The following is a 56,166-nucleotide window of genomic DNA, read 5'->3' as shown; positions in this document are numbered from 1 at the left end:
GCAGGTCGATCGAGCAGGATCGCGCGGGCCACGGCACGGTCCACGAGTTGGTTGACCCCGGCGACGAGGCCAGCCAGGGCGCCGCGTGAAGGTCCTCTTCCTCGACGACGGCTGGAATGACTATCTGTGGTGGCAGGCGAACGATCGCAAGCTCCTGAAGCGGATCAACCAGCTCATCGCCGACATCGACCGCAACGCCCACGAGGGAATCGGCAAGCCCGAACCTCTGCGGAGCGACCTCTCCGGCTACTGGTCACGGCGCATCGACTCCGAGCACCGGCTGGTGTACCGCATCGACGAGGACGACACCATCCACGTCGTGGCCTGCCGCTTCCACTACGAACGCCGATGAGGACGGGCCCGCCCGCAGACACAGACCGGCCAGAGGCGGATCAACGGGAATCCAGCCGCCGCATGGAAGCAGGCGGCTTCTCCGCCCGCGAGCCTGGATTCACGACTGCGATGGTCGGCCGCTCCATGCTGACACGTCAGCACGGCACCCGGATCGAGGCGCATCGAGCAGGACGCAGGCGGAAACAAACAGGTGCCCTTGTCCGGATCCCCACGCGTTTTCGCAGGTCAGGAAAGTAACGGCGTCGGGGTTCGAATCCCGTTGGGGCACGCATCACCTGTGCGAGACTGTTGACGCACAAGCTTGGTCCTGTGGAGCAGTTTGGAGTGCTCGCCACCCTGTCAAGGTGGAGGCCGCGGGTTCAAATCCCGTCAGGACCGCTGCAGATCACCCCGGTGAACTGCCTCCCCAAGCTCTTCGAGCAGGGGATACCCCAGGCTGGGTAGCTCAGTTGGTACGAGCGACCGCCTGAAAAGCGATAGGTCGCCGGTTCGATCCCGGCCCCAGCCACCATCACAAGAACGTCCCGGACGGCCTGCCGTCCGGGACGTTTTCGTTGTGCACCCCGGCAAAGTCGTCCGCCCCTCCGAGAGCACGGCATCGGACGAGAGCCGGTTCGGGCAGAGTGCCGGAGCCTGCGGTACTCGCACCGGGAGCACGGCTAGAACGCCAGGTCGTCCCAGGACACGCTCAGGGCGAAGGGCTCGGGGAACTCGATACTGAGGCCGTTCGGCTCCCACTCGCCGACGGCCACGTACGCCGAGGGCCGCAGCGGCTTCACAGCGAGCACGGACCGGTCGATGGTGAACAGCTCGTACGCCCGCACGGCGGCGACATCCCATGTCCCGCCCGAGTCGAGCTCGATCTCCCAGTACCAGGGGATGCCCGCCTCCGCGTACCGGTCCATCTTCCACTGCCTGCGCTTGGGAGTGTCCGATCCGGAGAGCACCTCGCCCACGAGAACGGTGTCCGCGGCGAAAGTGTCGGCACCACGGGGCAGGCAGCGGCGGACCAGGAAGTCAGGCGTGAGGAAGCTCGACTTCTCCGGCGTGAAGAAGACGTTGGTTTCCACCTCGACCTGCCAGCAGCGCTGCTCCCTGCCGTTGGTCTCCTCCTTCATGGCCCGGCGGGCGGCGGCCTCGAGCGCGTTGCGCATGCGCACAGCGAAGCGCTGGTGCTCCAGTGGCCCGCGCCTGTTCCACACGACGTTGCCGCGCCACAGCTCGATGCCCTCGGCGACGTCGTCCGGAAGCTGCTGGAGCTCCTCCCAGCTCATGGTCTCGGGGAGCTGGGAACCGGGTTCCCCAACCGCACTCGCTGACATGCCGCCTCCAGGGTTCGCAATACCTGCCCGGAGCCAACGTAACGGACCGAGCCGGCCCCGAATACCTGCTCAGCGCAGCTCGAACCGCACGCCGCGTGCGCCCCGGATCACTTCTCCCGAGCAGCTGGAACGGCATGAGCGGCGGCCAGCCGGCCTGAGACGCCAGCACCGATGCCGGATCGAGCGGGACGCACCCGGCCCGAGCGGAGCGAAACGGCCCCTCGCAACTGGCTTCCTCGCATCGCCACAGCTCAGGAAGGAGAACGATCTCAAGTTCACTCCCGCCAGAACCGCTGCAGATCACCCTGGTCAACTGCCCGGCCGAACAGCTCAGTTGGTACGAGCGATCGCCTGAAAAGCAACAGGCCGCCGGCTCGATCCCAGCCCCGGCCGGCTCTCCGCGCCGGGGTCAGGGCCAGTAGAGCTTCGTCTCCTCCGCGGGGGATCGAGGACCCACCAGCCTGGGAAGTGCGACCTCGTACCCCAGCCCGCGCAGTACGTCCGCGGCCTCCTCGGGTGCATCCCGAACGGCCGCCCTGAGCTGAACCCTTCGGTACTCCCGCAGATGGCCGTCGACCACTTCCCGCCAGTTCGGTTCGACGTTGACGCGGAACTCGCGATACAGGAACAGCAGCACGTCCTCCAGCGACGGGCGCATCCGGTGGCCCCCGACCGGCAGGTGCATCTCGGACAGTCGGGGAAGTCGACGGCTCCGCAGCTTCTGCTTCGGCTTGCCCTGCTCGGCGAGGCAAAGCAGATACGCCATCTCGTCGCGATGCGCGTGCACCTGAATGTGTGCGCCTGGCGGGTTCTTCCATCCGCGCACGTATTCGAACCGCAGCAGGGGTCGGACGACCGGTGGTAGAAGATCTTGATGTCCGCCTGCTCGGTCGCGAGAAAGGTGCTCGTCCCGTCCCAGCAGCACCAGTAGCAGACATAGAGGCTCAGTACGGCCTCGTCGTTGATCCTTACGGGAATACGCTGCGTGCGCCCGTCCGCCGCTATCGGAACAACCTGGACTCTGTGCCCGGACTCGACGGCACGGAAGGGCGGCGAGTCCTTGCCCAGAACTCCTTGCGTCAGAGCGGTCAACCTGTTGGCGAAATCATTCGCCAGAACGTCGAGGGAGGATTCCTCAGCAGTCGTCACCCGCGAGAAGGTAGTCGAGCCCTTCGACCGTGTGCCAAACGTCGAGCTCATCCATTGACAGGCTGTAGGTCTCGGCCCTCTCCGTCAACTCCGAGTAGGACATGTTCACTTCAGCCAGCAGAGACTGCCTCTGGGCGAGCAGCTCTTCGCGTGTACGGCGGATCACGGTGGGCATGGCGAGCTCCGGCTCGTCGTTGAACTCAGTGAAGTATGAAGCGTTGGCGACCACCGGCTGCCGCCAGTACGGCGAAACCGGTGGTGGCTTTCGCGCAACTCCCCGACACCCGGACGAGGTTCGCGCCTCGAACAGTGCGTTGCACCTCTGTGCAGAGTTCTCCGCCCTGCCGGATAACTCACTCGTTCGATCGAATGGGTCGACACGGAGATTGACGGGAATCGACCGGAGTCGGAACGCGGAAAGCAAGGCGCTCCGTCTGCCACAGCAAGAGAGTTCGAACAGAACGAAACGCGCCGGCCGCTCACCACTCCACCGCTGGGGCCAAGTGGTCTCTCATCCACCTCGAAAGCACCGGAACTCCGAGGAGCCGCGGCCGGGAGGTGGGCGGCCGGCGGGTGCCGCTCAGGTCAGCGGGCGGACGTCGGCGACGTCGTACTCGGCCACCGAGGCGGACCGGATCTCCGCCGTCTGCTCCTCGCCCGGACCGCTGCCCCTGAACGCCTCCACCGCCTCGACCGAGTCCCACCGCTCGAAGACGACCACCCGCGCCGGGTCCACCGGGTCCGCGGTGATCGCGAAGTCCAGGCAGCCGGCCGTGCGCCTGGCCTGTTCGACCACCGCGACGCAGCCGGCGAGATACGCCTCGCGCTGCGCCGGGTCCACCTCCAGATGTCCTGCGACGATCACCACGGTGCTGCTCCCTCTGCTCGGTTCGCTGCTGTCACAGGGGTACGACGCCGCAGCCGCCCCGAACTCATCGGCGAGCAGCGCCCGCACACCCTCCGTCCCGCCCGCACGCCCGAGCGCCCGCACAGCCGCGCCGTACGGTCCGCTCCCGTACGCCGCCCGGCACGGTCCCACCCGCCGGGGTCGGGCACACCGGCGGGTGCCGCCGCAAATCCACTCGCGGTCCCGGCCGCCCGAATGGGATGCTGGGGCCCGTATGTCCAGCGCACCTGCCCTCAGCCATGCCGCCCTCGCCGCGCGGCTCTCCGAACTGCCTCCGCGGGACTCCCGCAGGCTCGGCCGCCGTCTGGAGGGCGCGCGGCGCATCCGCAAACCGCAGGCCCAGCAGTCCGTGCTGGCCGAGATCGCCGCCGAGGCCGACCGGGCCGAGCAGCGGCTCGACGCACGGCGTGCCGCGCTGCCGGAGGTGAGCTACCCCGAGCAGCTTCCGGTCAGCCAGAAGAAGGACGACATCCTGGCCGCGATCCGCGACCACCAGGTGGTGATCGTCGCGGGCGAGACGGGCTCGGGCAAGACGACCCAGATTCCCAAGATCTGTCTGGAGCTCGGGCGCGGCATCAAGGGCACGATCGGGCACACCCAGCCGCGCCGGATCGCGGCGCGGACGGTGGCCGAGCGGGTGGCCGAGGAGCTGAGCACCCCGCTGGGCGAGGCGGTGGGCTGGAAGGTCCGCTTCACCGACCAGGTGAAGGACACCACGCTGGTCAAGCTGATGACGGACGGCATCCTGCTCGCCGAGATCCAGACGGACCGGGATCTGCTGCGCTACGACACGATCATCATCGACGAGGCGCACGAACGCAGCCTCAACATCGACTTCCTGCTCGGCTACCTCGCCCAACTCCTGCCCAGACGCCCCGATCTGAAGGTCGTCATCACGTCGGCGACCATCGATCCCGAACGCTTCTCGCGGCATTTCGGCGACGCCCCGATCATCGAGGTGAGCGGGCGGACGTACCCGGTGGAGGTGCGCTACCGGCCGCTGCTGGAGGAGGGGTCCGAGGAGCCGGACCGCGACCAGGTCACCGCCATCTGCGAGGCGGTCGACGAGCTGCAGGCGGAGGGCCCGGGCGATGTGCTGGTCTTCCTATCCGGCGAGCGGGAGATCCGGGACACCGCCGACGCGCTGGAGAAACGGCGGCTCCGGAACACCGAGATCCTGCCGCTGTACGCACGGCTCTCCCACGCCGAGCAGCACCGGGTCTTCCAGCGCCACAGCAACCGCCGGGTCGTACTGGCCACCAACGTCGCGGAGACCTCGCTCACCGTGCCGGGCATCAAGTACGTCATCGACCCGGGCAACGCCCGCATCTCCCGCTACAGCCACCGCACCAAGGTCCAGCGGCTGCCGATCGAGCGCGTCTCCCAGGCGAGCGCCAACCAGCGCAAGGGTCGTTGCGGTCGCACCTCGGACGGCATCTGCATCCGGCTCTACAGCGAGGACGACTTCCTCGCGCGGCCGGAGTTCACGGACGCGGAGATCCTGCGCACCAACCTCGCCTCGGTCATCCTGCAGATGACGGCGGCGGGGCTCGGTGAGATCGAGCGGTTCCCCTTCATCGACCCGCCGGACCACCGCAGCATCAAGGCCGGCGTCCAACTCCTGGAGGAGCTGGGCGCGTTGGAGTCGGGCAGCGCGGGAAAGCCGGTCAAGCAGCAGGGCGGACGCAAGGGCCGGGTGCTGACCGACACCGGTCGGCGGCTCGCCCAGCTGCCGGTCGACCCCAGGCTCGGCCGGATGGTGCTGGAGGCCGACCGCAACGGCTGTGTGCGCGAGGTGATGGTGATCGCCGCCGCGCTCTCGCTCCAGGACCCGCGCGAACGTCCCAGCGACAAGCAGCAGCAGGCCGACCAGCAGCACGCCCGGTTCAAGGACGAGACCAGCGACTTCCTCGCCTTTCTCAATCTCTGGCGGTACCTCAAGGAGCAGCAGCGCGAGCTGTCCAGCTCCGCCTTCCGCCGGATGTGCCGGGCCGAGTACCTGAACTACCTGCGGATACGCGAGTGGCAGGACATCTACGCCCAGCTGCGGCAGACCGCGCGGACCATGAAGGTCGAGCTCAACGAGGGGGACGCGGCCGACGACGCGATCCACCGCTCGCTGCTGGCCGGCATGCTGTCGCACATCGGCCTCAAGGACCCGGAGAAGAACGAGTACGGCGGCGCACGCGGCGCCCGGTTCGCGGTCTTCCCGGGCTCCGCGCTCTTCAAGAAGCAGCCGCGCTGGTTGATGTCGGCCGAGCTGGTGGAGACCTCGCGGCTGTGGGCCCGGGTCAACGCGAAGATCGACCCCGACTGGATCGAGCCGATCGCCGGGCATCTGGTCAAACGCACCCACAGCGAACCGCACTGGGAGCAGAAGCAGGCCGCGGTGATGGCGTACGAGAAGGTCACGCTCTACGGCGTGCCGATCGTCGCCCAGCGCAAGGTCAACTACGGCCGCATCGACCCGGAGACCAGCCGCGACCTGTTCATCCGCAACGCCCTGGTGGAGGGCGACTGGCGCAACCACCACCAGTTCTTCCAGGACAACCGCAAACTCCTGGGCGAGGTCGAGGAGTTGGAGCACCGCGCCCGTCGTCGCGACATCATGGTGGACGACGAGACGCTCTACGACTTCTACGACCAGCGGATTCCCGAACAGATCGTCTCCGGCGCGCACTTCGACTCCTGGTGGAAGAGCAAACGCCGGGAAGAACCCGATCTGCTGAACTTCGAGAAGTCGATGCTCATCAACGAGCGCGCCGGGGACATCAGCCGGGCCGACTACCCGGACTCCTGGCGGCAGGGCGCGCTCAAGCTGCGGGTGACCTATCAGTTCGAGCCGGGTGCGGACGCGGACGGCGTCACCGTGCACGTGCCGCTCCAGGTCCTCAACCAGGTGCGGCCGGACGGCTTCGACTGGCAGATTCCCGGGCTGCGCGCCCAGGTCGTCACCGAGCTGATCCGCTCGCTGCCGAAGGCGATCCGCCGCAACTTCGTACCCGCCCCGGACTTCGCCCGCCGCTTTCTGAAGCTGCTCGCCGAGGCCGGGCAGGATCCGGCTGCGGCTCCCGCCGAGCCGCTGACGGCCGTGCTGTCCCGGGAGTTGGTGCGGCTGACCGGTGTGCGCTTCGACGCCGGGGACTTCGACTGGGAGAAGGTCCCCGACCATCTGCGCGTCACCTTCCGAGTGGTGGACGAGCGGCGCCGCAAGGTCGGTCCGGACGCCGAGAGCAAGGACCTCCAGACGCTCGTACTGCGGTTCAAGCCCAAGGCGCAGGCGGCGCTGACCCGGGCCTTCGAGGCGGCCGAGGTCCGCGGCCGCACCAAGGACCGCGCCAAGGACCGCACCGACGGCAGGCAGTCCGCCTCCGCCGAGGAGGCGCCCGCGCCCAGGCAGCGAACGGGCCTGACGTCCTGGACGATCGGCACCCTGGAGCGCACCTTCGAGACCCGTCGCGCGGGCCAGCCGGTCAAGGCGTACCCGGCAGTGGTCGACGACGGCGAGAAGGCGGGCACGGTCTCGGTGCGCCTCTTCGACAGCGAACAGGAGCAGTTGGCGGCGATGCGGGCCGGAACCCGCCGGCTGATCCTGCTGAACCTCCCCTCGGACCCGGCGAGATTCGCGCTCGGAAAGCTCGACAACCGGCAGAAGCTGGCGCTCTCCAGCACTCCGCACGGCAGCGTCCAGGCGCTCTTCGCCGACTGCGTGGCCGCCTCGGTCGACCGCCTGGTGGCGGTGCACGGTGGCCCGGCGTGGGACGAGGCCGCGTTCCGCAAGCTGTTCGACGCGGTGCGCGCGGACGTCGTGGACGCGACCCTGGGCGCCGTCGCCCAGGTGCGGGAGGTGCTGGCCGCCTGGCAGTCCTGCGAACGCCGCATGAAATCCCCGCCGTTGGTCTCCAGCGCGACCCTCGCCCCCTCGGTGGCGGACGTGCGAGCCCAGCTGGCCGCACTCGTACCGCCCGGTTTCGTGACCGCGCACGGCGCGCGGCGGTTGCCCGACCTGCGGCGCTATCTGGTCGCCGCGGACCGGCGGTTGCAGCAGCTGCCCAACAACGCCCAGCGCGACGCCGCGCGGATGGCGAAGGTGGCGGAGATGCAGGACGAGTACGCCTGGCTGCTGGAGCAGTTCCCGCCCGGTCGGCCGGTGCCGGAGGCGGCCGGGGAGATCCGCTGGATGATCGAGGAGCTGCGGGTGAGCTACTTCGCGCACGCCCTGGGCACGGCGTATCCGGTGTCCGACAAGCGGATCGTGAAGGCTGTGGACGCCGCTGTTCCGGCCGCCCGGTGACCGTTGCCGGCCCCGCTCGGGGAGCCCGCTCGAACGGATTCGCGCCGGGCGGCTGACCTGCTGTACAGTCTGGTCTCGCGCCAAGGGAACGCGGCGCGAAACCTGGTCCTGTGGAGCAGTTTGGAGTGCTCGCCACCCTGTCAAGGTGGAGGCCGCGGGTTCAAATCCCGTCAGGACCGCATCATCGAGGGGCGTCTCGTTCGCGAGGCGCCCCTCGCACGTGTGCCGGCAACCGCGCAGATCCGCTCGAACGAGCGCACCGCACAGACCGCACCGAGGAGTGCCGGACGGCCCCCGAACCCTCAACTGCGCGGCGTACGGAGCGGATTGGTCCGCTTCGTCCGCACGAGAGCTTCCACCCGCAGTCTTGACTCGGCTACGCAGCGCGAGTACCTCTGCTACCAGGAGGTGTCAGCATGGCGACAGCCCGGGGGCCCCGGCAGCACCGGCGGCACAGCACGAAAGCTCTGCTCCGCGCGCATCTGTCCGCCGCCGCGCGGCTCGGCCCGCACTCGACGCCGCGCTGCGCGGTCTGCCACAGACTGCGCCGCCTGGCGGCCGAGCACCCCGCCGAGCCGCACGGGTCGGCCGTGCCCTTCGTGCCGGCCGTCGCGCCCGCGCCCTCCGCCCGCTCCGTCGCGACCGACCGCGACCCGGAACCGGCCCCCCGCGAACCCGGGCCACCCGTCGACCCCGGCACCGGGCCTCGCGAGTCCGCGCCTCGTGAGTCCGGGCCCCGTGAGTCCGGGCCGCACGCGTCCGGGGCCGGTGAGTCCGCCGGCGCAGCCCAACGAGCGCTGCCCGCAGGGAAGTCGGAGTCGACGGAGCCGCGCGAGCCCGTGCAGCAGCCCGCCGCCACCCGGGGGCCGGCAGCCCTCGGAGCGGAGAGCGGTGCGCGGGACCGCCGATCCGGCAGCCTCGCCGACTCCGTGCCGTTCGCCGCCCCGCATCCGTCCAACGCCGCACCCCTGACCGAGATACCGGCCGTCCACCCCATACGGCCCCCGGTCCCCGCCCTGGCCTCCTCCCGGGGCGCCGACGACGCCACGACCGCGGAGGCCGTCACAGCGGCCGTACGCGCCGCACACGAGCCGCACGGGTCGCGGGGCGCCTGACGCCCCGTACGGCGCCGCACACGCGGCTCCACGCCCTGCTGCGCGCTTCTGCTCGCACACCGCCGCCGCTGCCGCACCCCGGGCAGGAGCGGCGGGTTCACCGCACGGGAGACCCCCCGGCAGCACGGGGCCGTCGTCATCACCCGGAAGTGGACGGCGAACGCGGGCGCGTCGGGGCCGACTCGACGCGAAAGTGATGGAAGCATCAACTACCGCCGCACAGTGGCGCATTACCGCACGGTAGGTACCACGGCAAGCCGAAGAAATGTGACGTGACTCACTCAACCCCGAAGGCAACTGGGGGAGTTTATGCCGTTCCTACGGTGACTCAATTTAATATGTGCAATTTCACCGATGATTGAGAACGCCCACCGAAACCCCCACACACCCGACCCACCGGCCCCGGCAACCGTCACCCCCGAACCGTCCGGCGACCGCCCGGAGGATGGCACCGCGGACCCGCAGCCCGCTCCGGCACCCACCGCGCGAACACCGCGACGGCGCCCGGACACCCGTTCCGGTCGACCGCCCGGCACCCCGCACCGGCCCCCGGAAACGACGATCGCGCCGGACCCGGCGGAGTCCGACGCGATCACAACGAAGTGCCGCATGGGGACGGCTACTTGTCGTCACTGCTGAGTGACACTCTCGGGAAAGCCCGAAAACGCCCGTTCTATGCGATTGTTCAGGCCTCGCTGCGCTGCTGCGGGATCCCCGCCAGCAGTGCACGCACCTCCGCCTCGCGGTAGCGGCGGTGCCCGCCGAGCGTGCGAATCGACGTGAGCTTGCCTGCCTTTGCCCAGCGCGTGACCGTCTTCGGGTCGACGCGGAACATCGTGGCAACCTCAGCCGGAGTCAACAGCGGCTCGGCATCAGGGGTGCGAGCGGTCATGAGCGGCCTCCTCGGGAGAACCGAACCAATGCGGTTCTTTCCTCTAAATTCTGCACCTTGACCTGTGATGCCCGAAAAGGCGCCCACAGGTCGAGTCGGTTATAGGACGAACGGCTTGTCCTCGGCACTACAACTACACCATCCGTCCAGCCGCGTCGGGCCAAACCGATGGAATTGCCCCCCTCTCGCAATCAACCTCCACGGAACCCGACGGACCGTGCCACAACGGACAGTCACAGGGCCGTGACAATCCGTCATAATCTTTGACGAGGTGTCACAGGAGTGCGCAAGCAGTGCAATGCCGAAGTATCCGCCCGCAGTTGGGCGGAAGGAGGCCGTCCAGGACTCCTTGTCCTATTTTGACACGAGGGGTGGGCTTGAGAGCAAGGGGGTCTTTGTGCAATCCATCACTGAGTGCGGGATTTGACCTGTATTGGCCGGTTGATCCCCAGCGGAGACTTCCCAGTCGGGGAGTGGTCCCGACTCCCCCTGACCCTCATTCAGTGACCGTGGTCACAGCAGCCCCACGGTTGCCCGCAGTGCTCCCCCGGCCCGGTGCCACTCCGGCCCGCAGGTCCCCCGACCTCTCCGCGCCGCCCGTACCGCTGGTGATGCCGTACTGCCCGTACTGCCCGTACTGCTTTGCCGCCCGTGCCGCCCTGGCGCCCGAGCCGCTCGGCCCGGTGCCGAGGCGCTAGCTGGCGAACTGCCGCAGCTGCACCGAGCGCCAACGCTCGGCAAGCCCCTCGTACAGCTCGCCCGCTCGTGCCTCGTCGCCCTCGCGGAGCGCGTCCAGCCCCTCGTCCGCCTCGGCCGCCGAATGATCGGAGGCGAGTTGCTCCTCGGGAATGATGTGGACCAGCCCCCCGTAATCCAGCTCGACGAGCGAACGCGGGTGGAAGTCCTCGAGCCAACGCCCCACATCTACCAGCCCGTCGACCAGCGGGCCCTCCTCCAGTTCTGCGCGGAGAAGCTTCAACGCCCGGGCGATACGACGCCTGGCCTGCACCATGGGTGTGCGGTAGCGCAGCCGAAGACCTTCCGGCGTCTTCCCGAATTCACGCTCTTCATCCCTGAAAAACAGAAACCATCTGATCGGCACGTGCCACAGCGCCGTACGGATCCACGGACGGGCATCCGTGTGCTGCGGGTCACGCCGGCGCCAGCTGTCGTAGTCGGCGCTCGCACGCTCCCGCAGCGACGGCGGCATCGCCAGATCCAGCACCGGCTGCGGCAGCTCGCTGCCCGCCTCCGACAGCGCCTGCCAACCGCGCAGCCTGGTGCGCCACGGGCACACGCACACCACCCCGTCCACCTCCGCGACGAACGCGTCCGCGCTCTCCCGCGCCTGCACCAGCACGGGCGGCACCGCGGCCAGCGCGGTGAGCGCCCCGCGCAGCTCGTCCTGGACGCCCGGTCGGTCGGTGCGTTTGGCATAGCGGGCCCAGTGGCTGCGTTCGGGCTCGGGAAAGGCCGCCAGCGGCTCGTACACCCGCAGATAGGACGTGTACGGGACGGTGACTGCCGTCGACGGGGACACAGGTGCTCCCTTGCATCTCGTGGGCCTTCGGACGGTTGCCGGAGGCCGATGTGAATCTGCACCCGGCTGTCTCTGATGGTGACACCCGGGCTCTCTCGCGCCCGTGAAGTCGTACCCTGCTGCTCAACAGACCCTCCCCACCCGCAGGAGGGTGTCAATCGCGACTACAGGAGTCACCACCGTGACTGACGTACGTCCCTCCGTCAGCGCCGACGGAGTCATGCAGACCCTCTTCCGATCGGAGCAGGGCGGCCACGAACAGGTCGTGCTCTGCCAGGACCGCAGGAGTGGGCTCAAGGCGGTCATCGCCATCCACTCCACCGCCCTCGGGCCCGCCCTCGGCGGCACCCGCTTCCACGCCTACGCGGACCACGCGCTGCCCGAGGAGGCAGCCACCCTGGACGCGCTCAACCTCGCCCGAGGCATGTCGTACAAGAACGCCATGGCCGGGCTGGAGCACGGCGGCGGCAAGGCCGTGATCATCGGTGACCCGGACATCCTGAAGTCCGAGGAACTCCTGCTGGCGTACGGCCGGTTCATCTCCTCCCTCGGCGGTCGCTATGTGACCGCCTGCGACGTCGGCACCTATGTGCAGGACATGGACGTGGTGGCCCGCGAGTGCCGCTGGACCACCGGCCGCTCCCCCGAGAACGGCGGCGCCGGCGACTCCTCCGTACTGACCTCCTTCGGTGTCTTCCAGGGCATGCGCGCCAGCGCCCAGCGCCTGTGGGGAGCCCCGACGCTGCGCGACCGCACGGTGGGCGTGGCCGGAGTCGGCAAGGTCGGCAGACTGCTGGTCGACCTCCTGGTGGAGGACGGCGCCGAGGTCGTCGTCACCGACGTCCGCGAGGAGTCCGTCGACCGCGTACGGGCCACGCATCCGCAGGTCACCGTCGCGGCCTCGACCGAGGCGCTGATCCGCACCGAGGGGCTGGACGTCTACGCGCCCTGCGCCCTCGGCGGCGCGCTCGACGACACGACCGTTCCGGCGCTCACCGCCAAGGCGGTCTGCGGAGCGGCCAACAACCAGCTCGCCCACCCCGGCGTCGAGAAGGACCTCGCCGACCGCGGCATCCTCTACGCGCCCGACTACGTCGTGAACGCGGGCGGCGTCATCCAGGTCGCCGACGAGCTCCACGGCTTCGACTTCGCGCGTGCGAAGGAGAAGGCGACGAAGATCTACGACACCACCCTGGAGATCTTCCAGCGTGCGGCGGACGACGGAGTGCCGCCCGCGGTCGCCGCCGACCGGATCGCCGAACAGCGCATGGCCGCCGCACGCGGCTGAACCGCCCTGCCGTCGTGCGGCGCACCCGCGCCGCACGACGGCGGACCACTCCCCCGCCCGCCGGCGCCCCCTCACCGCCCGGACCACCGCCGGACCACCGCCGGCCCTTCCCGGGAACAGCGGCGACGCGGTGCGCACGCCGCCGGAAGCGAACCCGCAGAGCCCCCTGGAGAACCCGTAGATCCCCTCTGGAGAACGTCACCGTCGGTGACGAACCGCGGGGAGACATCCCTCACCACCCCCCTGTGGGACACGCGGCATCAAGAAGGTAAAATCGCCGTTGACCAGCGAAAAAATGGTCGATGGATGGTGCGGTCACCTGTCGGGTCGCGCGTGCGGCGTACCGTACGGCGGCGGAAACAGGTACCGTTGAAGTTCTAGAGCCGGACTCTCACCGAGGGTCCGCTCTCCACTGTGAACGCGTGTCAAGACTCTGGGGCCGTCGAGCCCCGTCGTTGAGGGGGTCGAGCCATGGGGCGCGGCCGGGCCAAGGCCAAGCAGACGAAGGTCGCCCGCCAGCTGAAGTACAACAGCGGCGGGACTGACCTCTCGCGTCTGGCCGAAGAGCTGGGCGCAAATCCGCCGGCGCAGCAGCCGCCGAACGGTGAGCCGCTTGAAGAGGAAGAGGACGACCCGTACGCCCGGTACGCCGAGCGTTACAACGGGGACGACGACGAGGGCGAGAGCGACAGCTCCTCGGCCCGCCGACGTCAGGCTTGACGCACGGCTGGTCCATGCGTCGGCGTTCGTCCTGATCGCGCACGTACCCGGTCCGGGGCTTCCCGGGGCCGGGTTTTGTGCTGCTCGGCGCCGCCCGTGCGGTACGGCCGGCCCCTGCGACGTCGGGCCGCTCAAGGGCCCGGCTTCTCCCTCGGGTGGCGCGGAGGGGCGACAGGCGTACGCCGCGGACGCCGCACAAACGCCGCTGAACGCAGCCACCGGACCGCGCACGGGACCCGCAGGCGCCGTCGGGGGACGCTCCGGATCCGCGTGTACCGGCGGACGGTGGCGCGCGAATGTCGCCGGGACGAACCGCCGGTCAACCGCGCGCATCGGGATCGGGCACTCGTTCGGGCGGTTCCCCGTGGGGCGGGGCCGGACCGTTTCGCGACCGGCACCCCACCCCGGCGGATCAGCTCGCGTAGTCCCCGGTGAGGACGACCGGCTCCTCGCCCTCACGCTCCGTGACCTCGCCCGCGACCCAGGCGTCCAGACCGCGGTCCGCGCAGGTCGCCAGCGCCACGTCGACCGAGTCCGCGGGAACGATGGCCATCATCCCGACGCCCATGTTCAACGTCCGCTCCAGGTCCGGCCTGGCGACGCTGCCGAGCTCCGCGACCGTGCCGAACACCGGGGCCGGCGCCCAGGTGCCGCGGTCGACGGTGGCGCCCAGCCCGTCGGGAACGACCCGGGCCAGGTTGGCCGCGAGCCCGCCGCCGGTGATGTGCGAGAAGGCGTGCACCTCGGTCGTGCGCGCCAGAGCGAGGCAGTCCAGCGAGTAGATCCGGGTCGGCTCCAGCAGCTCCTCGCCGAGCGTCCGGCCGAACTCCGGCACCTCGCGGTCCAGCGCCCAGCCGGCCCGCTCCAGAAAGACCTTGCGGACCAGCGAGTACCCGTTGGAGTGCAGACCAGAGGAGGCCATGGCGATCACCGCGTCGCCACTGCGAACGCGGTCGGCACCCAGCAGCCGGTCCGCCTCGACCACGCCGGTGCCCGCGCCCGCCACGTCGTACTCGTCCTCGCCGAGCAGGCCGGGGTGCTCGGCGGTCTCGCCGCCGACCAGCGCGCAACCGGCGAGAACGCAGCCCTCGGCGATGCCCTTGACGATCGCGGCGACCCGCTCGGGGCGGACCTTGCCGACACAGATGTAGTCCGTCATGAAGAGCGGCTCGGCACCGCAGACCACGAGGTCGTCCACGACCATGGCGACCAGGTCGTGCCCGATGGTGTCGTGGACGTCCATCGCCTGGGCGACGGCGACCTTGGTGCCGACGCCGTCGGTCGCCGAGGCGAGCAGCGGGCGCTCGTACCGCTTGAGGGCCGAGACGTCGAAGAGGCCGGCGAAACCGCCGAGGCCGCCGAGAGACTCGGGGCGCTGCGCCTTCCGCACCCACTTCTTCATCAGCTCGACGGCGAGGTCGCCGGCTTCGATGTCGACTCCGGCGCTCTCGTAGGTGATCGGGGCGCCTGCGGTCTCAGTCATGTCTCTCCGTCGCGGGATTCGCGGTGTTCACGGTGCGCTGGTGCGCGGTGTCCACGGTGCGCGGGTGCGCGGTGTTCACGGTTCACGGTGTCGCCGCGGGTTCGCGGGGGTCCTCGGGGCTACGGCCGGCGCAGGGCGTCCGCGCCGCCCGGACCGGTGAGCAGGGTCTGCACGCCGTCCACGTCCGACCGGGAGCCGGGACGTCGCTCGTCGTCGGACTCCAGCACCTGCTTCCCGAGGAGCCCGGGGTCGGGCAGCTCCATCGGGTACTCGCCGTCGAAGCAGGCCCGGCAGAGCTTGGGCTTGTCGATCGCGGTGGCCTCGATCATGCCGTCGATGGAGATGTAGCGGAGCGAGTCGGCGCCGAGGGAGCTGCCGATCTCGTCGACGCTCAGACCGTTGGCGATCAGCTCCGCGCGGGTGGCGAAGTCGATGCCGAAGAAGCACGGCCACTTGATCGGCGGCGAGGAGATGCGCACGTGCACCTCGGCCGCACCGGCCTCGCGGAGCATCCGGACCAGCGCGCGCTGGGTGTTGCCGCGCACGATCGAGTCGTCGACGACGACCAGCCGCTTGCCGCGGATGACTTCCTTGAGCGGGTTGAGCTTCAGCCGGATACCGAGCTGGCGGATGGTCTGCGAGGGCTGGATGAAGGTCCGGCCGACGTAGGAGTTCTTCACCAGACCGGCGCCGAACGGTATGCCGCTGGCCTCGGCGTAGCCGATCGCGGCGGGGGTCCCGGACTCCGGGGTCGCTATGACCAGATCGGCGTCGGCCGGTGCCTCGGCGGCCAGCCGGCGCCCCATCTCCACCCGGGACAGATGGACGTTGCGGCCCGCGATGTCGGTGTCGGGGCGGGCGAGGTACACGTACTCGAAGACGCAGCCCTTGGGCCGGGCCTCGGCGAACCGGCTGCTGCGCAGCCCGTCCTCGTCGATGGCGATGAGCTCGCCGGGCTCGATCTCGCGAATCACCGAGGCGCCCACGATGTCCAGGGCCGCGGTCTCGCTCGCCACCACCCAGCCGCGCTCCAGCCGGCCGAGCACCAGCGGGCGCACGCCCTGCGGGTCGCGGGCGGCGTAGAGGGTGTGCTCGTCCATGAAGACGAAGGAGAAGGCGCCCTTGACCTTCGGCAGGACCAGCGGTGCGGCCTGCTCGACGGTCAGCGGCTTGCCGTCCTCGTCGGTCTGGCCCGCGAGCAGCGCGGTGACCAGGTCGGTGTCGTTGGTCGCGGAGACCCGGCCGCCCCGCGGGGAGCGACCGCCGCCGGACCCCTCCGCGAGCTCGGACACCTGCTCGGCGAGCTCGACGGTGTTGACGAGGTTGCCGTTGTGGCCGAGCGCGAGGGAGCCGTGGCCCGTCGCGCGGAAGGTGGGCTGGGCGTTCTCCCAGACGGAGGCACCGGTCGTCGAGTAGCGGGCGTGGCCCACGGCGATGTGGCCGCGGAGCGAGCCCAGCGAGGTCTCGTCGAACACCTGGGAGACCAGTCCCATGTCCTTGAAGACGAGGATCTGCGAGCCGTTGCTCACCGCGATGCCCGCGGACTCCTGTCCCCGGTGCTGCAGCGCGTACAGCCCGAAATAGGCGAGTTTGGCGACCGCCTCACCCGGCGCCCAGACACCGAAGACGCCGCAGGCGTCTTGGGGGCCCTTCTCTCCGGGGAGCAGGTCGTGGTTGAGTCGTCCGTCACCACGTGGCACATCCACGAGTCTAGACCGACCGCCGCGCTGCTCCGAACCGGGGAGCCGGGCGTACGGCTGTGACCTGCGAAGCGGCAGATTCGTACGAGAGCTAGCTCACCGCCGGGATGTGTTATTCGCCAGTACGGGCCCGGCTCCGGTGTGCGCACGGCGCCGTTGCGACGCGCCTCCCGGCGTTGCCGCCCCGGCTGTTGCCGCCCGTCACCGCTGCCTCGGCGCTGCTGTCCGGCGCGGTCCGCGCGCGGTCAGTGCATCACCGGCAGGTGTTCGGTGAGGTCGGCACGGTTGCCGCTCGCGGTGACGGCGCCGGCGGCGACCGCCCGCTTCCAGTCGACCCGGCCGGTCGCGAGACGGAGCCAGGTCAGCGGGTCGGTCTCGACGGTGTTGGGCGGGGTGCCGCGGGTGTGCCGGGGACCCAGCACGCACTGCACGACGGCGAAGGGCGGAACCCGCACCTCCACGGAGGCGCCGGGCGCGCGGACGGCGAGCGCGTCGGCGAGGACCCGTACGGTCGTCGCGAGGGCGTACCGGTCGAGCGTGAGCGGGTGGCGGGTGGCGCGCGCCAGATCGTCGCAGTGGGCGATGAGTTCGACGAGCCGGGTGACGGTGAAGTCCAGCGCACGCATCGCGCCGAAGCGGTGCGGCAGCAGCACGTCCTCGCGCACGGCGGTCTCCAGCACCGGGTCGAGCTCGGCGACCGCCTCGTCGATCGCCTCCCTGGCGTCCGTCCGCGCCGCGGCCTGGTCGCGGGTGCGGCGGTCGAGCTCGTCGGCGATGGGGCCGGTGGAGCTGATCCAGTCGGTGAGCCCGACCTCCGCCCGCTGCGCCGCGGGGGCCGGCTCGGCCAGCAGCCGGGGCAGGGCGTCGATCTGGCCCGCGATGTGCACCAGCAGCCGGTGGACGTCCCAACCGGCCAACCCGGTCTGTGCGCCCAACTGTTCGGGCGTCAGCTGATGGGCGGCGTTGCGTACCGTCTCCACCTGCGCGACGAGTGCGTTACGTACCCGAATCGGGTCATAGCTGCGGGTTGTACGACGTGCGGGAGGCATGCCAGGAGGGTAACGGGCATGTAGCGGCTTTCTCCTGCCATAGGCGGGAAGCGCGGGCTGTGCCAGGATTCCGGGCATGAGTAATGCGGAGCGCTACCTCGCCGAGGACGAGGCGCTGGTGTACCAGACCCGTCAGCACTGGACGGAGATGGTCAGCGAGTTCATCGTCCTGTGTCTGATCTGGATCATCGCCGGCGCACTGCTGTGGGTGGTGCCGGGCAGTGAGGACTGGAGTGACATCGCGGGGTACGTGGTGCTGGGCGGGGCGGTGATCGCCTCGCTGTGGTTCTGGCTGATCCCGCTGCTGAAGTTCCGCAGCACGCTCTACATCCTCACCACCAAGCGGCTGCACAAGCGGACCGGCTTCCTGACCAAGACCGGGCGGAGCATTCCGCTCTCCCGCGTCAACGACGTCTCGTTCAAGGCGTCGCTGTGGGAGCGGATACTGCGGCAGGGCACGCTCAACATCCAGTCCGCCTCCGAGCAGGGCATGATGACGCTGCGGCACGTCCCGGACCCCGAGGGGTTCAAGGGCCTGATCTACCGGCAGATCGACGAGGAGCAGCGCGGCCAGCAGATGGGCTACGGCCCCGGGCCCGGCTACGGCGGCCCCGGCGGGTACGGCCCCGGGCCCGGCGGCCCCGGCATGATGCCGCCCTCGTACTGACCGCGACCGCGCCCCGGCGTCGGACCGGACGCAGGACACCGGACACAGCACGCGGCGCGCGCACCGCACGCACGGCTGCACCACGAAGCGGGCCCGGCCCTCGGAATCCGAGGGCCGGGCCCGCTCGTCGTGTGCTCGGGGTGACCCGGCTCAGCCGAAGAGGGCCGGAATGGTCTCCCGGTGCGCGGTGCGCAGCTCGCTCAGCGGGATGCTGAACTGCCCCTGGAGCTCGACCTCATCGCCGTCGACGACGCCGATGCGCGTCAGCGGCAGGCCCCGGGCCCCGCACATGTCGTTGAACCTGACCTCCTCGCTGCGCGGCACCGCGACCACGGCGCGGCCCTGCGACTCGGAGAACAGCAGGACGAACGGGTCGATCCCGTCCGGCACCACCAGCCGCGCGCCCTTGCCGCCCTTGAGGCAGGACTCGACCACGGCCTGGACGAGGCCGCCGTCGCTCAGGTCGTGGGCGGCGTCGATCATGCCGTCCCGGGAGGCGGCGACCAGGATCTCGCCGAGCAGCCGCTCGCGCTCCAGGTCCACCGCGGGCGGCATCCCGCCCAGGTGGTCGTGGACGACCTGGGACCAGGCGGAGCCGCCGAGCTCCTCGCGGGTGTCGCCGAGCAGGTAGAGCAGCTGGCCCTCCTGCTCGAAGGCGATCGGGGTGCGCCGGCTGACGTCGTCGATCACGCCGAGCACGCCGACCACCGGGGTCGGGTGGACGGCGGTCTCGCCGGTCTGGTTGTACAGCGAGACGTTGCCGCCGGTGACGGGGGTGCCCAGCTGCTGACAGCCGTCCGCCAGCCCGCGGATGGCCTCGACGAACTGCCACATCACGTCCGGGTCCTCGGGGGAGCCGAAGTTCAGGCAGTCGGTGATGGCCAGCGGTACGGCGCCGGTGGCGGCGACGTTGCGGTACGCCTCGGAGAGCGCCAGCTGCGCACCGGTGTACGGGTCGAGCTTCGCGTAGCGCCCGTTGCCGTCGGTGGCGAGCGCGACGCCGAGGTTGGTCTCCTCGTCGACCCGGACCATGCCGGCGTCCTCGCGCTGGGCGAGCACGGTGTTGCCCTGGACGAGGTGGTCGTACTGGCTGGTGATCCAGCTCTTGTCGGCCTGGTTGGGCGAGGCGACCAGCCGCAGCACCTGCTCCCGCAGCTCCTTGCCGTCGCCCGGCCTGGGCAGCTTCCCGGCGTCATCCGCCTGGAGGGCGTCCTGCCAGGAGGGACGGGCGTACGGGCGCTGGTAGACCGGGCCCTCGTGGGCGACCGTACGGGGGTCGACGTCGACGATCTTCTCGCCGTGCCAGTAGATCTCCAGCCGGTCGCCGTCGGTGACCTCGCCGACGACGGTGGCGGTGACGTCCCACTTCTCGCAGATGGCGAGGAAGCGCTCGACCTTCGAGGGCTCGACGACCGCGCACATGCGCTCCTGCGACTCGCTCATGAGGATCTCCTCGGGCGAGAGCGTGGAGTCGCGCAGCGGTACGTCGTCCAGCTCGACGCGCATACCGCCCGAGCCGTTGGACGCCAACTCGCTGGTGGCGCAGGAGAGTCCGGCGGCGCCGAGGTCCTGGATGCCGACCACCAGGCGTTCGGCGAAAGCCTCCAGGGTGCACTCGATGAGGAGCTTCTCCTGGAAGGGGTCGCCGACCTGCACCGCGGGGCGCTTGGCGGGCTTGCCCGAGCTGTCCTCGAAGGTCTCCGAGGCCAGGATGGAGGCGCCGCCGATGCCGTCGCCGCCGGTGCGGGCGCCGTAGAGGATGACCTTGTTGCCGGTGCCCGCGGCCTTGGCGAGGTGGATGTCCTCGTGCCGCATCACGCCGATGGCGCCGGCGTTGACCAGCGGGTTGCCCTGGTAGCAGGAGTCGAAGACGACCTCGCCGCCGATGTTGGGCAGGCCCAGGCAGTTGCCGTAGCCGCCGATGCCGGCGACCACGCCGCTCACCACGCGGCGGGTGTCGGGGTGCTCGGGAGCGCCGAAGCGCAGCGGGTCGACGACGGCGACCGGGCGGGCGCCCATCGCGATGATGTCGCGCACGATGCCGCCGACGCCGGTGGCCGCGCCCTGGTAGGGCTCGACGTAGGACGGGTGGTTGTGCGACTCGACCTTGAAGGTGACCGCGTAGCCCTGGCCGATGTCGACGACGCCGGCGTTCTCGCCGATGCCGACGAGGAGGGCGTCCGAGTGCGGCGCCTTCTCGCCGAACTGGCGCAGATGCGCCTTGCTCGACTTGTACGAGCAGTGCTCGGACCACATGACGGAGTACATGGCGAGCTCGGCGCCGGTGGGACGGCGACCGAGGATCTCGCGCACCCTCGCGTACTCGTCCTCCTTCAGGCCGAGTTCGGCCCAGGGAAGCTCGGTGTCGGGGGTGGCGGCGGCGTGCTCGGTCGTGTCGAGCCTCGACGCCTGCGGCGGGGCGGGGGTCTGCGGCGGGGAGCTGTGGATGTCGGAACTCATCAGGCGTGGACCATCTTCTTGAGCGTCGTGATCGCCGAGGTGAAGAAGCCGAGCCCTTCGGTCGTCGGTCCGGTGAGGGACTCGACCGCGTGCTCGGGGTGCGGCATCAGCCCGACGACGTTGCCCGCCGCGTTGGTGATGCCGGCGATGTCGCGGCGGGAGCCGTTGGGGTTGCCGTCGAGGTAGCGGAAGACCACACGGCCCTCGCTCTCCAGCTCGTCCAGCGTGCGCTCGTCGGCGACGTAGCCGCCCTCGCCGTTCTTCAGCGGAACGGTGATCTCCTGGCCCGCCGAGTAGTCGACGGTCCAGGCGGTGTCGGCGTTCTCCACCCGCAGCTTCTGGTCGCGGCAGACGAAGTGCATGTGGTCGTTGCGGGTCAGCGCCCCGGGCAGCAGGTGCGATTCGCACAGCACCTGGAAGCCGTTGCAGATTCCGAGGACCGGCATGCCGGCCCGGGCCTGCTCGATGACCGTCTGCATCACGGGGGAAAAGCGGGCGATCGCGCCGCAGCGCAGATAGTCGCCGTAGCTGAATCCGCCCGGCAGGACGATCGCGTCCACCTGGTGCAGGCTCGTGTCCCGATGCCACAGGGGCACCGGATCGGCGCCCGCGATACGCACCGCGCGAAGTGCGTCCTTGTCGTCGAGAGAACCGGGGAAGGTGACGACGCCAATACGTGCCGTCATGCGGTGGCCGTCTCTTCCTCGTGCTCTTCCACGCGGACCGTGAAGTCCTCGATCACGGTGTTGGCGAGGAAGGTCTCGGCCAACTCGTTGATACGGGCGAGGGCGGCGTCGTCGACGGGGCCCTCCACCTCGAGCTCGAAGCGCTTTCCTTGGCGGACGTCCGCGATGCCCTCGAATCCGAGGCGCGGCAGCGCACGCTGCACCGCCTGGCCCTGCGGGTCGAGGATCTCCGGCTTGAGCATGACGTCGACTACGACGCGAGCCACAGGTACTCCTGGTGATCTTGATGCTTGGTTGCCCATGGCCTCGTTTGCCTCCGGGCACAGTGCCCATCGACTCCCCAGGCTGCGCGTTCAGCGTACCCGCCGGGATTTTCTACGCGAGTAGATATGGATCGGGCATGATCACGGACAGATATCGGGACTCGATTAACGACACCCGGAAGAGGCAGCGAATGCCGACTCCTGAGATTACCCCCGTACTTGGGGGTGAATTTGGTCGTCGTTTCATGCAAGGATTGTCGCGGCAGAAAGAAATGAGCGGCCCGCACTTGCAGACACACTCCATGCAAAGTCGTATCGCCGCACCGCAGCGTGATGTTCGCCGATCGATTACCCGACGGCGTTCCTCCCGAAAGGACCGATATTCGTGGCACAGCGCGTCGTAGTGACTCTCGCCGATGACATCGACGGCGGCGAGGCGTCCGAGACGGTCACCTTCGGCCTCGACGGGAAGGTCTACGAGATCGACCTGAGCAAGGACAACGCCAAGCGGCTGCGCGGCGCTCTCGCTCCGTACGTTCGCTCCGCCCGGAAGAAGACGCGGACCGGCAAGGCGTACACCCGCACCGCCGTCGCGCCCGACCCGCGCGCCGTCCGCGCCTGGGCCCAGTCCAACGGCCACGAGGTGCCGGCCCGCGGCCGCATCCCGTCCAAGGTCTACGAGGCGTTCAGGGCCGCGAGTTGACCGTCGGCGGCCCGGCCGGGGCGGTCGACCGCAAGCAGTGCGGCAGCCGACTTGCAAAGCACCCCGGGTGATCCGCTAGAGTCTGGAACGCACCGCGAGAGCGGGCACCGGCCCACCGGGGCGGAGCCCGGGACCGCAGGTCGTGCGGGTGTAGCTCAGTAGTAGAGCGCCCTCTTTCCAAGGGGGAGGCGCAGTGTGCGATTCCTGTCACCCGCTCAAGCCGCTCAAATGGCCTGTTCGATCAGGTAGAGTGGCAGCTGCACCACACGGCGAGAGCCGTGTGGAGTGCGGACGTAGCTCAGCTGGTAGAGCGCAACCTTGCCAAGGTTGAGGTCGCCGGTTCGAACCCGGTCGTCCGCTCAAAACCAAAGGAACCCGATCTTCGGATCGGGTTCCTTTGTGTCTGTCCGCAGCCGTGAAACTCTCCGTTCATCAAATGCGCCCACTCCGTCCCGCGCTTCTTCACCGCCGGCGACGGTAAGCCACCACGATCAGCACGAAAGGACGAACTTTCCCATGAGCATGACCTGGTTCATCTTCCTTGTCGGTGTAGTGGTGGCCGCTTATGTCTTGCTCAGCGGCGCCGGCCGGCAACGCGAGGACGACGACGGGCGCCGCTGACCCGGGGGTCTGACACGAGTCACCGCGCCCGTGTGACGGATGTCAGATCAGCTCGTGACAGCAGGCACTGCCCCGGCGCCGCACCGGCCGCGACGCTGGAGGCATGACACACACCGAGCAAGTCATCGAGGTCAGCGGCCTGCGTCGGCGGTACGGACCGTCGGGCGAGGCCGGATACGAAGCGGTGCGCGGCATCGACCTGAACGTCCGCCGGGGCGAGCTCTTCGCCCTGCTGGGCACCAACGGCGCGGGCAAGACCTCCACGGTCGAGCTGCTGGAGGGCCTGGAGAAGCCGACCGCCGGACAGATCCGGGTGCTGGGCCACGACCCGTACCGCGAGCGCAGCCGGGTGCGGCCGCGCACCGGCACGATGCTCCAGGAGGGCGGCTTCCCCTCCGAGCTGACGGTCGCCGAGACCGCCCGGATGTGGGCGGGGCTGACCAGCGGGGCCCGTCCGACCGGCGAGGTCCTGGAACTGGTGGGTCTCGCCCACCGCCGCGACGTACGCGTCAAGCTCCTCTCCGGCGGTGAGCGCCGCCGGCTCGACCTGGGGCTGGCCGTCATGGGCAGGCCCGAGGTGCTCTTCCTGGACGAGCCGACCACCGGCATGGACGCCGAAGGCCGCGCGGACACCTGGAAGTTGGTGCGCGAGCTCAAGGAGCAGGGCACCACGGTGCTGCTCACCACGCACTACCTGGAAGAGGCCGAGCGCCTCGCCGACCAGCTGGCGATCATGCACAAGGGACGGATCGTCGCCGCCGGCACCCCCGCAGAGGTGGTCGCCAACCAGCCCGCGCGCATCCGCTTCACCCTGCCGCCGAACGTGGCTCCGGCACGGCTGCCGCTGACGCTTCCGGTCGCCGTCGAGGGACGTCGCGCCGAGGTCCGCACCCAGCACCTCCAGCAGTCGCTGACGATCCTGCTCGGCTGGGCGGCGGACGAAGGTGTCGAACTGGCCGATCTGGACGCGCGTTCCGCCTCGCTGGAGGAGGCGTTCCTGTCGCTGGCCCGGCAGGGCGACGAACTGCACTTCGGGGGCGACGCGAACAGCGACGCCGCCGCCGACGACTCAATGGCGTGGGCCGCGGGCCCGCAGAACGGGGTGAGGGCATGACCACGACGACAGTCGCACACGGACGGGTCTCGACACTGAGCCGGATCACGGCGCTGGGACGGGCGGAGCTGACGCTTCTGCTGCGGAGCAAGGCGTCACTGTTCACGGTCCTGTTCCTGCCGGTCATCTTCACCTTCGCGATGCGGCAGCCGGCCGACGAACTGGACCTGGCCGGCACCGGTCTGACGGTGGGCACGGTGCTGGTGCCGGCGTCGATCGGCTTCGTGCTGATCTTCGCGGTGTACTCCAACCTCGTCGGCGTCTACGTGGCGCGGCGCGAGGAGCTGGTGCTCAAGCGGCTGCGGACCGGTGAGGCGAACGACGCCGAACTGCTGTCGGCCAACGCGCTGCCGTCGATGATCGTGGCGCTGGTGCAGTCCGTACTGCTGCTGGTGGGCGGCGCGGCCGTGCTCGACCTGGAGGCGCCGCAGCGCTTCGACCTGGTGGTGGTCGGCGTACTGCTCGGCCTGGTGATGATGTCGGCGCTCGCCGCGCTCTCCTCCCGGTTCGCCGGTACGACGGAGTCGGCCCAGCTGATCCCGCTGCCGATGATGATGGTGAGCATGCTCGGTTCCGGCGTCTTCGTGCCGCTGGAGGTCCTGCCGGACAAGCTCGCCGAGATCTGCCGCTTCCTCCCGCTGAGCCCGGTCATGGAACTGGTCCGCGGCGGCTGGGCCGGAACCCTCGAGGGCGGCGACATCGCAGCCGCGCTGGTGATCGGTCTGGCCTGGGCAGTCGGCTCGGTGTTGGCTGTACGCCGGTGGTTCCGCTGGGAACCGCGCAGCTAGGGTCTTCGGCACGGTGACGCGGACGACGGCGGAACAGCAGGGAGTGGGACGCGTGGCGGCGAAGAAGTTGACGGCCTGGTGGGACCGGAAGAGCGACCCCGACCGGATCGAGCTCTACACCCGTTGGACCTTCAACTTCTTCGCCCTGCTGGAGGTGGTGGTCGGCTTCAGCCTCGCGGTGGCCGTCGAGCCGCGCTGGGGCATCGCCGTCGTCTGCCTGCTGGTCGTCGCCCACGCGGCGCTCTGCCAGATCACCAGCAGCCGGTGCCTCGACTGGATGCTGGACCGGCGCGACCGGCCCACCGCGATGATGTGGACGAACGCCGCCGGCGCCGCCGTCATCGTCGGAGTGCTGCTGGCGTTCGAGTCCGCGGACATGACCAGGGAGCTCACCGGGGTCACGACGCTCTCCAGCGTCGTGATGATCATGGCCGCGATGTCGCTCTCGCTCAACCTGCGCCCCAGCGAATTCGGCCGGCTGGTGCTCGCCGCGACGCCGATCGTCGCGGGGATGGCGCTGCTGGCCGGCAGCCCGGCGCGGCTGGTCACGGTGTACGCCGCGATGACGCTCTGGTGCGGGCTGGCGGGCGGATTCGCCGGCCGCGCCTCCGGCTGGATCCTGGCCGCGGTCATGGAGCTGGACGAGGCCCGCCACGCACAGGCCCGGCTCGCGGTCGCCGAGGAGCGGCTGCGCTTCGGCCGCGATCTGCACGACGTGCTCGGCCGCAACCTCTCGGTCATCGCGCTCAAGAGCGAGCTGGCCGTACAGCTGGCGCAGCGCAAGGGCGCCGCCTCCGGTGCGGCGCTCGACCAGATGGTCGAGGTGCAGCGGATCGCCCGGGAGTCCCAGTCGGAGTTGCGGGAGGTCGTGCGCGGCTACCGGGACACCAGCCTGCTGAACGAACTCGCGGGCGCCCGGGGCGTGTTGCGCGCGGCGGGCATCGAGTGCGAGATCGACGCCGACCCCAACACCGCGCTCCCCGAGTCGGTGCGCGCCGCGCTCGGCTGGGTGGTGCGGGAAGGCGCGACGAACGTGCTCCGGCACTCCGACGCCAGCCGCTGCGTGATCCGGCTGCGGCTGACCGAGCACCCCGACGCCGCGGTGCTGACCCTGGTCAACGACGGTGTGCGCGACGTGAAGGCGGCACGCAGCATCGGCAGTTCGGGCAACGGCCGCAGCGCGGGACTGATCGGACTGCGCGAGCGGCTCAGCGCGCTGCGCGGCACCCTCAGCACACCCGACCCGGCGGAGCCGACCGGCGACGGCCGCAGCTGGAGCCACGGCGTCTGGGACGACCGACTTCCGCCGGACGACGAGGTGTTCGTCCTGCGCGCCGAGATCCCGGTCTCCGCCGACGCGTCCTCCGAGGACGGCCGCGGCGGCTTCGGCGAACGCGGGAACGGCGCCGGCGGGGGAACCAGTGCCGGTGGGGGGAACGAGGCCGGCGGCGGGAACGGGGCCGGTGGGGGAAGCAGTGCCGCCGATACTGCTGTCGGGGGCGCGTACGGGACGAAGGCCGGCAGAGCGGGAACGGACGGGCGATGAACGGGCAGGCGCAAACCGACGGGCAGCTGCGGGTGCTGCTGGCCGACGACGAACACCTCATCCGCGGTGCGGTGGCCGCGCTGCTGTCCCTGGAGGACGACCTGGTGGTGGTCGCGGAGGCCGGATCCGGCACCGAGGCGATGGCCATGGCCCGGGCGCACCGGCCGGACGTGGCGGTGCTGGACCTGAACATGCCCGGTGCCGACGGCGTCGAGGTGGTCCGGATGATCCGAGCCGAGATCCCGGGCTGCGCCACGATGATCGTCACCGGCCACGGCCGGCCCGGTCATCTGAAGCAGGCGCTCGCCGCGGGTGCGCGCGGCTTCCTGCCGAAGACCGTCTCCGCGCAGCGGCTGGCGGAGATCATCCGCACCGTGCACGCCGGCGGCCGGTACGTCGACCCCGAGCTGGCCGCCGACGCGATCAGCGCCGGCGACTCCCCGCTGACCGCGCGGGAGGCGGAGCTGCTGGAACTCGCCTCGGACGGGGCGACCGTCGCCGAGATCGCCCGGCGCGCCTCTCTCGCACCGGGCACCGTGCGCAACTACCTCTCCTCCGCCGTGGCCAAGCTCGGCGTGGAGAACCGGCACGCCGCGGCCAGCGCCGCCCGCGAACGCGGCTGGCTGTAGCGGGCGAACGGGAGCTGCTCGGCGGCGCCGAAGCCGCCGGCGGATCGCAGGACGGGTCGCCGAGGTCGCAGGACGGGTCGCCGAGGTCGCAGGCGGCTGGGCGGCCGCGAGCTGTTCCCGGGCGTGGTCGGAGCACCCGCGAAAGAGGGCTATAGTTGTCCGCACGCGCGGACGTAGCTCAGCTGGTAGAGCGCAACCTTGCCAAGGTTGAGGTCGCCGGTTCGAACCCGGTCGTCCGCTCCAGAAGTGAAAGGCCCGGTCTTCCGCAGACCGGGCCTTTCGCATGTCCGCGCCCACCGCCGGTGCGGTCCGGTGCACGGCGTGGCCGGTTGACGCCCTTCGTCGCGGGTAGGCCGGGCACTACGCTGGTCCGACTGTCCTCACGGAGTGGGAGTGCCCCTTGGCGTGTGATCTGTGGCTGGTTCCTCTGGTCGACGTGCTGTGCCAGAGCCCCGACAATCCGTTCGCCGAGGAACTGGCGGTCTACGACAAGGCGCTGAACGAGGCGGGGCTGCCCCCGGTCCCGGTGCACGGCTACATGCCGGGCCTCACCGGAGAGGTGGCACCGGTCGCCGGCTTCGACTACGACGCGCTGCATCTGCTGCGCCGCGCGCACCTGCTGCTCGCCTGCGGGCTGGAGGTCACCCCGGTGGACCAACTGGGCAGCGACTACGAGCAGTTGCTGGAGATGTTCGAGCCGACCGCCCAGCAGTCCCATCTGGTCTGGCACTTCGACCACGCCGGCGCGTACGTCCCGGTGGACTTCGCGGCGCCGCTGAGCAACGACGAACTCCTGGAGGGCGGCGGGCCGCTGGGGTCCAGCCACGGTCTGCTGCGGGAGCTCCACACCGTGGCGCCGAGCCTGGGCATCGACCCGGCCAACCCTCCCGCGCCGCCGGCCGCTCCCCCCGGGCCGACGGAGCTGGAGGAGCCGGCGCTGCCCACCGAGGAGGGCGGCCCGTACGCGCGCGAGCGGCACGTCTGGCTCGGCCTGCACGCGGCGGCCACCCGCAGCCTCGCGCAGGGGTCGATGATCCTCTTCTCCTGAGCACCCCGAGGCGACCGGGCCCCTGGTGCCCGGTCGGCCCGGGCGTCGGCCACCGGCTCCGCACCGCCCGTGCTCCCGCGGGACCGCAGGTCGTACGGCGCCGACCGGCGTACGTGCGGGGCGTGCGCCTGTGCGTACGTGCGGGCGTGCGGGCGTGCGACGCCGCCTCGCGGGCTCCGGAACTCGGCGCGGGCGCCGGTTGTTCGGCGCCCGGGTGCTCGGCGCCCGTTGCTCAGCGCGGGTTCTCCGGCGGGCGCTGGCGCGGCATGTTGGGCCGGGTGCCCGGGGGCATCGGGAAGCGCGAGGCCGCGAGGGCACCCGCGGCCTCGGGCCTGCGGGCGGGCCCGGAGTTGGCGACGGACTGGGTGAGCAGCGGAACCGATCCCGTTCTGAACTCGACCATCCAGTCGCCCGTTTCGGCCCGTACCAGCTCGGAGATCTCCTCACTGAACCTGCGCAGGGTGCCCAGGCAGCGCTCCGCCGCCTCGGCCGCGGTGCCCTCCGCCGGGCCGAGCACCTCGCGCACCGACTCGGTGGCCCACTCGTACTGGAGCGCCTCCAGCCGGCGCTGCACGGCCTGGGCAGTCGCCACATCGCGCATCCAGCCCGAGGTCACCCCGAACCAGCGGTCGGCGCCCGCGCACAGCACGGCTACCACCAGCGAGAGGTAGCCCCAGGCGAGCGGGGTGAGCAACGCACCGAGAACACCGGCCAGTTCGAGGACGGGCAGCACCGCGCCCCCGGCGAGGCCGGCCGCCGTCCCGGCTCGCAGCAGCCGGGCGAGGCGGCGTTTGTGGGTGCGGTCGGCGAGATACCAGTCGACCGTCTCCAGGGCGCGCTGCTCGACCCACTGGTACAGCTCGTCGAGCCGCTCGGCGGGCTCTCCCCAGTCGCCGAGCGGAAAAGCCTGACCGAGCAGCTCGCCCCTGCGGTCCTTGCCGGCCCCCTCGGGACGCATCTCCGGCTGAGTCACCCGCCCACTCCCCACAACAGAACGCGCTCCCACCGCCACTCATGATGGCCGAGCACGTCGCTTTTCACACTTAGCGGCAATCCGCCGCGCACACTGCTGGGCGAACGGCCACACGGAACCCTCATTTCTACCCCCAAAACCGTTTCGCTGCTTGGGCGTTCGGGAACGGGCAGGCCCAGAATCGCCGCTCAGCAGGGCGGCGACGACGCCTGCACCTCACTCGAAAGAGTGGGCGTCAACAACCGTCCACCGCGGCTCACCCGTGGTAGGTACGACCGGTCGCACAGGCCGCTCACCACCCCTCCGCCACACCTCCGCGCCCGTCCTCGCGCCGGCCCCCGCGCCCGGGTCTCCTGGGCGCCGTCCCACACCGCAGACCGCCGGACCGACCGGCCGCGGCGGACCACTAGGCTTCGGTGCGTGAAGGTCCTCGTCATCGGCGGCGGCGCCCGCGAACACGCCCTGTGCCGCTCCCTCTCCCTCGATTCCGACGTCACCGCGCTGCACTGCGCCCCCGGCAACGCCGGGATCGCCGAGGTGGCCACCCTCCACCGGGTGGACGCCCTCGACGGCGCGGCGGTGGCCGCCCTCGCCGGCGAACTCGGCCTGACCGAGCACGATCTGGTGATCGTCGGCCCTGAGGCGCCGCTGGTCGCCGGGGTCGGCGACGCGGTGCGCGAGCGCGGCGTGCCCGTCTTCGGTCCGTCGGCGCGTGCCGCGGAGCTGGAGGGGTCGAAGGCGTTCGCCAAGGACGTGATGGCCGCCGCCGGCGTACCCACGGCCCGCAGCTACGTGTGCACCACGGCCGAGGAAGTGGCCTCCGCCCTCGACGCGTTCGGCGCGCCGTACGTGGTCAAGGACGACGGGCTCGCCGCGGGCAAGGGCGTCGTGGTGACCGACGACGTCGAGGCCGCCGCCGAGCACGCCGCGGGCTGCGCGCGCGTGGTGATCGAGGAGTTCCTGGACGGCCCCGAGGTGTCGCTGTTCGCGGTGACCGACGGCGAGACGGTCCTGCCGCTCCAGCCCGCACAGGACTTCAAGCGCGCCCACGACGGCGACGCGGGCCCCAACACCGGTGGCATGGGCGCGTATTCGCCTCTCCCCTGGGCCGAGCCGGGCCTGGTGCAGGGGGTCCTGGAGACCGTCCTCCAGCCGACCGTCGACGAGCTGCGGCGACGCGGCACGCCCTTCTCCGGCCTGCTCTACGCCGGGCTGGCGATCACTTCGCGCGGTGTGCGCGTCATCGAGTTCAACGCCCGCTTCGGCGACCCGGAGACCCAGGTCGTGCTGGCCCGGCTGCGGACCCCGCTGGGTGGGCTGCTGTACGCCGCCGCCACCGGCCGGCTGGCCGAGTTCCCGCCGCTGCGCTGGGACGACGGCGCCGCGGTCACCGTCGTGGTGGCCGCCGAGAACTACCCGTCCGCGCCGCGCAAGGGCGATGTGATCGAGGGCCTGGCCGAGGTGGCGGCGCAGGACGCCCCGCACGCGTACGTCCTGCACGCCGGCACCAGGACCGACGACTCCGGTCGGGTGCTGAGCGACGGCGGCCGGGTGCTGTCCGTGACGGCGTCCGGCGCGGACCTGGCACAGGCGAGGGAACGCGCGTACCGGGCGGTGGGCCGGATCTCACTGGAGGGTTCGCACCACCGCGGGGACATCGCCCGCGCGGCCGCCGAGGGCTAAGCCGGTCGGGGCGCGCGGTCGTCCCTCGGATCGCTCGGTCGGCCGCCGGGGCGCGGGTCCGGTCAACTTCTCCGGGCCGTGCCGGAGTTGATCGAATGCGTCGATAGCCGGACACCTCCGGCGGAGGCGGATGCGCAACACCTCTACCCAAAGCCATTCCATCGAGTGACGGTCCGGCCGAGCACCTGAGTTCCCGGCCGGACCGAACTATCGTTCCGCGCGTCGGCTTCAGGACGCCGTCGGTCGTCTGGCTCACCGCGATTGCGCTGTCGGACGCCGGTGCCACAGTGGGTGGATGGTCCACGGCGTCCCACAAGCAGGGGGGTGAGCGGCTCGATGACGACAGCGGACAGGGATCGTGCCTCGGCACGGGATCACGCACTGGCCGTCCTGCGGATTCGCGGGGCGGTTTTCGCCGTCGCGCTGCTTCCCGCGGCCGTCGCGGTGGTGCTGTGGACGGGCTCGGCGACGGGCCGGTTCGACGCCGCGTGGGACGGGCCGCGGTGGGCGGTGACGGCGCTGGCGGTGCTCGTGCTGGGCGTCACCGCCGTCCTGACCGCGCTCGTCGCGACCGCCCGGCCGTCCGTCCCGCCCTCGGTCCCGCTCGCGGAGCAGGACGCACCCGATCTGTACCGGATGATCCGCGATCTGGCCGACCGGCTGGACGTGCCGGAGCCGTCCGCGATCGCGCTCACCCCGGACTGCGACAGCTGGTTGGAGGACGAGGGTGCGCGCACCCCGACCCTGGTGATCGGTTCGCCGTTCCTGTGGTGGATGCGCGTCGCCGAGCTGCGCGCTCTGCTCGCCCCGGTGGTCGCCGGCACCGGCCCGGCCGTCCATCCGGACATCGCCGCCGCCCGCCGCATCGTCCGGGCGCTGGACGCGGCGAGCCGGCGGCCGTCGGTGCGTGTGCCGGCACGGCTGCTGCTGCGGCCGACGGGACCGCACGCGGCGGAGATGGAGCGGCTCGTCGCGACGGCCTGCTCGATCCGCGCCCAGACCGTCGACATGGGTGTGCGGCAGGTGGCCCAGGAGCAGGTGGGCCTGGCCTTCGCGGGCTGGGACCGGCTGCTCACCCGCGTCGCGGTGCCCGCCTGGCGGATGGGCCGCTGGCCCGCGCAGCTGGACGTGGGCGTGGTCGCGGCGCTGACCGAGCTCTCGCGCCGGGACCGGCTGGCCGAGGGGTTCACCGCCCGGCTCGGCGAGCGTCCGGCCTGCGATCTGCTGGAGACGCCCGGCGAAGTGGACCGCGCCGTCTCGCTGTTGGCGGCGCGGCTGTTCTACGGTGCGCCGCAGTCGCCGGACCCGCACTGGCAGCCTATCGACTGGTCGGCCTATCCGGAGGAGGTCGTCGACCGCTCCTGGCGGGCGGCGGCGGCACGGCTGTTCGCCGCGTTGGACACCACCCAGAGCTTCCAGGAGGAGCACGGCGAATCGGCCCGTTCCGGCACCGGCCCGCAGGAAGTGGGTCGGCCGACCCTGAGCCGGATTCTGGAGCGGCTGACCGGCGAGGAGCAGCGCGCGGCGCTCGCGGCCAGGGTCAGCGCCGCCGCCGTGCGCGAGGAGCGCGGTTCACCGGCGTCCGAGCCCGGTGGCGCGCTGGTGCCCGGCGGTCCGGGCGAGGCGGCCCCGATTGGGCTGCCCCCGGCGCCGGTCAAGAGCGGCCGCGAGGTGCTCTCGGAGCACATCACCGCCGCCGTCTGCTGCGCCGCGGTGGACGCGGGCGGCGCCCGTCCCGGGTTGGACTGGCTGGACGGACACGTACTGCTGGTGGACGGCGAGCGGCGGCAGGACCTCGCCGAGCCGGTGCTCGCACTGGCCGAGCAGGGCGATCCGCTGCCGCTGCGCGGCTGGCTCGCGTCCGCCGGCGTGCGCCCGGACAAGCCGGTGCGGCTGGTCTGAGCCGTACGCCCCACCCTCGCGGACGAGCCCCGCCGGACGTGCCCGGCCCGCGGACGTCGCGCCCCGCGCGAGGACCGGGCCCGCGCGCGACGTCGGCGCACGACCCGTGCCGGGCGCACGCGCCCCGCTCCGCCCCGCGCACCGCGGGGCTCCTCCCGCCCTCGTCGCACACCCGTGCCCACCCCGATTTGCGTGATGCTCGACACATTCGCAAGCTCCCCATCCGCCCGTTCCGGCACGTGAGTTCACGTCGGTCACAACTTCTCGCCGCCTCTGCCCCCTTCCGACTCACTTCGTGTCATTTCGCGCCCACTAATTCACGACGAATGGTGATGAGGCCGCTGCACTATGTGATGTGCTTGGCTCTCGTGAGGGAGTACCCACGCGAGTGGGAGGGGGCCGGATGGGGACGCAGCAGATCCGACGGTGGCAGTCAGGTGCGCTGGCGCACGCGGTGACCGATCCGTTCGGCCAGGGCCCGCTGCCGTGGCTGCGCGGCAGCGAGAACTACTTCGACAGCGGCCGGGTCGTCCCCTGGTACGTGGACGACGCCGACCACGCGGTGCTCGCCGCCGACGGACGCATCCTCCCGGGCCCCCGCCAGGCGGGCCGCGGCACCACCCGCACCGCGGACGACGTGCGCTGCCAGATCAAGGGGTTCGCCTCGACCGGCTCGGTGGCGCCCGGCGAGTCCATCGACTTCCGGGTCACCGTCAGCCCGCCCCAGCCCTTCGGCGTGGACGTCTACCGCATCGGCCACTACGGCGGTGTCGGCGCCACCAAGATCACCACAAGTCCCCGGCTCTCGGGGATCGTTCAGCCCGAACCGCTGCGCGCCGACCGCACGGTCTCCTGCCACCACTGGTGGCTCTCCTGGCGCCTGCCGGTGCCCGGCACGTGGAGCAGCGGCGCGTACGTCGCCGTCCTCACCACGGCGGACGGCCACCGCTCGCACATCCCCTTCACCGTCCGCAGCAAGGACCCGGCAGATCTGCTGCTGGTGCTGCCGGACGTGACCTGGCAGGCGTACAACCTCTTCCCCGAGGACGGCAGGACCGGCGCCAGCCTCTACCACGCCTGGGACGAGGAGGGACGGCTGCTCGGCGAGGCCGAGGCGGCGCACACCGTCTCCTTCGACCGCCCGTACGCCGGCGCCGGGCTCCCCCTGCACGTCGGCCACGCCTACGACTTCATCCGCTGGGCCGAGCGCTACGGCTACGACCTCGGCTACGCGCACGCCCGCGATCTGCACGCCGGGCTCGTCGACACCGGCCGCCACCGCGGGCTGGTCTTCCCCGGCCACGACGAGTACTGGTCTGTCCCGATGCGTCGGCAGGCCGAGCTGGCCAGGGACAACGGCACCTCGCTCGTCTTCCTCTCGGCCAACACCGCCTACTGGCAGGTGGAGTTGAAGGCGCTGCCGTCGGGCGACCAGGACCGGTTGCTGAGCTGCCGAAAACGCCGCGGCCCCGGTCGCTCGCAGCTCTGGCGCGACCAGGGGCGCCCGGAGCAGCTGCTGCTGGGCATCCAGTACGCCGGCCAGGTGCCGCAGCCCCACCCGCTGGTGGTGCGGAACGCCTCGCACTGGCTGTGGGAGGGCACCGGCGCGGCCGAGGGCGACGAACTGCCGGGCCTGGTCGCGGGCGAGGCGGACCGCTACCACCCGCGCACCGCGCTGCCCGACCACCGCCACCGGATCCTGCTGGCGCACTCGCCGTACCCGGACAAGCGCGGGGTCCTGCGCCACCAGGAGACCTCGCTCTACGAGGCGCCGAGCGGCGCTCTGGTCTTCAGCTCCGGCACCTTCGCCTGGTCGCCCGCGCTGGACCGCCCCGGGCACGCGAACAGCACCGTCCAGCAGGCCACCGCCAATCTGCTCGACCGCATCTGCAAACGTGATTGAGCCGCCGACCCACGGGTACCCGGCGCCGCCGCGCACGCCCTCGTAGGCGAGAATCAGCGTTACGTGTCGAGATCCCCGTGGAGGACCGGTGTCCGGATTCGTCGAGCAGCCCGAGCCCGTGCAGGTACCGGGGCTGGTGCATCTGCACACGGGAAAGGTCCGCGAGCTGTACCGGAACGACGCCGGTGAGCTGGTCATGGTCGCCAGCGACCGGATCAGCGCGTACGACTGGGTGCTGCCGACCGAGATCCCGGACAAGGGACGGGTGTTGACCCGGCTTTCGCTGTGGTGGTTCGACCAGCTGGCCGATCTGGTGCCGAACCACGTGATCTCCACCGAGGTGCCCGAGGGGGCGCCCGCGGACTGGGCGGGCCGGGTCACGGTGTGCAAGCCGCTGCGGATGGTGCCGGTGGAGTGCGTGGCGCGCGGCTATCTGACCGGCTCGGGCCTGGCCGAGTACCGCAGCTCGCGCACGGTCTGCGGGCTCGCTCTGCCCGAGGGGCTGGAGGACGGTTCGCGGCTGCCGGCGCCGATCTTCACCCCGGCCAGCAAGGCCGAGGTCGGCGAGCACGACGAGAACGTCTCCTACGAGGAGGTCGTGCGCCGGGTCGGCGCCGAGACCGCCGCGCTGCTGCGGCAGACCACGCTGGCGGTCTACGGCAGGGCGCTGGAGATCGCGGGGGAGCGCGGACTGATCCTGGCCGACACCAAGTTCGAGTTCGGTTACGCCGAGGGTGCCTCGCACGAGGAGGAACTGATCGTGGGCGACGAGGTGTTGACCCCCGACTCCTCGCGGTTCTGGCCCGCGGAGTTCTGGGAGCCGGGCCGCCCGCAGCCCTCCTTCGACAAGCAGTACGTACGGGACTGGCTCATCGGGCCCGAGTCCGGCTGGGACCGCGCCGGCGAGCAGCCGCCGCCCGAGCTGCCGTCCAAGGTCGTCGAGCAGACGCGGGAGAAGTACGTCGAGGCGTACGAGCGGCTCACCGGCACCTCCTGGTGAGGCAGCACCGCTGAAGGCCCGTCCCCGTACCCATTCCCGCCTCCGCCTCCGCCTTCGGCAGGCGGGCGCGGGCGGGTCAGGCGGGAGCGGGCCGGACGGGAAGGCCGTCGAGCAGCGTCAGACAGTGCGCGTGGTACTCGCCGAGTACGCGTCGGGCGCGGTCGAGGTCGCGGTCGTGCACCGCGTCGAAGAGGTCCAGGTGCCCGGCCCACAGCAGCCCGCGCAGATCGGGCTGGGCCCGGAGCCTGGGGACGGCGTACACCCAGCTGTGGATACGCACTCGCTCCAGTACGTCGGCGACGTACGGATTGCCGATGATCTCGCCGAGCTCGCGCCAGAAGCGCAGGTCGTAGCCGATCAGCACGTCCAGCTCGCCGGCGAGCGCCGCCCGGCGGGACGCCTCGGCCCGGCGGCGTATCGCCTCGGTGCAGCGGAAGTCGCGCATCGTGCGGGAGCGCGCGAGCTGGGAGAAGACGCCCTCGACGATGATCGCCCTGGCCCGCACCATCCGGTCGTAGTCGGCGTCGCTGAAGCGGTGCACCCGGAAACCGCGGTGCTGGTCCGCGTCGAGCAGGCCCTGAGCGGTGAGGTCCAGGAGCGCCTCGCGCACGGGCGTGGCCGAGACCCCGTACTGCTGGGCGATCTCCTTGACCGTGAAGCCGGTCCCCGCGGACAGCCGTCCGGCCAACACCTCTTCGCGCAACGCGTCCGCGACCTGCTGTCGCAGTGTGCTGCGGGTGATGGTGCCGGTCATCGGCGGTGCTCCTTCGTACGGTCCCGGGTCACCCTAGGCCAGGAAGCACGCGCCGAACCCGGCTGTGCGGGAAAGCTCACGTACCGCACACACAAGCACCGCGAACACGGACACCGCGTCGCCCGCCGGGCCGCCCCTCCGTCCTGCCCCCGAACACGCCTCGTCGCCCCCACCTGCGAGGCGGGGGGCGACGAGAGGGCCGCGAAAAGACTCGTGCCCGGTGCGGGCCGGCACCGTCGGGCGGTGCGCTGCCGCGCACGGCGCGGGCCGTGGCGGGGCCGCCGCACAAGCGGCGGGCACGGGTCGGTCGTCAGCGGGTTCGTGGTGGGTGAACCGCTCCTTCACCCCTGTCGGCTATGCACGGGGCGGGCGCCCCCGAGGCCGTCGTCGGCCCCGGGGACACCCGGCCGACCGGGAGCGGGCCGGCCGCTGCGGGCCCGCTCCGGTCAGCTCTTGAGGCTGGCGAAGGCGACGATATTCGAGTCATAACCGTCCTTCTCGGTGAAGCCGCCGCCACAGGTGATCAGGCGCAGCTGGGGTGTCCGGGTGGGCCCGTAGACCCGCCCGTTGGGGTAGTTGTCCTTCTGGTACTGCTCGACCGAGTCGACGGTGAAGACCACCGTGCTGCGGTCCTCGCGCTCGATCCGGATCTCCGCTCCCGGCTTGAGCGAGCCGATGCCGGCGAAGGCCGCGGGCCCCTCGTGGGTGTCGAGGTGGCCGACGAGGATCGCCGGTCCCTGCTCCCCCGGGGAGGGGCCGCCCTGGAACCAGGCGACCTTGTGGGCGTCCTCCTCCTCGGGGGTGGGAGGCGTACCGTCCTTCTCCGCGTCGGCGCCGAACACCTCCAGATCGGCGCCGAGTTGGGGAATGCGCACCCGGCTCGGCTCCGACCTGGGCTGTGCCTGGGGGTCGGGAGACGGGGGTCGGGTGTCGACGGCCTCGGGCCGGGAGACGCCCGCGGCCACGGAGGTGCGTTCGCTGCTGCGTTCCGAGCGGGAGCCGGTGGCGTCCTGCGCCGGAACGGCTCCGCAGAGCGTTGCGGCGAGGACTGCGGTGGCGACCACGGCCGCGCACTCCAGCCGGCGCCCGCGGAGCGCGATCCGTTGCTGTCGGGTCGTCATGGGATATCCGGGGGCGGATCAGGACTGGTCCGCGTTGGCCCGACGACGCGAGATCATCAGGTAGCCGGCGGCACCGGCGAGGGCCAGACCACCGGTGGCCGCGGCGGCCGTGGTGGCGGTGGACATCCCGCCCTGCTCACCGGAGGCGAGCCCGCCGAGGCCGGCGTGCGCACCGCCGCCGACACCGTTGTAGGTGAAGGTGCCGGTGAGCGGCTTGTGGTCCTTGCAGTAGCCGGTGACCTGGTAGGTCTTGCCGTTGGTCAGGCCCTCGTGCATGACCTTGGCCGAGGCGAAGGGCTTCTTGTGGTGGCCCTTCTTGTCGTGGCCGGCGTCGTGGCCGCCGCCCAGCGGGTGGTGCTGGCCGGTGTGCGCCTGGCTGGTCTCGAACGCGTCCGAGGCGACGGTGCCGTGGCCGCCGTCCTTGCAGTTGGCGGTCACCTCGACCGTGGTGCCCGGGCCGGCGTGCGAGGGGCTGACGGTCAGGCCGTGCTGGCCGCCGGTCTCTCCGCCGGCGAAGGCGGGGCCGGCGACGGCGAAGGTGAGAGCGGAAGCGGCGGCAGCGGTGGCGAGAGCACGCATCTTCATGGGAAGAAATCCTCCGGGGGGCGTCGGCACGCGTGCGGAAGCGGTTCTTCCGCGCTTCTTCGCGCCGTCGAGACTCATGCGACCAGCGCGCCGGGCGGGCCGCATCCGCTGTACCTCCCGCCGGGTGCCGCGTTCGGCCAACCGGGGCGCGCGGCGAGGGGCCCTGAGAGACCGTCAAGGCCCGCCGCCGGAGGGCGACGGGCCTTGCGGGCAAAGGGTTGACGAGCCATCAACCGCCGCTACTTCGACTCCAGATCCCGTCGGCGGAAGCCGAGCACCCCGAATGCCAGCAGCACGAGCGCACACACCGTCAGAAGCACGAGCGGCAGCCACTCCACGGGCTCCGCGGGTGCCTGGGAGACATGGCCGAACGGTGACAGGTTGTTCATCCACTCCGGAAAGCCGAGCACCTGGCCGAGGTAGCCGACGACGAAGGAGTAGACCGGCAGCACCCACGCCGCCGCGCTCCAGCGGGGCGCCAGGCCGAACAGCGCCGCCGCCGCGCCCGCGGTGACCCACAGCGCGGGGCTGTGGAGCAGCGCGGCTCCGACCAGCTTCGGCACAAGTGACGGGTCGTCGGCGGTCACCGAGCCCAGCAGTCCGAAGCCCAGACCGGCGAGCAGCAGCAGGAACGGGCCGCCGAGCAGAGCCACCGTCAGATGGCCGCCGAGCCAGCGGTGCCGGGACAGCCCGGTCGCCAGCAGCGGCTCCGCGCGCCCCGACACCTCCTCGCTGCGCGCCCGCAGCACCGCCAGCACGACGTACGCCGAGCCGACGGTCGCGATCATCGTCATCAGCATGGCGGCGAAGGCCTCGGTCAGGTCCCCCATCGCCTCGGCCGACCGGCGCATCGAGTCGACCGAGTCCAGGACCTCCTCGACGTCGCCGAGGATGGCGCCGTACGCCGCGCCGAGCAGCAGGAGACCGACCGCGAAGCCGGTCAACATGCCGCGGTGCAGGCGCAGTTCGAGTCCGAGCGGACGCAGGAGCGCGGGGCTCGCGGTGCGGCTGCCGAGCCGCGCGGCGCGCAGGCCGGCGCCGACGTCGCGGCGGGTGCTGAGCAGGTACGCGGGTGCGATCAGCGCGAGGGACAGCAGCACGCAGAGCGCCAGCGGCCACCAGCGGTCGTCCACATACACATGGGTGCGCTGTGCCCAGCCGATCGGCGAGAGCCAGGACAGTGTGCCGCCACCGGTGTCACCGCCGGTGTCGCCCGCCGCACGCAGCACGTACGCCAGGCCGAGCACCGCGAGCGCCGAGCCGCTGGCCGCGCGGGAGTGCGCGCTCAACTGGACCGTCACGGCGGCGACCGCGGCGAAGACGACGCCCACCGCGGCGTGCGCCAGTCCGTACAGCAGTGAGCCCTGCACGCTCACGCCCTGGTGGCCGGAGGCGGCCAGGCCGGCGGCGAGCAGCGCGGCGAGCGCCAGGTTCGCCAGCACGGCCAGGAGGAGCGCCGCGCTCAGATACGCGTGGCGTCCGACCGCGGTGGCGCGCACGAGCTCGGCGCGGCCGGTCTCCTCCTCGGTCCTGGTGTGCCGCACCACCAGGAAGACGCTCATCATCGCCACCAACACGACCGTGAAACCGAGGAGTTGGTGGCCGATCATCGAGCCGTGGCTGTAGTCGTCGAGGTAGCGGCTCGGCCCGGAGAGCGCGAGGCCGGCGGGCGAGTCGGACGCCTCGGCGAAAGCCTCGCGGTCCTCGGCGGTGGGGTTCAGGTCGGCGACGCCGGCGAGCGACATCAGGGTGCCGGCGAGCAGCGAGAACAGCCACACGGTCAGCCTCAGCCGGTCCCGGCGCAGCCCGAACCGCAGCAGCGCGACCGTACCGGCGAGGGTGCGGGCGGGCGGCGCGGAGGTGCGGGCGCCGCGGCGGTCCGGGCCGCCGCTGCCGTGGTGGTCGCCGCCGCCGCGGTTGTCGCTGTGGTCGCGGTGGCGGGTGGGGGTGCTCATCGTGCCGTCCCGGGGGTGCCGGGGCCGGCCGCGGCCAGCTCGTCGCCGTAGTGCCGCAGCATCAACTCCTCGAGCGTGGGCGGGTGGCTGGTCAGGGACCGGATGCCCGCGCTGCTCAACTCCCGCATGACGCTGCTCAGTTGGACGCCGTCGACCGCGAGGCGCAGCCGAAGGCCCTCGGCGTCGTCGGCCACCAGGTCGTGCACGCCCGGGAGTTCGGCCAGCCCGCGCACCGGACGCTCGGTCTCGACCTCCACCGCCGTGCGCGTCAGATGGCGCAGTTCGGCGAGGGAGCCGGACTGGACGATTCGGCCGAGCCGGATGATGCTCACCCGGTCGCAGAGCTTCTCCACCTGCGCCAGGATGTGGCTGGAGAGCAGCACCGTCTTGCCGTCGGCCTTCGCCTGCGAGATGACGTCCTGGAAGACCACCTCCATCAACGGGTCGAGCCCCGCGGTCGGTTCGTCGAGCAGCAGCAGCTCCGCGTCGGAGGCGAGCGCGGCGACGATGGCGACCTTCTGGCGGTTGCCCTTGGAGTAACTGCGGCCCTTCTTGGCCGGATCGAGGTCGAAGCGCTCGATCAGCTCGTCCCGCCGCCGCTCGTCGATGCCGCCGCGCAGCCGGGCGAGGAGGTCGATGGCCTCGCCGCCGGTGAGGTTCGGCCACAGCTCGACGTCGCCGGGCACGTACGCCAGCCGCCGGTGGAGCGCGACGGCGTCGCGCCAGGGGTCGAGCCCGAGCAGCTGCGCGGCACCGCTGTCCGGCCGCAGCAGCCCGAGCAGGATCCGGATGGTGGTGGACTTCCCGGCGCCGTTCGGCCCGAGGAAGCCGTGCACCTCCCCCTTGGCCACCCGGAGGTCGAGGCCGTCGAGTGCGCGGGTCGACCCGAAGGTCTTCACCACACCGGACACGGAAAGCGCGGTGCTTGGATCGGTCATGAGCTTGAAATTACATTAGTTTCATAAATTTGTGAATGCTCAGAATCTTCCGTCGGCCCGGTGCGGAGAACCTGCGAGGATGAGCCACGTGGCAGCGAAGAAGGAACGTGCACAGCACGAACGCACGAAGAGCCGGCAGCAGGAAGCCGAGGCCGCCCCGTCGGACCGGAAGCCCGGCGGGGCGGGCACCGGCACCACGACCACCGCGTGCCCGGCCGCGGAAACCACCCGTGACGGCGGCAGCGGCGACCTCCCCGAGAGCTCCGGGGACGCGTCACCCGGCTACGACACGGCGGCCTCGCGCTTCGTCGAGCGCTTCGCCGCCGAGCTGACCGAGGCCGGGATGCAGCGCATGGCCGCCCGGGTCTTCGCCTGCCTCCTGGTCAGCGAGTCGGGCGCCCTCAGCTCCGCCGAACTGGGCGAGCGGCTGCGCGTCAGCCCGGCCGCCGTCTCGGGCGCGGTGCGCATGCTCGCCGGAGTGCACATCGTCAGCCGCGAGCGCGAGCCGGGGTCCCGCCGCGAGCTGTACCGGCTGCACTCCGACATCTGGTACCAGACCATCAGCGAGCGCGACGCCTTCGTCATGCGCTGGATCGGCACCTTCCAGGAGGGCGCGCAGGCGCTCGGGCCCCAGACCCCGGCCGGCCGGCGCCTGTTGGAGTCGGTGGAGTTCTTCCGCTTCCTGGAGCAGGAGCTCAGGAACATCATGGAGCGCTGGCAGGCCCACCGCGAAGCACTCCGCCACCCCGACTCGGGCGCGGGCTCCGACTCCGGTTCCGGCGACTCCGGTTCCGGCCCCTCCGACTCCGGCGCCCGTTCCGACTCCGATGCCGGCGCCGGTGGTTGACACCCGCCGCGCGGGCGAGGGCGGGCGCTAGACCGGGACGGTCAGCCGAAGCACGGCCGGGGCCACGCGCCAGGTACGGGTGTCGCCGTCCGGCCCGGAGACGGTGACGGTGCGTGCCGCCACCCGCACCTCCGACGGCGGCGCATTGCGCGCACCGAGCGCCGAGGCGGCGGGCTGCCGCACGACGACTTCGGCCAGTCCCTCGCGCACCCGGTCGGCGAGCACGGAGACGGACAGCTCGACGACCGGACGGGCCGGATCGGCCAGCAGCACGCCGTCGGCCTCCACTCGCAACCGCGGCAACATACCGTCGTCGCCGCCGAGATGGCGCAGCACGGCGGGCCGCACCAGCGCGGCGCGGCGGCTGAGCTGACCGAGCACGCCGGAGGCGGCGCGCTCCTCCCGCACCGGCTCGCGCTGGGCGGGAACGGCGGGGATGCGCAGCGCGCCCGCCAGCACCGCGTCCCGGTCGTCGACCAGCAGGCCGAGCGGTCGCTCGCCCCCGCCGAGCACCGCCCGCGCGGCGCTGACCACGTTCAGCGGGAGACCGAGGCCGCGCGCGAGCTCCAGCGCCTCGGGCGGGCCGACGGGTACGCAGGCGAGCAGCATGGCGTTCCGGCCGCCGCCCTCGCCGTCGCGGCCGTCCGGCCCCGGCAGGTCGTCCAGGGCGCTGTCGCCCTCGGTGGCGCCCTCGTCGTACGGGTCGTCGTACGCGTCGTCGTACGTCTCGCCGTACGTCTCGCCGTACGTGTCGTCGGCCTCGTCGCCGTGGCGGTGGCCGAACTCGCCGCCGTCCTCGCGGTGTCCGTGCCCGTGGCCGGACCGTTCGGCTCCGAACCGGTCGGCTCCGGACCGTACGGGCCGGTCGGCGTCGGCGCGCACGGGCCGGTCTGAGCTCACGGGCCGGTCGGGCCGGTCGGGGGCCGGGCGGTCGCTCGCGTCTCCGGGCGGTGGCCGGTCCGGATGGTGGGCGACGCCGAGATCTGCGTCACTACGGGGGCCGGCGTCGCCGCAGCTGCCGCGGGCGGCCGGGTCGAGCACACGATCGGCGCCCGTACGGTCGTCGGTCGGCTCGCGGTACGGGGCGCCCGCGCAGTCGGTCGCCACGACGGGCGCCGCGTCGGCTGCGGCGGACGTGGCGTCCGGGGCCGGTGCGATGCCGCGCTGCTCCTGGTGCAACTGCCGCACGGCGAGGCCCAGCGCGCGGTCGTCGCCGACGACGACGGGCTGCCGGTGGCCGCGTCTGGCCAGAGCGCGGACCAGCGCCTCGGGCCCGTCGGGCAGGCACACCTTCGCCCCGGGCGATCCCGCGCACAGCACATCACGGGCGATCCGTACGGCTTCCGCGTCGTAGCGGTGGGCTGCGGGGTCGATGACAACCAGCAGGTCTGGGGCCGACACCTTTGTCCTTCCTCAGGTAGCCTCTCGGTGCAAGAGCCCCTGTCGCGATTGCGCAGGGGCTTCATCTATCCGGGGCACCAGTTCACGGCTCTCCAGGTGGCGGTCACCGAAACCCGCCGCTTTCGTTCGTTGGACATGCCCCGCAGGGAAGGGGTGTACGCCTGTGCCCGCACTTGTGCTGCTCGGTGCTCAGTGGGGTGACGAAGGCAAGGGGAAGGCGACCGATCTGCTCGGCGGGTCCGTCGACTACGTCGTGCGCTTCCAGGGCGGCAACAACGCGGGGCACACCGTCGTTGTCGGCGACCAGAAGTACGCCCTGCACCTGCTGCCCTCCGGCATCCTCTCGCCGACCTGCACCCCGGTCATCGGCAACGGAGTCGTCGTCGACCCCGCCGTGCTGCTCTCCGAGCTGAGCGGCCTCAACGAGCGCGGCGTCGACACCTCCAAGCTGCTGCTGAGCGGCAACGCCCACCTGATCACGCCGTACCACACCGAGGTCGACAAGGTCACCGAGCGCTTCCTGGGGAAGCGGAAGATCGGCACCACCGGCCGGGGCATCGGACCGACGTACGCGGACAAGATCAACCGTGTCGGCATCCGTGTCCAGGACCTCTTCGACGAATCGATCCTTCTGCAGAAGGTCGAGGCCGCGCTGGACGTCAAGAACCAGCTGCTCGCCAAGCTCTACAACCGCCGGGCGATCAAGCCCGAGCAGGTCGTCGAGGAGCTGCTCGGTTACGCGGACCGGCTCAGCGGCTACGTCTGCGACACCACGCTCGTCCTCAACAACGCCATCGACGAGGGCCGGGTCGTCCTCTTCGAGGGCGGCCAGGGCACGCTGCTGGACGTCGACCACGGCACGTACCCCTTCGTCACCTCCTCCAACCCGACCGCGGGCGGCGCCTGCACCGGTGCGGGAGTGGGACCGACGAAGATCAACCGGGTCATCGGCATCCTGAAGGCGTACACCACGCGCGTCGGCGCCGGACCGTTCCCCACCGAGCTGTTCGACGCGGACGGCGAGGCGCTGCGGACGATCGGCGGCGAGAAGGGCGTCACCACCGGGCGCGACCGCCGCTGCGGCTGGTTCGACGCGGTGATCGCGCGCTACGCGACCCGGGTCAACGGACTGACCGACTTCTTCCTCACCAAGCTCGACGTGCTCACCGGCTGGGAGCAGATCCCGGTCTGCGTCGCGTACGAGATCGACGGTCGGCGGGTGACCGAACTGCCGTACAGCCAGACCGACTTCCACCACGCCAAGCCGGTCTACGAGTACCTGCCGGGCTGGTCGGAGGACATCACCAAGGCGAAGACCTTCGCCGAGCTGCCGAAGAACGCGCAGGGCTACGTGAAGGCGCTGGAGGAGATGTCCGGCGCGCCGATCTCTGCGATCGGCGTGGGCCCCGGCCGGGACGAGACGATCCAGATCAACTCCTTCCTGGACTGACCCGCCGCCGTCCCGTCCCGCCGCCGCCGCGCGAGTGGCACGCGACCGCATCCGGAGGGCCGCTCCCCGTACGCCGCGGGAAGCGGCCCTCCGTCGTGGGAAGGGCCGCCATCGTGGGACGGGCCGCCATCGTGGGACGGGCCGCCGTCGTGTACGGGCCGCCGGTTGCGCGAAGGGCCGAGGACGGGCCGGCCCCGCGCCCGGGGCGGTCGGCCCGGCGGCGCGGCGTCAGCCCGGCGGCGCGACCAGGCCGGTCTCGTACGCGTACACCGCCGCCTGGGTGCGGTCGCGCAGCCGGAGCTTGTCGAGGATGCGGCTCATATGGGTCTTGACCGTCGACTCGGCGAGGAACAGGTGCTCGGCGATCTCGCAGTTCGACAGGCCCTGGGCGACCAGTGCGAGCACCTCGGTCTCCCGCTCGGTCAGCTCCGCGAGACGTGCCCGCAGCGGGCCGCGCGGACCCGCCGGCCCGCTCGGCAGGTCCGAGAGCCGGGAGAACTCGGCGATCAGCCGCCTCGTCACGGTGGGCGCGAGCAGCGCCTCTCCGGAGGCCACCACCCGTACGCCGTCGGCGAGTTGGCGGGCGCTGGAGTCCTTGAGGAGGAAGCCGGAGGCGCCCGCCCGCAGCGCCTGGTAGACGTACTCGTCCAGGTCGTAGGTGGTCAGGATCAGCACCCTCGCGGCGGCGCCGGAAGCGGCCAGCTCGGAGGTGGCCTCCAGCCCGTTGAGTTCGGGCATCCGGATGTCCATCAGGACGACGTCCGGGGCGAGTTCGGCGACTTTGCGCACGGCTTCGCGCCCGTTGACCGCCTCGCCCACCACCTCCATGTCGGGCTGTGCGCCCAGCAGTACGGAGAAGCCCTCCCGCACCAGCATCTGGTCGTCCGCGATGAGCACCCGGATCGGACGCCCGTGGACGGGGGTCGCCCCGCTGTCGCCGCTCATGCGCGTGCCTCCGAACCGGTCGCGGTGCTGTCGCCGGCGGCTCGTTCGACGGATTCGCCGCCCCCGGCCCGCGATTCGGCCGGCAGATACGCCTCGACGTCCCAGCCGCCGTCCTCCCGGGCGCCGGCGGTGAGTTCGCCGCCGAGCAGCGCGGCGCGCTCCTTCATCCCGCGGATGCCCTGGCCCGCGCCGCGCGAGGGTTCGGTGACCGGTCCGGTCGGTGGTCCGCTCGCGACCCGGATGCCCAACCCGCCCAGCACATGGGCGAGTTCGACGCGCACGGCGGCGCCGGGCGCGTACCGCAGCGCGTTGCTGAGCGACTCCTGGACGATCCGGTAGGCGGAGAGCTCGACGCCGGGCGGCAGCGGTCGTGCCGAGCCGGTGATCACCAGCTCCGCGTCCCGCCCGGAGGCCCGTACGTTGGCGACCAGTGCGTCGAGGTCGGCGAGGGTGGGCTGCGGGGCCTCCGGCACGGCCGGCTGGTCGGACCGTACGACCCCGAGGACGCGACGGAGTTCGGCGAGCGCGGTGACGGCGTTCTCCCGGATGGTGGCCAGCGCCTTCACCAGCTCCTCGGGCGGGTCCTGCACCCGGTAGGGCGCGGCCTCGGCCTGGATCGCGACGACCGACATGTGGTGGGCGACGACGTCGTGCAACTCCCGTGCGATCACGGCGCGTTCCTCCAGCCGGGTGCGGAGCGAACGCTCCTCGCGCACCTCCGCCGACTGCTCCGCGATCCGCAGCTGGGACCCGCGCCAGGCCCGTACGAAGAGCAGCACCAGCAGCGCGGCGCCGTACAGGAACGCCATCTCACCGGGCTCGGAGGTCATGTCCGGGCCGGACCGCACGAAGTTGATGCTCACCAGCCCCGCGACCGCCGAGGTCAGCATCCACAGCAGCACGACCGTCCGCTTGTGCGCCCGCCACGCCACGCAGAGCAGCACGGTCAGATGGGCCGCGAGCACCGGGCTGTTGTGCGGGAAGTCCGCACCCAGCTGCGGGTGGACCGTGGGCGCCAGCACCAGCCCGGCGAGCGACAGCCAGTACGCGCCGACCGGCCGCAGCGCCAGCATCGCCACCGGCAGCGCGACCAGCAGCGCCGACAGGATGGTGTCCGCCTCCAGGGGGCGCGGGCCGAGGTACCAGACCAGCACCAGAAGTGCGGCGAGCAGCACCAGGCCCTGGCGCCAGTGTGCGGCGACGGTGCGCAGCGGTGCCGGAACGTGCCGCAGCCAGAGGGCGTCCTCGGACGCGGTGCGCAGCGGTCGCACGGTGAAGGCGCCGCGCGTCATGTCCTCGCGGAACGTCCGCCACGCGTCCCGCACCGCACGCCGCCCGGCTCGGGGTCCGAACCTGCGGCCTCCTGAGGGCTTGGCCCTGATCGTGTCGTCCATACGCCGAACAGTACGAAGCAGCCGGGGCGGCGCGCGTCCCTCCCGGGTGCCACGCTGCCGCCTCCGCCTCCAGTAGGACGCCGCCGGGCACGGGAGGCTCGGCCGGCCGCACGCGCTCCGTCGCCGCCGGGCGCGCCCTCGTGCCGCGTCCCGCACACCTCCCGTCCCCGCACACGGGCGCCCAACAGGTGGTGGCTGCACGGGAGTTGGCCGAGAGTTCACGGAACGGCGGCCAGGTTCTGCGCGCAATGTCTATACCAATGGAATGGCTTGCGCTAGCTTCTGGCCCGGAGCACACCCCCACCCCCACACTCCGGAGGCTCGCATGTCCCACCTGCGCACCCGTTCCCTCGACCGCCGCGGCTTTCTGCGCGGGGCCGCCGCCGGAGCGCTGGGCATCGGGCTCGGCGCCGCCGGCATCGCCGCGGCGGGTGCGGCGCCCGCACCGCGCACCGGACGCGCCGCGGACTCCGCCGCCTGGCGCTCCAGCGGTTGGATGGGCGAGCTCTCCGCGGACCTCTCCCTGGACGACATCACCATGCCGGGCGCGCACAACGCCTGCGCGCTGGTGGGCGGGCCGTTCGACACCGCCAAGTGCCAGGACCTGGCGCTGCCCGAGCTGTTGAACGCCGGAGTGCGCTACCTGGACGTGCGCTGCCGCCCGGTCGACGGCGCGTTCGCGATCCACCACGGGGTGATCTACCAGCGCAAGAACTTCCAGGACGTGCTCAACGAGTGCCGCGACTTCCTGTCCGCCAACACCGGCGAGACGCTGGTGCTCGCCGTGCAGAAGGAGCACTCGGACGCCTCCGACGGGGAGTTCGCCGCCATCTTCAACGATCTGTACATGTCGGAGCTGGGCTTCGACGGGCTGCTGCACCGCGAGTCCGACTCACTGCCCACGCTCGGTGAGGCGCGCGGACGCATCGTGCTGGTCACCACCCAGCCGGACATCGGCGGGCTGCGCTTCCCGAGCTCCGACTCCCTCTTCGTCCAGAACGAGTGGGAGCTGCCGACCGAGGAGAAATGGCAGGCCGTCGAGCGGCATCTGGACGCCTCCGCGGCCGAGGCCGGCGACACCGACCGGCTCGCGGTCAACTACGTCAGCACCACCGGCGGCGAGCTGCTCCCCTCCCCGCGCGGCTACGCCGAAGCGCTCAACCCCCGTCTGGAGGAGCGGCTCAACGCCGAGTACGACCGCGGCGACCGACCGGTGTACGGCGCCGTCCTCCTCGACTTCGCCGGTACCGTCTCCGCCGACCTGCCGCGGGCCCTCTTCCGCCTCAACGAGGGCTCCTGACACCTCCTCCCGCATGGGCGGCGGCACCGGCGACGGCGCGTAACTTGGGCCCCATGAGTACATCGGCAGAACTCCCCTTCGGCCGCTTCGACGAGGCGTGGACCGCGGTCGAACGCCCCGAGTTGCTCGCCCCGCCCGTGGCCGCCGCCCTCCGGGCCTGGGCGGACGCGGAGCCCGGGGCGCCGGTGCGGTCCGTCCGGCTCGTCGACACCGATCCGGAACGGGCCGACACGGCCGCCTTCTGCGCGGCGTACGACGTACCGGCCGAGGTCTCGGCGAACTGCGTGGTGGTCGCGGCCAAGCGCGGCGGACGCACCGCCCTCGCCGCCGGTGTCGTCCTCGCCACCACCAGGCTGGACGTCAACCGTGCAGTGCGCCGCCACCTCGGCGCGCGGAAGGCGTCCTTCGCACCCGTGGAACTGGCCGTCGCCGAGACCGGGATGGAGTACGGCGGGATCACCCCGATCGGGCTGCCGGACGGCTGGCCGCTGCTGATCGACGAGGCGGTGGCGGACACCCCGTACGTGCTGGTCGGCAGCGGTCGGCGCCGCGGCAAGCTCATCCTGCCGGGCGCCGTACTCGCACAACTGCCCGGCGCCCAGGTCCTGTCCGACCTCGCCGTCCCGGCGCCGCCGGCCGACTGAGCCCGGCCGCCGCGGGACACCGCGCCCGCCCGGCCCCGCGACAGCCCCGCCTCGGCCCCGCGCGCCGGGCTCCGCGCGCCGGGCTCCGAACGTCGGCGCACCCGTGGTCAGGCGCCGGGATGGCCCGGCGTCCGAGCGGGGTCAGGCGTCGGGATGGCCGGGCGTCCGAGTGGGGTCGGCGTCGGGGGTGCCGCCGGTGGCCGCGGCGGGTGGTCGACGGGCCAGCACGACCGTCGCCGCGCGCTCCTCGCAGCGGCTCACCCACGGCAGCAGTCCGTGCCGCGCACAGGCCGCCACCGTCTGCTCGGCCTGGCGGTCGCTGGTCTCCACCAGCAGCAGACCGCCGGGGGCCAGCCAGTGCACGGCGTCCGCGACGACCCGACGCTGCACGTCCAGGCCGTCCGCGCCGCCGTCCAGCGCAGTGCGGGGTTCGTGGTCGCGCGCCTCGGACGGCAGCAGCCCGAGGTCGTCGGTGGGCACGTACGGCGCGTTGGCCGGGAGCAGTTCGACGCGCCCGCCGAGCGAGCGGGGCAGCGGGTCGTAGAGGTCGCCCTCGTACACCCGGCCGCCGAAGGGGGCGAGGTTGCGCCGGGCGCACCGCACGGCGGCCGGGTCGAGGTCGGCGGCGTGCAGCTCCACCCGGCCCAGCCGGGCGGCGAGCGCGGCGCCCAGCGCGCCGGTGCCGCAGCACAGATCGAGCACGACGGCGCCGGGCCGCCCGTGGGCCTCGGCCAGTTCGACCAGGAACTCGGTGCGGCGGCGCGGCACGAAGACCCCGGCCTCCACGGCGATCCGCAGCCCCGCGAACTCGGCTCGGCCCAGGACGTGTTCGAGCGGCAGCCCGGACGCCCTGCGGGCCGCCATCGCGTCCAGCTCCTCCGCGGTGCGCGCGGTGCCGTGCAGCAGCCGCGCCTCCTCCTCGGCGAAGACGCAACCCGCGGCCCTCAGCCGCTCGACGAGGGCCTGCGGCGGAGGAGGCGCGCCGGGGGCGAGTGGTTGCGGGCCGAGTGGTTGCGGGGAGTGCGGTGCGTCGGAGTGCGGTGCTCGGGGGTCGTGGAAGGTCAAGATCGGGCCTTTCGAGGAAGTTCGAAGGGCGCGGACCCGGTCGGTCGCAGATCGCCGTGCGGCGGAAGCGCCGCAGTCGGCGGGTCGGACGCGAGCGCAGCTGCGGCAACGGCCGCTGCCGGGCGGCGTACTACCGGTTCCGCGCGTCCCGCCGGCCGTGCCGGTCGCTTCCGTCGCCGAGGGAGGGCGCCCGGTGTGCCGCGCTGGTGCGGATCGGTCCCACCTCCTCGAACGCCCTGGCCACAGCGCCCGGTCCGGGGCGTTCCGGGTCCGGGCGAACGCTCAGTGTAACGGCCGCGCCACGCACCCGCCCGGCGTCCCGGCGTTGCTACCGTCTCGCCATGCAGCCAAGCACCGTGAACGGTCCCGACGCGCTGACGCTCCGCACCGCGCACACCTCCGAGGTCTCGGGCGACGAACTCGCCGCCGCACACGCCATGGTGGCCTCGACCTTCGACGAGGAGTTCTCCGCGCACGACTGGGAGCACGCGCTGGGCGGGATGCACGTCCTGGTCCACGACGGCGCCGAGACCGTCGGCCACGCGGCCGTGGTCCAGCGGCGGCTGCTGCACGGCGGCAGACCGCTGCGTACCGGCTACGTCGAGGGGGTCGGCGTGCACCGGCAGTACCAACGCCGCGGAATCGGCGGCATGTTGATGGCCGAGATCGAACGGATCATCACCGCCGCGTACGACCTCGGCGCGCTCGGCGCCACCGACGCCGGCGCGCCGCTCTACCGCGCCCGCGGTTGGCTGCCCTGGCAGGGCACCGCAGCCGCCTTCACCCCGGACGGCATCGTGCCCACCCCCGACGACGCGGAGTTCATCCACGTCTTCCCGGTGGAGGGCCAACCCCTGGACCGCACGGGCGAGTTGGTCTGCGACTGGCGCTCCGGCGACGTCTGGTGAGACCGCCCGGGCGGCCGCACGACGTCCACGGACGGGCGGTGCTCAGCCGACCGGCCGCGCCTGGTGGTCGGCGGCGATCGCGGAGATCCGCGCCGCCATCGCGGTGTCCTTCGCGGTGACGACGTCGCCCGCGTCGTGGGTGTTGAGCGCGAAGGAGATCGTGCCGTAGAGGATCGTCACGCGGGCGTGGTGGTCGGCGTCGTCCTCCGCCGCCGCCACGGCGACGTAGAGCTGCGGCAGCAGGGTGCGGTCCGCCTTGAACCCTGCCGTCAGGGCGTTGTCCTCGAAGGACCAACCGGGCAGCTCCGCAAGGGCGTTGGTGATCTCGACATCGGTGAGCGGGGTGGCGGCCACGGCGTACTCCTCGGTTTCGGCGGCTGGTCGCGGGAGGGGCGGTGCGCCCCGCCCCGCACTATGCCCGGCGGGTGCCCGGCGAACCGGCCACCGACACTCACCACTCGCGTATGGCGTCCCGTGTCTCATGTCCCGGCTCTCGTGCCCCGGGTCCCGGGTCCCGCATCGAGCTGTCCCGCTGCGGGGCGCGGCTCGGCGGGTCGCGGCGGGCGCCGGCTGCGGGAGGACACGTGGCGCGGGTACGGCACGCGGGCGCGGGTGCGCGGGTACGGCACGTGGCACGCGGGCGTGGGCTGCTCGGCATCGGCACGGCGCGGGCGCAGGGCGGCCGGGCTGGTCCGGACAGCAAGACGCCGCCGTCCCACGGGGGTTAGGACGGCGGCGACCGCTTGAGGTGTCTTGGCGTAACGGGGGAACGCCATACACCGCTGCCCATTCTCCCGACGCGATCGGGCCAAGTCACGGTTGTGGTCATTGTGTTCACGGTTTGCCGCCCGCTCCCCCGGACCGCCCGATTCCGTTCACCGGCCGCCCTCGCGCCCGGCGGACGCCCGTACCCGCCCCGACGTGCGCGTACGTCCCCGGCGGGAACGATCCGCCGCGTGGCCCGCCCGCACGGGCAGCGCGCGGTCAGGTCCGGCGGATGAGGTCCAGCAGCACGCCGTACGGCGGACGCGTGGGGTGGAACGGCGCGAAGTGGCCCGCGCCCGGCAGCAGATGGAGCCGTGCGCCCCAGTTGTTGGCGTACCGCCGGGAGAGCTCGATCGGCACCTCCAGGTCGGCGGTGCCGTGCACCACCTCCACCGGTACGCGCGGCAGCAGCCGCATCGGATCGGCCTCCGGCAGCAGCTCCTTGACCCCGTTGTGGCCGCCGAGCAGCTCGGTGACGGCGCCGTCGCTCAGCCCCATCTCGTACGCCCTGGACAGATCGGCGACCGGGGCGACGGTGATCACCCGGTCCGCCGCGCGGTCGCGGTGCGCGGCGGCCCACAGCGCGAGCTGGCCGCCCGCGGAGTGGCCGAGCAGCACCTTCGGCGGCCCGCCGAGGTGGTCGAGGGCCGCGTTCACGTCGTCGGCGGTCTGCGGCCAGCCGCCGTCGCCGCCCACCCTGCGGTACTCCACCAGCTCCACCGAGAAGCCCGCCTCGCCCAACGCATGGGCGAACGGGGCGAGATGGCGCCGGTCGTACGCCTCCCGCCAGTAGCCGCCGTGCAGCACGGTGACCCGCGGGCCGCTGCGGCTGCCGTACCGGTCGACGATGTGCGAGGGGTGCTTCCCGTACACCTCCGACGACACCGGCGCGGGACGCTCCAGCGCGTTCAGCGCGGCCCATTCCTCGTTGCTGTTCACCCGACGACCTCCCCCAGGACCCGTGCGGCCCTCTCCGTATCGGTGAACGAGGTGTACAGCGGAGTGAAGCCGAAGCGCAAGATCCCCGGGCGGCGGTGGTCGCCCACCACGCCCCTGGCGATCAGCTCGGCCATGACCGTTTCCGCGTCCTCGCAGCGCAGCGAGATCTGGCTGCCGCGTCGGGCGTGCTCGCGCGGGGTGACCAGCGAGAGCCGGCCCCGCGGGACGTACGCCTCGACGCAGCGCAGGAAGAAGTCGGTCAGCGCCAGCGACTTGGCCCGCACCGCCGCGATGTCCACGCCGCGCCACACTTCGAGCGCGCTCTCCAGCGCCAGCATCGAGAGCAGGTCGGGGGTGCCGACGCGCCCCTTGCGGACGTCCGCGGCCGGCTCGTACCGCGAGGCCATCGCGAAGGGGTCGCGGTGGGAGTTCCAGCCGGGCAGCGGGGAGTCGAAGGCGGCCTGGTGGGCGCGGCGGATGTAGAGGAAGGCGGGGGCGCCGGGACCGCCGTTGAGGTACTTGTACGTGCAGCCGACGGCCAGGTCGACGCCGTGCTCGTCGAGCGCGACCGGCAGGGCCCCGGCGCTGTGGCACAGATCGGCGACGACGTACGCGCCGGCCCGGTGGGCGGCTGCGGTGATCGCCGGGAGGTCGTGCAGCTCCCCCGACTGGTAGTCGACCTGGTTCACCAGCAGCGCCGCGGTGCGCGGGCCGACGGCGGAGGCCATCTCGGCCGGAGCGACGGGCCGGAGCGTGTGGCCGGTCATCCGGGCGGCCGAGGCGGCGACGTAGCCGTCCGTGGGGAAGGTGGCGGCGTCGACCAGGATCTCGTCCCGGTCCGCGTCCGCGAGCCGGGCAGCGGCGACGACGGCCTTGAAGACGTTCACCGAGGTGGAGTCGCCGACCACGACCTGGCCGGGCGCGGCACCGACGAGCGGGGCGATCAGCTCGCCGACCCGCTCGGGCGCCTCCCACCAGCCGGACTCGGTCCACGAGCGGATGCGCAGCCGTCCCCACTCCCGGCCGATCACCTCGGCGACCCGCCCGGCCACCGCGCGAGGCAGCGCGCCGAGGGAGTTGCCGTCCAGGTAGACGCCGGGTGCGTCCGGGCCGCCCTCCGCGGAGTCGGGGCGCACCGCCGACCGGGTCGCCGACGTCGGCCCGCTCGTCTCCGTCGGCTGGGTCGCCGCCGGACCGACGTCGTCGAGGACGAACTCGGCGCGCAGCGGGGCGAGTTCGTCGGAGGCGTCCAACCGCCGGGCCTCCGCCCGGAGTTCCGCGGAAGCGGCGGAGCCGTCGGACCGCGCGGCGGGTCGGGTGCCGGCCTCGGGACCGGGGTGCTCAGACATAGCTGCGTGCCGTCCACAGTTCGGGGAAGACGTTCTTCTGCGCGCGCCGCTCCAGCCAGGCCACACCGGCCGAACCGCCGGTGCCGACCTTCGACCCCATCGCCCGCCGGGTGGCGACCAGATGGTCGTTGCGCCATCGCCAGACGAGTTCGGCGACCTCGGTCAGGCCCTCGCCGAGCCGCGCCTCGGGCGTCGTGGGATCGCCCTCGTACACACGGGTCCACACCGACTCCACGGCCGGCTGCGGCTCGTACCGCTGGGCGAGGTCGCGGTCCAGGACCGCGTCCGGGATGTCGTGGCCGCGCCGCGCGAGGAAGCGCAGCACCTCGTCGTAGAGGCTCGGCTGGTGCAGCGCCTTCTCCAGCTCGTCGTGCACCCGGGGCGCGCCCCGGTGCGGCACGAGCATGGAGGACGCCTTCTCGCCGAGCAGGAACTCCATCCGGCGGTACATCGCCGACTGGAAGCCCGAGCCCTCGCCGAGGGCGGAGCGGTAGGAGTTGAACTGCGCGGGGGTGAGGTGGGCCAGCGGCTCCCACGAGGCGTTCAGCGAACGCAGCTCGTAGGTGGAGCGGGTCAGCGCGGCGAGCGCGGTCGGGACGTCGTCCCCGCGCAGCGCCTTCGCGGCCGTCTCCCACTCGTGGACGATGACGGTGAACCACAGCTCCATGACCTGGGTGGTCACCAGGAACACCATCTCGCCGGGGTCGTCCGACAGCGGGTGCTGGAGGTGGGTGAGGACGTCTGCCTGTACGTAGTCCTCGTAAGGGGTCGTACCGGCGAAGTCCAGGTTCGGGGTCTCCGACATGAGGTCTCCGTTGAGGAAGGGTGCCCGGGGTCTCCGGTCCGCCCGGGCGACCCGGGCTCCCTCGGATCATCGCCGGGCACGGGCACACCCGGCAAGCGGCGGTACGCACACGGTCCGCCGGGAACGCGGGCGCCGCGACGGCCCGCGGCCGGGCACGGCACGGGCGGCGTCCGCGCGCGAACGGGCACGGGAGCCGGACGGGGGCGGGGGCGGGACAGGGCGGGGGCGGGGAGGGCCGGTGGGGCCGGCACGGGTACTACCCGGAGCGGCGTGCGCGGGCAGCCGTCCGGGCCGGTCGGGCAGCCCCGCACCGCACCGCGGACGGCCGCCCGGTGGACGGCTGTCCCGGTGCGCCCGGGGCGGACTCAGGAGAGGGTGGCCGCCGCGGTGGGCGAGCTCTCCTTGAGGAAGGTCGTGCAGCGCTCGTACTCCTCGTCCTCGCCGATCGCCTTGGCGGCGCGGGCGAGTGCGTGCAGTGCGCGGAGGAAGCCGCGGTTGGGCTCGTGCTCGAACGGCACCGGGCCGTGGCCCTTCCAGCCGTTGCGCCGCAGCAGGTCCAGGCCGCGGTGGTAACCGGTACGGGCGTAGGCGTAGGACTCGACGGTGCGGCCGGCGTCGAAGGCGTCGTCGGCGAGCTGGGCCCAGGCGAGGCAGGACGTCGGGTGCTTCGCCGCGACATCGGCGGGAGCGGTGCCGCCGGCGAGCAGGTCGCGCGGCTCCGGGTCCTCGGGAAGGTGGGTCGGGGGCGGTCCCCCGAGCAGGTTCTCGTGATTGACCATGGTGCCAAGTGTGCCTTGCCCGGCTCGGCGCGGGCGGGGCAGGGAGCACACCTCCGCCCGCCGGCCGGAGACCCGCGCCGCCGCGTCCGGGGCGACGTACGCCGGCACGCCCCGCGGAACGCGCGTGACCCCCGGCGCGAGGGCCGGGGGTCACGGAGATCGACGGACCGGGAACGTCCGCGACGCCCGGTGCGAAGCCTCACTTCATGCGCGTACCGGTGGAACGCAGGTCGGCGCAGGCCTTGGTGATCCGCTCGGCCATGGACGCCTCGGCGAGCTTGCCCCAGGCGCGCGGGTCGTACGCCTTCTTGTTGCCCACCTCGCCGTCGATCTTCAGCACGCCGTCGTAGTTGGCGAGCATGTGACCGGCGACGGGGCGGGTGAAGGCGTACTGGGTGTCGGTGTCGAGGTTCATCTTCACGA

General features: G+C 72.0%; 51 protein-coding genes and 6 tRNA genes (2 of these 57 cut by a window edge). 29 read left to right on the top strand and 28 right to left on the bottom strand.

What is annotated here, in order from left to right; genetic code table 11:
- The 4 genes from MTQ01_RS02925 to MTQ01_RS02910 form a co-directional block, all read left to right on the top strand.
- Positions 1-89, top strand: the 3' end of a protein-coding gene (locus tag MTQ01_RS02925; RefSeq protein ID WP_374207632.1) for a type II toxin-antitoxin system Phd/YefM family antitoxin. Its footprint begins 202 nt before the window's first position; the window shows 89 of its 291 coding nt (coding positions 203-291); its start codon lies off the left edge, out of view; its stop codon occupies positions 87-89.
- Positions 86-352: a Txe/YoeB family addiction module toxin gene (locus MTQ01_RS02920; protein ID WP_247486699.1), complete on the top strand. Its 267-nt coding sequence runs from the start codon at positions 86-88 to the stop codon at positions 350-352. The genes MTQ01_RS02925 and MTQ01_RS02920 overlap by 4 nt, the downstream gene beginning before the upstream one ends.
- Before the next feature lie 305 nt (positions 353-657).
- Positions 658-732, top strand: a tRNA-Asp gene (locus MTQ01_RS02915).
- 56 nt (positions 733-788) lie between these two features.
- A tRNA-Phe gene (locus MTQ01_RS02910) sits at positions 789-865 on the top strand.
- Between the two features lie 148 nt (positions 866-1,013).
- On the opposite strand, the gene MTQ01_RS02905 is transcribed toward MTQ01_RS02910, so the two are convergent.
- The 4 genes from MTQ01_RS02905 to MTQ01_RS25085 all read right to left on the bottom strand — a co-directional run bounded on the left by MTQ01_RS02905 (position 1,014) and on the right by MTQ01_RS25085 (position 3,693).
- Complete coding sequence (locus MTQ01_RS02905; RefSeq protein ID WP_247486698.1) at positions 1,014-1,628, bottom strand: Uma2 family endonuclease; 615 nt, start codon at positions 1,626-1,628, stop codon at positions 1,014-1,016.
- Positions 1,629-2,085: 457 nt separating this feature from the next.
- Positions 2,086-2,442, bottom strand: a complete 357-nt coding sequence (locus MTQ01_RS02900; RefSeq protein ID WP_247486697.1) for a hypothetical protein — start codon at positions 2,440-2,442, stop codon at positions 2,086-2,088.
- A 369-nt stretch (positions 2,443-2,811) separates the two neighbouring features.
- Positions 2,812-3,054 (bottom strand): hypothetical protein, encoded by a 243-nt coding sequence (locus tag MTQ01_RS02895; RefSeq protein WP_247486696.1) that lies wholly within the window; start codon positions 3,052-3,054, stop codon positions 2,812-2,814.
- A 351-nt stretch (positions 3,055-3,405) separates the two neighbouring features.
- Entirely contained in the window at positions 3,406-3,693 is a 288-nt protein-coding gene (locus MTQ01_RS25085; protein ID WP_247486695.1) for a putative quinol monooxygenase, read from the bottom strand.
- A gap of 253 nt (positions 3,694-3,946) precedes the next feature.
- Here MTQ01_RS25085 and hrpA point away from each other — a divergent pair, with 253 nt between their 5' ends.
- The 3 genes from hrpA (at position 3,947) to MTQ01_RS02875 (ending at position 9,141) form a co-directional block, all read left to right on the top strand.
- Entirely contained in the window at positions 3,947-8,026 is a 4,080-nt protein-coding gene (gene hrpA, locus MTQ01_RS02885; protein WP_247486694.1) for an ATP-dependent RNA helicase HrpA, read from the top strand.
- A 104-nt stretch (positions 8,027-8,130) separates the two neighbouring features.
- Positions 8,131-8,205: transfer RNA gene (locus MTQ01_RS02880), tRNA-Asp, on the top strand.
- 237 nt (positions 8,206-8,442) lie between these two features.
- A complete protein-coding gene (locus MTQ01_RS02875; protein ID WP_247486693.1) occupies positions 8,443-9,141 on the top strand; it encodes a DUF6274 family protein in 699 nt (232 codons plus the stop codon).
- Positions 9,142-9,826: 685 nt separating this feature from the next.
- On the opposite strand, the gene bldC is transcribed toward MTQ01_RS02875, so the two are convergent.
- Positions 9,827-10,033: a developmental transcriptional regulator BldC gene (bldC, locus tag MTQ01_RS02870; protein WP_003949541.1), complete on the bottom strand. Its 207-nt coding sequence runs from the start codon at positions 10,031-10,033 to the stop codon at positions 9,827-9,829.
- 503 nt (positions 10,034-10,536) lie between these two features.
- Between bldC and MTQ01_RS02865 the strand changes: the two genes are divergently transcribed.
- Positions 10,537-10,731, top strand: coding sequence for a hypothetical protein (locus MTQ01_RS02865; protein ID WP_247486692.1), 195 nt, complete (start codon positions 10,537-10,539; stop codon positions 10,729-10,731).
- On the opposite strand, the gene MTQ01_RS02860 is transcribed toward MTQ01_RS02865, so the two are convergent.
- The gene (locus MTQ01_RS02860) at positions 10,728-11,573 is read right to left on the bottom strand and encodes a hypothetical protein (RefSeq protein WP_247486691.1); all 846 of its coding nucleotides are present in this window, start codon (positions 11,571-11,573) and stop codon (positions 10,728-10,730) included. The genes MTQ01_RS02865 and MTQ01_RS02860 overlap by 4 nt on opposite strands.
- Positions 11,574-11,793: 220 nt before the next feature.
- Here MTQ01_RS02860 and MTQ01_RS02855 point away from each other — a divergent pair, with 220 nt between their 5' ends.
- Both MTQ01_RS02855 and MTQ01_RS02850 read left to right on the top strand, forming a co-directional pair.
- Complete coding sequence (locus tag MTQ01_RS02855; RefSeq protein WP_247487690.1) at positions 11,794-12,861, top strand: Glu/Leu/Phe/Val dehydrogenase dimerization domain-containing protein; 1,068 nt, start codon at positions 11,794-11,796, stop codon at positions 12,859-12,861.
- Positions 12,862-13,332: 471 nt separating this feature from the next.
- A complete protein-coding gene (locus MTQ01_RS02850; protein WP_211039496.1) occupies positions 13,333-13,581 on the top strand; it encodes a DUF3073 domain-containing protein in 249 nt (82 codons plus the stop codon).
- A gap of 412 nt (positions 13,582-13,993) precedes the next feature.
- On the opposite strand, the gene purM is transcribed toward MTQ01_RS02850, so the two are convergent.
- From purM to MTQ01_RS02835, 3 genes are all read right to left on the bottom strand, one after another.
- Positions 13,994-15,064, bottom strand: coding sequence for a phosphoribosylformylglycinamidine cyclo-ligase (gene purM / locus MTQ01_RS02845; protein WP_247486690.1), 1,071 nt, complete (start codon positions 15,062-15,064; stop codon positions 13,994-13,996).
- Positions 15,065-15,183: 119 nt separating this feature from the next.
- Positions 15,184-16,764, bottom strand: coding sequence for an amidophosphoribosyltransferase (gene purF / locus MTQ01_RS02840; protein WP_247486689.1), 1,581 nt, complete (start codon positions 16,762-16,764; stop codon positions 15,184-15,186).
- A gap of 245 nt (positions 16,765-17,009) precedes the next feature.
- Positions 17,010-17,813, bottom strand: a complete 804-nt coding sequence (locus MTQ01_RS02835) for a maleylpyruvate isomerase family mycothiol-dependent enzyme (RefSeq protein ID WP_247486688.1) — start codon at positions 17,811-17,813, stop codon at positions 17,010-17,012.
- A gap of 76 nt (positions 17,814-17,889) precedes the next feature.
- On the opposite strand from MTQ01_RS02835, the gene MTQ01_RS02830 reads away from it, so the two are divergent.
- Positions 17,890-18,480, top strand: coding sequence for a PH domain-containing protein (locus tag MTQ01_RS02830; RefSeq protein ID WP_247486687.1), 591 nt, complete (start codon positions 17,890-17,892; stop codon positions 18,478-18,480).
- A 150-nt stretch (positions 18,481-18,630) separates the two neighbouring features.
- Here the strand turns inward: MTQ01_RS02830 and purL are convergent, their stop codons facing one another.
- From purL to purS, 3 genes are read right to left on the bottom strand one after another with little or no spacing between them, the layout of a single operon-like run.
- A complete protein-coding gene (gene purL, locus MTQ01_RS02825; RefSeq protein WP_247486686.1) occupies positions 18,631-20,940 on the bottom strand; it encodes a phosphoribosylformylglycinamidine synthase subunit PurL in 2,310 nt (769 codons plus the stop codon).
- Positions 20,940-21,626 carry a phosphoribosylformylglycinamidine synthase subunit PurQ gene (purQ, locus tag MTQ01_RS02820; RefSeq protein ID WP_247486685.1) on the bottom strand — a complete coding sequence of 229 codons (687 nt, stop codon included), beginning with the start codon at positions 21,624-21,626 and terminating at the stop codon, positions 20,940-20,942. Before purQ ends, purL begins: the two co-directional genes overlap by 1 nt.
- Positions 21,623-21,892 carry a phosphoribosylformylglycinamidine synthase subunit PurS gene (gene purS / locus MTQ01_RS02815; RefSeq protein WP_247486684.1) on the bottom strand — a complete coding sequence of 90 codons (270 nt, stop codon included), beginning with the start codon at positions 21,890-21,892 and terminating at the stop codon, positions 21,623-21,625. The genes purQ and purS overlap by 4 nt, the downstream gene beginning before the upstream one ends.
- Positions 21,893-22,274: 382 nt before the next feature.
- Here purS and MTQ01_RS02810 point away from each other — a divergent pair, with 382 nt between their 5' ends.
- The 9 genes from MTQ01_RS02810 to MTQ01_RS02770 all read left to right on the top strand — a co-directional run bounded on the left by MTQ01_RS02810 (position 22,275) and on the right by MTQ01_RS02770 (position 28,338).
- Positions 22,275-22,592, top strand: a complete 318-nt coding sequence (locus tag MTQ01_RS02810) for an Lsr2 family protein (RefSeq protein ID WP_247486683.1) — start codon at positions 22,275-22,277, stop codon at positions 22,590-22,592.
- Positions 22,593-22,736: 144 nt separating this feature from the next.
- Positions 22,737-22,808: transfer RNA gene (locus MTQ01_RS02805), tRNA-Gly, on the top strand.
- A gap of 71 nt (positions 22,809-22,879) precedes the next feature.
- Positions 22,880-22,952, top strand: a tRNA-Gly gene (locus MTQ01_RS02800).
- A 364-nt stretch (positions 22,953-23,316) separates the two neighbouring features.
- Positions 23,317-24,327 (top strand): ABC transporter ATP-binding protein, encoded by a 1,011-nt coding sequence (locus MTQ01_RS02795; protein ID WP_247486682.1) that lies wholly within the window; start codon positions 23,317-23,319, stop codon positions 24,325-24,327.
- Positions 24,324-25,115: an ABC transporter permease gene (locus MTQ01_RS02790; RefSeq protein WP_247486681.1), complete on the top strand. Its 792-nt coding sequence runs from the start codon at positions 24,324-24,326 to the stop codon at positions 25,113-25,115. The genes MTQ01_RS02795 and MTQ01_RS02790 overlap by 4 nt, the downstream gene beginning before the upstream one ends.
- A gap of 52 nt (positions 25,116-25,167) precedes the next feature.
- On the top strand, positions 25,168-26,661 hold the full coding sequence (locus tag MTQ01_RS02785) for a histidine kinase (RefSeq protein WP_247486680.1): 1,494 nt from the start codon (positions 25,168-25,170) through the stop codon (positions 26,659-26,661).
- Entirely contained in the window at positions 26,658-27,290 is a 633-nt protein-coding gene (locus tag MTQ01_RS02780; protein ID WP_247486679.1) for a response regulator transcription factor, read from the top strand. Before MTQ01_RS02785 ends, MTQ01_RS02780 begins: the two co-directional genes overlap by 4 nt.
- 167 nt (positions 27,291-27,457) lie before the next feature.
- A tRNA-Gly gene (locus MTQ01_RS02775) sits at positions 27,458-27,533 on the top strand.
- Positions 27,534-27,690: 157 nt separating this feature from the next.
- Complete coding sequence (locus MTQ01_RS02770; protein WP_247486678.1) at positions 27,691-28,338, top strand: hypothetical protein; 648 nt, start codon at positions 27,691-27,693, stop codon at positions 28,336-28,338.
- Positions 28,339-28,570: 232 nt separating this feature from the next.
- On the opposite strand, the gene MTQ01_RS02765 is transcribed toward MTQ01_RS02770, so the two are convergent.
- Positions 28,571-29,311, bottom strand: coding sequence for an SLATT domain-containing protein (locus MTQ01_RS02765; protein WP_247486677.1), 741 nt, complete (start codon positions 29,309-29,311; stop codon positions 28,571-28,573).
- Between the two features lie 420 nt (positions 29,312-29,731).
- Between MTQ01_RS02765 and purD the strand changes: the two genes are divergently transcribed.
- From purD to MTQ01_RS02745, 4 genes are all read left to right on the top strand, one after another.
- Positions 29,732-30,994 (top strand): phosphoribosylamine--glycine ligase, encoded by a 1,263-nt coding sequence (gene purD / locus MTQ01_RS02760; protein WP_247486676.1) that lies wholly within the window; start codon positions 29,732-29,734, stop codon positions 30,992-30,994.
- Positions 30,995-31,330: 336 nt separating this feature from the next.
- Positions 31,331-32,896, top strand: a complete 1,566-nt coding sequence (locus MTQ01_RS02755) for a hypothetical protein (protein WP_247486675.1) — start codon at positions 31,331-31,333, stop codon at positions 32,894-32,896.
- 403 nt (positions 32,897-33,299) lie between these two features.
- The gene (locus MTQ01_RS02750) at positions 33,300-34,799 is read left to right on the top strand and encodes a N,N-dimethylformamidase beta subunit family domain-containing protein (protein WP_247486674.1); all 1,500 of its coding nucleotides are present in this window, start codon (positions 33,300-33,302) and stop codon (positions 34,797-34,799) included.
- 88 nt (positions 34,800-34,887) lie between these two features.
- Positions 34,888-35,799 (top strand): phosphoribosylaminoimidazolesuccinocarboxamide synthase, encoded by a 912-nt coding sequence (locus tag MTQ01_RS02745; protein WP_247486673.1) that lies wholly within the window; start codon positions 34,888-34,890, stop codon positions 35,797-35,799.
- 76 nt (positions 35,800-35,875) lie between these two features.
- Here MTQ01_RS02745 and MTQ01_RS02740 read toward each other — a convergent pair whose 3' ends face one another.
- From MTQ01_RS02740 to MTQ01_RS02720, 5 genes are all read right to left on the bottom strand, one after another.
- Positions 35,876-36,553: a GntR family transcriptional regulator gene (locus MTQ01_RS02740; RefSeq protein WP_247486672.1), complete on the bottom strand. Its 678-nt coding sequence runs from the start codon at positions 36,551-36,553 to the stop codon at positions 35,876-35,878.
- A gap of 446 nt (positions 36,554-36,999) precedes the next feature.
- Complete coding sequence (locus MTQ01_RS02735) at positions 37,000-37,674, bottom strand: class F sortase (protein ID WP_247486671.1); 675 nt, start codon at positions 37,672-37,674, stop codon at positions 37,000-37,002.
- A gap of 18 nt (positions 37,675-37,692) precedes the next feature.
- Positions 37,693-38,259: a hypothetical protein gene (locus MTQ01_RS02730; protein ID WP_247486670.1), complete on the bottom strand. Its 567-nt coding sequence runs from the start codon at positions 38,257-38,259 to the stop codon at positions 37,693-37,695.
- 239 nt (positions 38,260-38,498) lie between these two features.
- On the bottom strand, positions 38,499-40,214 hold the full coding sequence (locus tag MTQ01_RS02725) for an ABC transporter permease (protein WP_247486669.1): 1,716 nt from the start codon (positions 40,212-40,214) through the stop codon (positions 38,499-38,501).
- Complete coding sequence (locus tag MTQ01_RS02720; RefSeq protein WP_247486668.1) at positions 40,211-41,152, bottom strand: ABC transporter ATP-binding protein; 942 nt, start codon at positions 41,150-41,152, stop codon at positions 40,211-40,213. The genes MTQ01_RS02725 and MTQ01_RS02720 overlap by 4 nt, the downstream gene beginning before the upstream one ends.
- Positions 41,153-41,231: 79 nt before the next feature.
- On the opposite strand from MTQ01_RS02720, the gene MTQ01_RS02715 reads away from it, so the two are divergent.
- Entirely contained in the window at positions 41,232-41,999 is a 768-nt protein-coding gene (locus MTQ01_RS02715; RefSeq protein ID WP_374207576.1) for a GbsR/MarR family transcriptional regulator, read from the top strand.
- Between the two features lie 27 nt (positions 42,000-42,026).
- Here MTQ01_RS02715 and MTQ01_RS02710 read toward each other — a convergent pair whose 3' ends face one another.
- Positions 42,027-43,400, bottom strand: coding sequence for a hypothetical protein (locus tag MTQ01_RS02710; protein ID WP_374207575.1), 1,374 nt, complete (start codon positions 43,398-43,400; stop codon positions 42,027-42,029).
- 163 nt (positions 43,401-43,563) lie between these two features.
- Between MTQ01_RS02710 and MTQ01_RS02700 the strand changes: the two genes are divergently transcribed.
- Positions 43,564-44,850, top strand: a complete 1,287-nt coding sequence (locus MTQ01_RS02700) for an adenylosuccinate synthase (RefSeq protein ID WP_247486667.1) — start codon at positions 43,564-43,566, stop codon at positions 44,848-44,850.
- Positions 44,851-45,078: 228 nt separating this feature from the next.
- Here MTQ01_RS02700 and MTQ01_RS02695 read toward each other — a convergent pair whose 3' ends face one another.
- A complete protein-coding gene (locus MTQ01_RS02695) occupies positions 45,079-45,795 on the bottom strand; it encodes a response regulator transcription factor (protein ID WP_247486666.1) in 717 nt (238 codons plus the stop codon).
- Positions 45,792-47,189, bottom strand: a complete 1,398-nt coding sequence (locus MTQ01_RS02690; protein ID WP_247486665.1) for a sensor histidine kinase — start codon at positions 47,187-47,189, stop codon at positions 45,792-45,794. Before MTQ01_RS02690 ends, MTQ01_RS02695 begins: the two co-directional genes overlap by 4 nt.
- A gap of 325 nt (positions 47,190-47,514) precedes the next feature.
- Between MTQ01_RS02690 and MTQ01_RS02685 the strand changes: the two genes are divergently transcribed.
- Together MTQ01_RS02685 and MTQ01_RS02680 are read left to right on the top strand one after the other, a co-directional pair.
- Positions 47,515-48,489: a phosphatidylinositol-specific phospholipase C gene (locus MTQ01_RS02685; RefSeq protein WP_247486664.1), complete on the top strand. Its 975-nt coding sequence runs from the start codon at positions 47,515-47,517 to the stop codon at positions 48,487-48,489.
- A 53-nt stretch (positions 48,490-48,542) separates the two neighbouring features.
- On the top strand, positions 48,543-49,133 hold the full coding sequence (locus MTQ01_RS02680) for a YbaK/EbsC family protein (RefSeq protein ID WP_247486663.1): 591 nt from the start codon (positions 48,543-48,545) through the stop codon (positions 49,131-49,133).
- Between the two features lie 141 nt (positions 49,134-49,274).
- Here the strand turns inward: MTQ01_RS02680 and MTQ01_RS02675 are convergent, their stop codons facing one another.
- Positions 49,275-50,201: a putative protein N(5)-glutamine methyltransferase gene (locus MTQ01_RS02675; RefSeq protein ID WP_374207631.1), complete on the bottom strand. Its 927-nt coding sequence runs from the start codon at positions 50,199-50,201 to the stop codon at positions 49,275-49,277.
- A gap of 338 nt (positions 50,202-50,539) precedes the next feature.
- On the opposite strand from MTQ01_RS02675, the gene MTQ01_RS02670 reads away from it, so the two are divergent.
- A complete protein-coding gene (locus MTQ01_RS02670; RefSeq protein ID WP_247486662.1) occupies positions 50,540-51,106 on the top strand; it encodes a GNAT family N-acetyltransferase in 567 nt (188 codons plus the stop codon).
- A gap of 42 nt (positions 51,107-51,148) precedes the next feature.
- Here the strand turns inward: MTQ01_RS02670 and MTQ01_RS02665 are convergent, their stop codons facing one another.
- The 6 genes from MTQ01_RS02665 to fbaA all read right to left on the bottom strand — a co-directional run.
- On the bottom strand, positions 51,149-51,460 hold the full coding sequence (locus MTQ01_RS02665) for a 4a-hydroxytetrahydrobiopterin dehydratase (RefSeq protein WP_247486661.1): 312 nt from the start codon (positions 51,458-51,460) through the stop codon (positions 51,149-51,151).
- Between the two features lie 630 nt (positions 51,461-52,090).
- A complete protein-coding gene (locus MTQ01_RS02660; RefSeq protein WP_247486660.1) occupies positions 52,091-52,810 on the bottom strand; it encodes an alpha/beta hydrolase in 720 nt (239 codons plus the stop codon).
- The gene (gene kynU / locus MTQ01_RS02655; protein WP_247486659.1) at positions 52,807-54,159 is read right to left on the bottom strand and encodes a kynureninase; all 1,353 of its coding nucleotides are present in this window, start codon (positions 54,157-54,159) and stop codon (positions 52,807-52,809) included. Before kynU ends, MTQ01_RS02660 begins: the two co-directional genes overlap by 4 nt.
- Positions 54,152-54,964 (bottom strand): tryptophan 2,3-dioxygenase family protein, encoded by an 813-nt coding sequence (locus MTQ01_RS02650; RefSeq protein WP_247486658.1) that lies wholly within the window; start codon positions 54,962-54,964, stop codon positions 54,152-54,154. The genes kynU and MTQ01_RS02650 overlap by 8 nt, the downstream gene beginning before the upstream one ends.
- A gap of 365 nt (positions 54,965-55,329) precedes the next feature.
- A complete protein-coding gene (locus MTQ01_RS02645) occupies positions 55,330-55,743 on the bottom strand; it encodes a DUF3151 domain-containing protein (protein ID WP_247486657.1) in 414 nt (137 codons plus the stop codon).
- A gap of 199 nt (positions 55,744-55,942) precedes the next feature.
- Positions 55,943-56,166, bottom strand: the 3' portion of a protein-coding gene (fbaA, locus tag MTQ01_RS02640) for a class II fructose-bisphosphate aldolase (protein WP_247486656.1). It continues 799 nt past the right edge of the window; 224 of the gene's 1,023 nt are visible here — the last part of the coding sequence; the start codon falls outside the window, past its right edge; it ends in the stop codon at positions 55,943-55,945.

The organism is Streptomyces sp. XM4193 (assembly GCF_023072595.1).
Taxonomy (GTDB): Bacteria; Actinomycetota; Actinomycetes; order Streptomycetales; family Streptomycetaceae; genus Streptomyces.
The sequence above is the reverse complement of the archived record's forward strand: the minus strand, read 5'-3'. Positions and strand labels throughout refer to the sequence as shown.

Bases quoted from the DNA above. Each gene is read 5' to 3' on its own strand.
- MTQ01_RS02905 (WP_247486698.1), bottom strand. From the start codon at position 1,628: ATGAGCTGGGAGGAGCTCCAGCAGCTTCCGGACGACGTCGCCGAGGGC.
- MTQ01_RS02900 (WP_247486697.1), bottom strand. From the start codon at position 2,442: ATGGCGTATCTGCTTTGCCTCGCCGAGCAGGGCAAGCCGAAGCAGAAG.
- hrpA (WP_247486694.1), top strand. From the start codon at position 3,947: ATGTCCAGCGCACCTGCCCTCAGCCATGCCGCCCTCGCCGCGCGGCTC.
- MTQ01_RS02875 (WP_247486693.1), top strand. From the start codon at position 8,443: ATGGCGACAGCCCGGGGGCCCCGGCAGCACCGGCGGCACAGCACGAAA.
- bldC (WP_003949541.1), bottom strand. From the start codon at position 10,033: ATGACCGCTCGCACCCCTGATGCCGAGCCGCTGTTGACTCCGGCTGAG.
- MTQ01_RS02855 (WP_247487690.1), top strand. From the start codon at position 11,794: ATGCAGACCCTCTTCCGATCGGAGCAGGGCGGCCACGAACAGGTCGTG.
- MTQ01_RS02850 (WP_211039496.1), top strand. From the start codon at position 13,333: ATGGGGCGCGGCCGGGCCAAGGCCAAGCAGACGAAGGTCGCCCGCCAG.
- purM (WP_247486690.1), bottom strand. From the start codon at position 15,064: ATGACTGAGACCGCAGGCGCCCCGATCACCTACGAGAGCGCCGGAGTC.
- MTQ01_RS02835 (WP_247486688.1), bottom strand. From the start codon at position 17,813: ATGCCTCCCGCACGTCGTACAACCCGCAGCTATGACCCGATTCGGGTA.
- MTQ01_RS02830 (WP_247486687.1), top strand. From the start codon at position 17,890: ATGAGTAATGCGGAGCGCTACCTCGCCGAGGACGAGGCGCTGGTGTAC.
- purL (WP_247486686.1), bottom strand. From the start codon at position 20,940: ATGAGTTCCGACATCCACAGCTCCCCGCCGCAGACCCCCGCCCCGCCG.
- purQ (WP_247486685.1), bottom strand. From the start codon at position 21,626: ATGACGGCACGTATTGGCGTCGTCACCTTCCCCGGTTCTCTCGACGAC.
- MTQ01_RS02795 (WP_247486682.1), top strand. From the start codon at position 23,317: ATGACACACACCGAGCAAGTCATCGAGGTCAGCGGCCTGCGTCGGCGG.
- MTQ01_RS02790 (WP_247486681.1), top strand. From the start codon at position 24,324: ATGACCACGACGACAGTCGCACACGGACGGGTCTCGACACTGAGCCGG.
- MTQ01_RS02780 (WP_247486679.1), top strand. From the start codon at position 26,658: ATGAACGGGCAGGCGCAAACCGACGGGCAGCTGCGGGTGCTGCTGGCC.
- MTQ01_RS02755 (WP_247486675.1), top strand. From the start codon at position 31,331: ATGACGACAGCGGACAGGGATCGTGCCTCGGCACGGGATCACGCACTG.
- MTQ01_RS02750 (WP_247486674.1), top strand. From the start codon at position 33,300: ATGGGGACGCAGCAGATCCGACGGTGGCAGTCAGGTGCGCTGGCGCAC.
- MTQ01_RS02740 (WP_247486672.1), bottom strand. From the start codon at position 36,553: ATGACCGGCACCATCACCCGCAGCACACTGCGACAGCAGGTCGCGGAC.
- MTQ01_RS02735 (WP_247486671.1), bottom strand. From the start codon at position 37,674: ATGACGACCCGACAGCAACGGATCGCGCTCCGCGGGCGCCGGCTGGAG.
- MTQ01_RS02730 (WP_247486670.1), bottom strand. From the start codon at position 38,259: ATGAAGATGCGTGCTCTCGCCACCGCTGCCGCCGCTTCCGCTCTCACC.
- MTQ01_RS02725 (WP_247486669.1), bottom strand. From the start codon at position 40,214: ATGAGCACCCCCACCCGCCACCGCGACCACAGCGACAACCGCGGCGGC.
- MTQ01_RS02720 (WP_247486668.1), bottom strand. From the start codon at position 41,152: ATGACCGATCCAAGCACCGCGCTTTCCGTGTCCGGTGTGGTGAAGACC.
- MTQ01_RS02715 (WP_374207576.1), top strand. From the start codon at position 41,232: ATGAGCCACGTGGCAGCGAAGAAGGAACGTGCACAGCACGAACGCACG.
- MTQ01_RS02695 (WP_247486666.1), bottom strand. From the start codon at position 45,795: ATGAGCGGCGACAGCGGGGCGACCCCCGTCCACGGGCGTCCGATCCGG.
- MTQ01_RS02690 (WP_247486665.1), bottom strand. From the start codon at position 47,189: ATGGACGACACGATCAGGGCCAAGCCCTCAGGAGGCCGCAGGTTCGGA.
- MTQ01_RS02685 (WP_247486664.1), top strand. From the start codon at position 47,515: ATGTCCCACCTGCGCACCCGTTCCCTCGACCGCCGCGGCTTTCTGCGC.
- MTQ01_RS02680 (WP_247486663.1), top strand. From the start codon at position 48,543: ATGAGTACATCGGCAGAACTCCCCTTCGGCCGCTTCGACGAGGCGTGG.
- MTQ01_RS02670 (WP_247486662.1), top strand. From the start codon at position 50,540: ATGCAGCCAAGCACCGTGAACGGTCCCGACGCGCTGACGCTCCGCACC.
- kynU (WP_247486659.1), bottom strand. From the start codon at position 54,159: ATGTCTGAGCACCCCGGTCCCGAGGCCGGCACCCGACCCGCCGCGCGG.
- MTQ01_RS02650 (WP_247486658.1), bottom strand. From the start codon at position 54,964: ATGTCGGAGACCCCGAACCTGGACTTCGCCGGTACGACCCCTTACGAG.
- MTQ01_RS02645 (WP_247486657.1), bottom strand. From the start codon at position 55,743: ATGGTCAATCACGAGAACCTGCTCGGGGGACCGCCCCCGACCCACCTT.